This window comes from Methanobrevibacter sp., assembly GCF_051877095.1.
Lineage (GTDB): Archaea > Methanobacteriota > Methanobacteria > Methanobacteriales > Methanobacteriaceae > Methanocatella.
Genome location: NZ_JBJEIO010000004.1, coordinates 79,714 through 137,384 on the forward strand (window position 1 = coordinate 79,714; position 57,671 = coordinate 137,384).

General features: G+C 30.1%; 64 protein-coding genes and 1 tRNA gene (1 of these 65 running past the window's edge). 27 read left to right on the forward strand and 38 right to left on the reverse strand.

The features are described 5' to 3' along the window. Positions 1 to 191: 191 nt before the first annotated feature. From ACI389_RS02405 to ACI389_RS02435, 7 genes are read right to left on the reverse strand one after another with little or no spacing between them, the layout of a single operon-like run. A complete protein-coding gene (locus tag ACI389_RS02405) occupies positions 192 to 659 on the reverse strand; it encodes a hypothetical protein (RefSeq protein WP_439779952.1) in 468 nt (155 codons plus the stop codon). After that, complete coding sequence (locus tag ACI389_RS02410; protein ID WP_439779953.1) at positions 619 to 858, reverse strand: hypothetical protein; 240 nt, start codon at positions 856 to 858, stop codon at positions 619 to 621. The genes ACI389_RS02405 and ACI389_RS02410 overlap by 41 nt, the downstream gene beginning before the upstream one ends. Continuing rightward, positions 855 to 1,103: an SWIM zinc finger family protein gene (locus ACI389_RS02415; protein WP_439779954.1), complete on the reverse strand. Its 249-nt coding sequence runs from the start codon at positions 1,101 to 1,103 to the stop codon at positions 855 to 857. Before ACI389_RS02415 ends, ACI389_RS02410 begins: the two co-directional genes overlap by 4 nt. Then, complete coding sequence (locus tag ACI389_RS02420; RefSeq protein WP_439779955.1) at positions 1,100 to 1,699, reverse strand: AAA family ATPase; 600 nt, start codon at positions 1,697 to 1,699, stop codon at positions 1,100 to 1,102. The genes ACI389_RS02415 and ACI389_RS02420 overlap by 4 nt, the downstream gene beginning before the upstream one ends. A 1-nt stretch (position 1,700) precedes the next feature. Further along, complete coding sequence (locus ACI389_RS02425) at positions 1,701 to 1,859, reverse strand: hypothetical protein (RefSeq protein WP_439779956.1); 159 nt, start codon at positions 1,857 to 1,859, stop codon at positions 1,701 to 1,703. Continuing rightward, on the reverse strand, positions 1,856 to 2,464 hold the full coding sequence (locus ACI389_RS02430; protein ID WP_439779957.1) for a hypothetical protein: 609 nt from the start codon (positions 2,462 to 2,464) through the stop codon (positions 1,856 to 1,858). Before ACI389_RS02430 ends, ACI389_RS02425 begins: the two co-directional genes overlap by 4 nt. After that, a complete protein-coding gene (locus tag ACI389_RS02435; RefSeq protein WP_439779958.1) occupies positions 2,461 to 2,601 on the reverse strand; it encodes a hypothetical protein in 141 nt (46 codons plus the stop codon). The genes ACI389_RS02430 and ACI389_RS02435 overlap by 4 nt, the downstream gene beginning before the upstream one ends. 172 nt (positions 2,602 to 2,773) lie before the next feature. Here ACI389_RS02435 and ACI389_RS02440 point away from each other — a divergent pair, with 172 nt between their 5' ends. Continuing rightward, positions 2,774 to 2,950 (forward strand): hypothetical protein, encoded by a 177-nt coding sequence (locus tag ACI389_RS02440; RefSeq protein WP_439779959.1) that lies wholly within the window; start codon positions 2,774 to 2,776, stop codon positions 2,948 to 2,950. 237 nt (positions 2,951 to 3,187) lie between these two features. On the opposite strand, the gene ACI389_RS02445 is transcribed toward ACI389_RS02440, so the two are convergent. Then, complete coding sequence (locus tag ACI389_RS02445; protein WP_439779960.1) at positions 3,188 to 4,276, reverse strand: type I restriction endonuclease; 1,089 nt, start codon at positions 4,274 to 4,276, stop codon at positions 3,188 to 3,190. Between the two features lie 202 nt (positions 4,277 to 4,478). Continuing rightward, entirely contained in the window at positions 4,479 to 5,648 is a 1,170-nt protein-coding gene (locus ACI389_RS02450) for a tyrosine-type recombinase/integrase (protein ID WP_439779961.1), read from the reverse strand. Positions 5,649 to 5,864: 216 nt separating this feature from the next. Between ACI389_RS02450 and ACI389_RS02455 the strand changes: the two genes are divergently transcribed. Further along, complete coding sequence (locus ACI389_RS02455) at positions 5,865 to 7,643, forward strand: ribosome biogenesis/translation initiation ATPase RLI (RefSeq protein WP_439779962.1); 1,779 nt, start codon at positions 5,865 to 5,867, stop codon at positions 7,641 to 7,643. A gap of 1,103 nt (positions 7,644 to 8,746) precedes the next feature. Here the strand turns inward: ACI389_RS02455 and ACI389_RS02460 are convergent. From ACI389_RS02460 to hmdC, 6 genes are all read right to left on the reverse strand, one after another. Then, complete coding sequence (locus ACI389_RS02460; RefSeq protein WP_439779963.1) at positions 8,747 to 9,154, reverse strand: hydrogenase iron-sulfur subunit; 408 nt, start codon at positions 9,152 to 9,154, stop codon at positions 8,747 to 8,749. Positions 9,155 to 9,163: 9 nt separating this feature from the next. Further along, positions 9,164 to 10,309: a Coenzyme F420 hydrogenase/dehydrogenase, beta subunit C-terminal domain gene (locus tag ACI389_RS02465; RefSeq protein WP_439780055.1), complete on the reverse strand. Its 1,146-nt coding sequence runs from the start codon at positions 10,307 to 10,309 to the stop codon at positions 9,164 to 9,166. Positions 10,310 to 10,313: 4 nt separating this feature from the next. Beyond that, positions 10,314 to 10,694, reverse strand: coding sequence for a molybdopterin-dependent oxidoreductase (locus ACI389_RS02470; RefSeq protein WP_439779964.1), 381 nt, complete (start codon positions 10,692 to 10,694; stop codon positions 10,314 to 10,316). A gap of 131 nt (positions 10,695 to 10,825) precedes the next feature. Beyond that, the gene (locus ACI389_RS02475) at positions 10,826 to 11,320 is read right to left on the reverse strand and encodes a hypothetical protein (protein WP_439779965.1); all 495 of its coding nucleotides are present in this window, start codon (positions 11,318 to 11,320) and stop codon (positions 10,826 to 10,828) included. Between the two features lie 35 nt (positions 11,321 to 11,355). Continuing rightward, positions 11,356 to 11,682, reverse strand: a complete 327-nt coding sequence (locus ACI389_RS02480; protein ID WP_439779966.1) for a pilus assembly protein — start codon at positions 11,680 to 11,682, stop codon at positions 11,356 to 11,358. 527 nt (positions 11,683 to 12,209) lie between these two features. Continuing rightward, positions 12,210 to 13,706 carry a 5,10-methenyltetrahydromethanopterin hydrogenase cofactor biosynthesis protein HmdC gene (gene hmdC, locus ACI389_RS02485; RefSeq protein WP_439779967.1) on the reverse strand — a complete coding sequence of 499 codons (1,497 nt, stop codon included), beginning with the start codon at positions 13,704 to 13,706 and terminating at the stop codon, positions 12,210 to 12,212. Between the two features lie 352 nt (positions 13,707 to 14,058). Here hmdC and hmd point away from each other — a divergent pair, with 352 nt between their 5' ends. From hmd to ACI389_RS02520, 7 genes are all read left to right on the forward strand, one after another. Further along, complete coding sequence (hmd, locus tag ACI389_RS02490) at positions 14,059 to 15,072, forward strand: 5,10-methenyltetrahydromethanopterin hydrogenase (protein ID WP_439779968.1); 1,014 nt, start codon at positions 14,059 to 14,061, stop codon at positions 15,070 to 15,072. A gap of 107 nt (positions 15,073 to 15,179) precedes the next feature. Next, entirely contained in the window at positions 15,180 to 16,178 is a 999-nt protein-coding gene (gene hmdB, locus ACI389_RS02495) for a 5,10-methenyltetrahydromethanopterin hydrogenase cofactor biosynthesis protein HmdB (protein WP_439779969.1), read from the forward strand. Positions 16,179 to 16,204: 26 nt separating this feature from the next. Then, on the forward strand, positions 16,205 to 16,684 hold the full coding sequence (locus tag ACI389_RS02500) for a DUF3236 domain-containing protein (protein ID WP_439779970.1): 480 nt from the start codon (positions 16,205 to 16,207) through the stop codon (positions 16,682 to 16,684). Beyond that, on the forward strand, positions 16,684 to 17,469 hold the full coding sequence (locus ACI389_RS02505) for an SAM-dependent methyltransferase HcgC family protein (RefSeq protein ID WP_439779971.1): 786 nt from the start codon (positions 16,684 to 16,686) through the stop codon (positions 17,467 to 17,469). Before ACI389_RS02500 ends, ACI389_RS02505 begins: the two co-directional genes overlap by 1 nt. Next, positions 17,470 to 18,177, forward strand: a complete 708-nt coding sequence (locus tag ACI389_RS02510; RefSeq protein WP_439779972.1) for a Nif3-like dinuclear metal center hexameric protein — start codon at positions 17,470 to 17,472, stop codon at positions 18,175 to 18,177. It abuts the gene before it with no gap. A 1-nt stretch (position 18,178) separates the two neighbouring features. Then, positions 18,179 to 18,832, forward strand: a complete 654-nt coding sequence (locus ACI389_RS02515; RefSeq protein WP_439779973.1) for a hypothetical protein — start codon at positions 18,179 to 18,181, stop codon at positions 18,830 to 18,832. Further along, positions 18,825 to 19,391, forward strand: coding sequence for a UPF0254 family protein (locus ACI389_RS02520; protein WP_439779974.1), 567 nt, complete (start codon positions 18,825 to 18,827; stop codon positions 19,389 to 19,391). Before ACI389_RS02515 ends, ACI389_RS02520 begins: the two co-directional genes overlap by 8 nt. Before the next feature lie 9 nt (positions 19,392 to 19,400). Here ACI389_RS02520 and ACI389_RS02525 read toward each other — a convergent pair whose 3' ends face one another. The 5 genes from ACI389_RS02525 to ACI389_RS02545 are packed head-to-tail and all read right to left on the reverse strand — an operon-like array spanning position 19,401 to position 23,080. Next, positions 19,401 to 19,778, reverse strand: coding sequence for a putative zinc-binding protein (locus ACI389_RS02525; protein WP_439779975.1), 378 nt, complete (start codon positions 19,776 to 19,778; stop codon positions 19,401 to 19,403). Continuing rightward, positions 19,771 to 20,523: a ferredoxin gene (locus ACI389_RS02530; protein WP_439779976.1), complete on the reverse strand. Its 753-nt coding sequence runs from the start codon at positions 20,521 to 20,523 to the stop codon at positions 19,771 to 19,773. Before ACI389_RS02530 ends, ACI389_RS02525 begins: the two co-directional genes overlap by 8 nt. Next, the gene (locus tag ACI389_RS02535) at positions 20,520 to 21,689 is read right to left on the reverse strand and encodes a pyridoxal phosphate-dependent aminotransferase (protein WP_439779977.1); all 1,170 of its coding nucleotides are present in this window, start codon (positions 21,687 to 21,689) and stop codon (positions 20,520 to 20,522) included. The genes ACI389_RS02530 and ACI389_RS02535 overlap by 4 nt, the downstream gene beginning before the upstream one ends. Before the next feature lie 56 nt (positions 21,690 to 21,745). Further along, positions 21,746 to 22,450 carry a DNA repair and recombination protein RadB gene (gene radB, locus ACI389_RS02540; RefSeq protein ID WP_439779978.1) on the reverse strand — a complete coding sequence of 235 codons (705 nt, stop codon included), beginning with the start codon at positions 22,448 to 22,450 and terminating at the stop codon, positions 21,746 to 21,748. 48 nt (positions 22,451 to 22,498) lie between these two features. Further along, complete coding sequence (locus tag ACI389_RS02545; protein WP_439779979.1) at positions 22,499 to 23,080, reverse strand: L-threonylcarbamoyladenylate synthase; 582 nt, start codon at positions 23,078 to 23,080, stop codon at positions 22,499 to 22,501. 47 nt (positions 23,081 to 23,127) lie between these two features. Here ACI389_RS02545 and pgsA point away from each other — a divergent pair, with 47 nt between their 5' ends. Both pgsA and ACI389_RS02555 read left to right on the forward strand, forming a co-directional pair. Then, positions 23,128 to 23,697: an archaetidylinositol phosphate synthase gene (pgsA, locus tag ACI389_RS02550; RefSeq protein WP_439779980.1), complete on the forward strand. Its 570-nt coding sequence runs from the start codon at positions 23,128 to 23,130 to the stop codon at positions 23,695 to 23,697. After that, positions 23,690 to 23,932: a DUF357 domain-containing protein gene (locus tag ACI389_RS02555; protein ID WP_439779981.1), complete on the forward strand. Its 243-nt coding sequence runs from the start codon at positions 23,690 to 23,692 to the stop codon at positions 23,930 to 23,932. Before pgsA ends, ACI389_RS02555 begins: the two co-directional genes overlap by 8 nt. Here the strand turns inward: ACI389_RS02555 and ACI389_RS02560 are convergent. Together ACI389_RS02560 and ACI389_RS02565 are read right to left on the reverse strand one after the other, a co-directional pair. After that, positions 23,929 to 24,627 (reverse strand): ABC transporter ATP-binding protein, encoded by a 699-nt coding sequence (locus ACI389_RS02560; RefSeq protein ID WP_439779982.1) that lies wholly within the window; start codon positions 24,625 to 24,627, stop codon positions 23,929 to 23,931. The genes ACI389_RS02555 and ACI389_RS02560 overlap by 4 nt on opposite strands. 9 nt (positions 24,628 to 24,636) lie before the next feature. Further along, positions 24,637 to 25,746 (reverse strand): ABC transporter permease, encoded by a 1,110-nt coding sequence (locus ACI389_RS02565; RefSeq protein WP_439779983.1) that lies wholly within the window; start codon positions 25,744 to 25,746, stop codon positions 24,637 to 24,639. A gap of 69 nt (positions 25,747 to 25,815) precedes the next feature. On the opposite strand from ACI389_RS02565, the gene ACI389_RS02570 reads away from it, so the two are divergent. Further along, a complete protein-coding gene (locus ACI389_RS02570) occupies positions 25,816 to 26,055 on the forward strand; it encodes a DUF3781 domain-containing protein (protein ID WP_439779984.1) in 240 nt (79 codons plus the stop codon). Positions 26,056 to 26,098: 43 nt separating this feature from the next. Here ACI389_RS02570 and fbp read toward each other — a convergent pair whose 3' ends face one another. The 11 genes from fbp to ACI389_RS02625 form a co-directional block, all read right to left on the reverse strand. After that, complete coding sequence (gene fbp / locus ACI389_RS02575) at positions 26,099 to 27,193, reverse strand: fructose-1,6-bisphosphate aldolase/phosphatase (protein ID WP_439779985.1); 1,095 nt, start codon at positions 27,191 to 27,193, stop codon at positions 26,099 to 26,101. A 107-nt stretch (positions 27,194 to 27,300) separates the two neighbouring features. Next, positions 27,301 to 28,455 carry a tRNA uracil 4-sulfurtransferase ThiI gene (gene thiI, locus ACI389_RS02580; RefSeq protein WP_439779986.1) on the reverse strand — a complete coding sequence of 385 codons (1,155 nt, stop codon included), beginning with the start codon at positions 28,453 to 28,455 and terminating at the stop codon, positions 27,301 to 27,303. Between the two features lie 33 nt (positions 28,456 to 28,488). After that, on the reverse strand, positions 28,489 to 31,182 hold the full coding sequence (gene alaS, locus ACI389_RS02585) for an alanine--tRNA ligase (protein ID WP_439779987.1): 2,694 nt from the start codon (positions 31,180 to 31,182) through the stop codon (positions 28,489 to 28,491). Between the two features lie 186 nt (positions 31,183 to 31,368). Beyond that, positions 31,369 to 31,671 carry a 50S ribosomal protein P1 gene (gene rpl12p, locus ACI389_RS02590; protein ID WP_439779988.1) on the reverse strand — a complete coding sequence of 101 codons (303 nt, stop codon included), beginning with the start codon at positions 31,669 to 31,671 and terminating at the stop codon, positions 31,369 to 31,371. A 58-nt stretch (positions 31,672 to 31,729) separates the two neighbouring features. Next, complete coding sequence (locus ACI389_RS02595; RefSeq protein ID WP_439779989.1) at positions 31,730 to 32,737, reverse strand: 50S ribosomal protein L10; 1,008 nt, start codon at positions 32,735 to 32,737, stop codon at positions 31,730 to 31,732. Next, positions 32,737 to 33,375 (reverse strand): 50S ribosomal protein L1, encoded by a 639-nt coding sequence (locus ACI389_RS02600; protein ID WP_439779990.1) that lies wholly within the window; start codon positions 33,373 to 33,375, stop codon positions 32,737 to 32,739. Before ACI389_RS02600 ends, ACI389_RS02595 begins: the two co-directional genes overlap by 1 nt. A 180-nt stretch (positions 33,376 to 33,555) precedes the next feature. Continuing rightward, positions 33,556 to 34,038 (reverse strand): 50S ribosomal protein L11, encoded by a 483-nt coding sequence (locus ACI389_RS02605; RefSeq protein WP_439779991.1) that lies wholly within the window; start codon positions 34,036 to 34,038, stop codon positions 33,556 to 33,558. Next, positions 34,038 to 34,508, reverse strand: a complete 471-nt coding sequence (locus ACI389_RS02610) for a transcription elongation factor Spt5 (protein WP_439779992.1) — start codon at positions 34,506 to 34,508, stop codon at positions 34,038 to 34,040. Before ACI389_RS02610 ends, ACI389_RS02605 begins: the two co-directional genes overlap by 1 nt. Positions 34,509 to 34,752: 244 nt before the next feature. Continuing rightward, positions 34,753 to 34,932, reverse strand: coding sequence for a protein translocase SEC61 complex subunit gamma (locus ACI389_RS02615; RefSeq protein ID WP_439779993.1), 180 nt, complete (start codon positions 34,930 to 34,932; stop codon positions 34,753 to 34,755). Positions 34,933 to 35,048: 116 nt separating this feature from the next. Then, positions 35,049 to 36,185: a cell division protein FtsZ gene (ftsZ, locus tag ACI389_RS02620; RefSeq protein ID WP_439779994.1), complete on the reverse strand. Its 1,137-nt coding sequence runs from the start codon at positions 36,183 to 36,185 to the stop codon at positions 35,049 to 35,051. 114 nt (positions 36,186 to 36,299) lie between these two features. Continuing rightward, positions 36,300 to 36,869, reverse strand: a complete 570-nt coding sequence (locus tag ACI389_RS02625) for a pyruvate kinase alpha/beta domain-containing protein (protein WP_439779995.1) — start codon at positions 36,867 to 36,869, stop codon at positions 36,300 to 36,302. Positions 36,870 to 36,948: 79 nt separating this feature from the next. Here ACI389_RS02625 and ACI389_RS02630 point away from each other — a divergent pair, with 79 nt between their 5' ends. The 9 genes from ACI389_RS02630 (at position 36,949) to ACI389_RS02670 (ending at position 44,459) form a co-directional block, all read left to right on the forward strand. Continuing rightward, positions 36,949 to 37,815: a coenzyme F420-0:L-glutamate ligase gene (locus tag ACI389_RS02630; protein ID WP_439779996.1), complete on the forward strand. Its 867-nt coding sequence runs from the start codon at positions 36,949 to 36,951 to the stop codon at positions 37,813 to 37,815. A 132-nt stretch (positions 37,816 to 37,947) separates the two neighbouring features. Then, on the forward strand, positions 37,948 to 39,834 hold the full coding sequence (locus ACI389_RS02635; protein WP_439779997.1) for a polysaccharide biosynthesis protein: 1,887 nt from the start codon (positions 37,948 to 37,950) through the stop codon (positions 39,832 to 39,834). Between the two features lie 6 nt (positions 39,835 to 39,840). Continuing rightward, complete coding sequence (locus tag ACI389_RS02640) at positions 39,841 to 41,040, forward strand: DegT/DnrJ/EryC1/StrS family aminotransferase (RefSeq protein ID WP_439779998.1); 1,200 nt, start codon at positions 39,841 to 39,843, stop codon at positions 41,038 to 41,040. Positions 41,041 to 41,298: 258 nt separating this feature from the next. Continuing rightward, positions 41,299 to 41,859: a transcription factor E gene (gene tfe, locus ACI389_RS02645; RefSeq protein ID WP_439780056.1), complete on the forward strand. Its 561-nt coding sequence runs from the start codon at positions 41,299 to 41,301 to the stop codon at positions 41,857 to 41,859. Positions 41,860 to 41,865: 6 nt separating this feature from the next. Beyond that, positions 41,866 to 42,357 carry a TIGR00295 family protein gene (locus ACI389_RS02650; RefSeq protein ID WP_439779999.1) on the forward strand — a complete coding sequence of 164 codons (492 nt, stop codon included), beginning with the start codon at positions 41,866 to 41,868 and terminating at the stop codon, positions 42,355 to 42,357. Position 42,358: 1 nt separating this feature from the next. Beyond that, positions 42,359 to 43,267, forward strand: coding sequence for a DUF5591 domain-containing protein (locus tag ACI389_RS02655; protein ID WP_439780000.1), 909 nt, complete (start codon positions 42,359 to 42,361; stop codon positions 43,265 to 43,267). Positions 43,268 to 43,357: 90 nt separating this feature from the next. Continuing rightward, positions 43,358 to 43,642 carry an iron-sulfur cluster assembly protein gene (locus ACI389_RS02660; RefSeq protein ID WP_439780001.1) on the forward strand — a complete coding sequence of 95 codons (285 nt, stop codon included), beginning with the start codon at positions 43,358 to 43,360 and terminating at the stop codon, positions 43,640 to 43,642. Between the two features lie 102 nt (positions 43,643 to 43,744). Then, positions 43,745 to 43,819, forward strand: a tRNA-Ile gene (locus ACI389_RS02665). A gap of 124 nt (positions 43,820 to 43,943) precedes the next feature. Beyond that, the gene (locus tag ACI389_RS02670; RefSeq protein ID WP_439780057.1) at positions 43,944 to 44,459 is read left to right on the forward strand and encodes an amino acid-binding protein; all 516 of its coding nucleotides are present in this window, start codon (positions 43,944 to 43,946) and stop codon (positions 44,457 to 44,459) included. Here ACI389_RS02670 and ACI389_RS02675 read toward each other — a convergent pair. Then, positions 44,456 to 44,728 (reverse strand): HypC/HybG/HupF family hydrogenase formation chaperone, encoded by a 273-nt coding sequence (locus tag ACI389_RS02675; protein WP_439780002.1) that lies wholly within the window; start codon positions 44,726 to 44,728, stop codon positions 44,456 to 44,458. The genes ACI389_RS02670 and ACI389_RS02675 overlap by 4 nt on opposite strands. Before the next feature lie 78 nt (positions 44,729 to 44,806). Between ACI389_RS02675 and ACI389_RS02680 the strand changes: the two genes are divergently transcribed. Further along, on the forward strand, positions 44,807 to 46,108 hold the full coding sequence (locus tag ACI389_RS02680; RefSeq protein ID WP_439780003.1) for an FAD-dependent oxidoreductase: 1,302 nt from the start codon (positions 44,807 to 44,809) through the stop codon (positions 46,106 to 46,108). Between the two features lie 5 nt (positions 46,109 to 46,113). Here the strand turns inward: ACI389_RS02680 and ACI389_RS02685 are convergent, their stop codons facing one another. The 3 genes from ACI389_RS02685 to ACI389_RS02695 are packed head-to-tail and all read right to left on the reverse strand — an operon-like array spanning position 46,114 to position 49,246. Beyond that, the gene (locus ACI389_RS02685; RefSeq protein WP_439780004.1) at positions 46,114 to 47,163 is read right to left on the reverse strand and encodes a glycosyltransferase; all 1,050 of its coding nucleotides are present in this window, start codon (positions 47,161 to 47,163) and stop codon (positions 46,114 to 46,116) included. 4 nt (positions 47,164 to 47,167) lie between these two features. After that, positions 47,168 to 48,127: a cell wall biosynthesis protein gene (locus ACI389_RS02690; protein WP_439780005.1), complete on the reverse strand. Its 960-nt coding sequence runs from the start codon at positions 48,125 to 48,127 to the stop codon at positions 47,168 to 47,170. A gap of 57 nt (positions 48,128 to 48,184) precedes the next feature. Next, the gene (locus ACI389_RS02695; protein WP_439780006.1) at positions 48,185 to 49,246 is read right to left on the reverse strand and encodes an mRNA surveillance protein pelota; all 1,062 of its coding nucleotides are present in this window, start codon (positions 49,244 to 49,246) and stop codon (positions 48,185 to 48,187) included. Positions 49,247 to 49,304: 58 nt separating this feature from the next. On the opposite strand from ACI389_RS02695, the gene ACI389_RS02700 reads away from it, so the two are divergent. From ACI389_RS02700 to ACI389_RS02710, 3 genes are all read left to right on the forward strand, one after another. Next, positions 49,305 to 50,615, forward strand: a complete 1,311-nt coding sequence (locus ACI389_RS02700; RefSeq protein ID WP_439780007.1) for a prephenate dehydrogenase — start codon at positions 49,305 to 49,307, stop codon at positions 50,613 to 50,615. Positions 50,616 to 50,926: 311 nt separating this feature from the next. Then, complete coding sequence (locus tag ACI389_RS02705) at positions 50,927 to 53,128, forward strand: CDC48 family AAA ATPase (RefSeq protein WP_439780008.1); 2,202 nt, start codon at positions 50,927 to 50,929, stop codon at positions 53,126 to 53,128. A gap of 202 nt (positions 53,129 to 53,330) precedes the next feature. Further along, complete coding sequence (locus ACI389_RS02710) at positions 53,331 to 54,164, forward strand: methanogenesis marker 8 protein (protein WP_439780009.1); 834 nt, start codon at positions 53,331 to 53,333, stop codon at positions 54,162 to 54,164. Here ACI389_RS02710 and ACI389_RS02715 read toward each other — a convergent pair whose 3' ends face one another. Further along, the gene (locus tag ACI389_RS02715) at positions 54,165 to 54,833 is read right to left on the reverse strand and encodes a 3'-5' exonuclease (protein WP_439780010.1); all 669 of its coding nucleotides are present in this window, start codon (positions 54,831 to 54,833) and stop codon (positions 54,165 to 54,167) included. Positions 54,834 to 54,916: 83 nt separating this feature from the next. Here ACI389_RS02715 and thiC point away from each other — a divergent pair, with 83 nt between their 5' ends. Further along, positions 54,917 to 56,191 carry a phosphomethylpyrimidine synthase gene (thiC, locus tag ACI389_RS02720; RefSeq protein WP_439780011.1) on the forward strand — a complete coding sequence of 425 codons (1,275 nt, stop codon included), beginning with the start codon at positions 54,917 to 54,919 and terminating at the stop codon, positions 56,189 to 56,191. Continuing rightward, positions 56,191 to 57,671, forward strand: partial view of an ATP-dependent DNA ligase gene (locus tag ACI389_RS02725; RefSeq protein ID WP_439780012.1) — the 5' portion only. It continues 178 nt past the right edge of the window; only the first 1,481 of its 1,659 coding nucleotides appear in the window; it begins with the start codon at positions 56,191 to 56,193; its stop codon lies beyond the right edge, outside the window. The genes thiC and ACI389_RS02725 overlap by 1 nt, the downstream gene beginning before the upstream one ends.

Below are 57,671 nucleotides of genomic sequence, written 5' to 3' on the forward strand. Positions count from 1 at the left end.
TAATAATAATAATAATAATAATAATAATAATAATAATAATAATAATAATAATAATAATAATTGTAAACAAAAATGTATACACCTAAACGGTTAAATTATGAAAAATTTATCCATACTAGTATGGATATCCATACTTATCCATACCAATTTTCGAATATATGTCCGTTCAAACGTATACAAATTTGTAAACATTATTTTCTCACCTCAGCAAAATTCACAACCCGTAAACCCTCACTAACAACATGCTCCAACAAAGCATCATACGGCACATTATTCTGACTAGCAAACCTCTTAATCTGATTCTTACCAACATGACCCAAATTACCATGAATCCTATTAATACTAACCATTGGGGCCTCAAAAATATCCATATCGTTAACTTTAGACAAACGAGCCTCACGCAATTTACACAACTTACCTTCCAAAACACTTAACTCAGCATTCTTCTCCTCAATAAGCTTAAGCACCTCACGCTCTTCAGACAAATCATTACCAAGATACATCTCAAGTTGACTCTCAATAAACTGACTACAATTACCTAGTTTAATTTTAGCATCTTCCCAAATATCAGGATCAACACTAATACTAACCTTCTTCTTATTATTCCTAGACTCCATTCTAATCCCCATCCAACTCTTCCAATTGCATCTCCTTTGCAATTAAATCCATCTTCAAAGAATTAATCTCCTCACGCAAAATAATTTTATCTACTTCTTTACGCTTTTTCGGATTCACCATATAAATCAAATACCACTCCACAGCATCCCTAACCGTGAAACCATATTCCACCATCAACTTTTTAGCTCTAGCAGTAACCCTACCACTAACCACCTCAGGGAAATCATCACCAGTTCTCATACAGATACCTCCCCTGTAAATACTGTTGGATCATCTAATAAACTCATGTCAACAAATTTCATGAAATCAATACAAGCAAGTATATGCCTACATAAATGCCCTCCTTTTAAACAACCTGGACAAGTACATAACCATCCATTATCAAAATCCCATGAAACAGTATATTTCTCAGATGGATCAGTACTTGAGGGAACTTCGAATAATATCCCCTCATTATCTGCAAAAATAATAGTTGGAGTGTTCATTCGCATAACACTCCTGGAGAATTACGATATTTTGTACAAGTCCATTTATATGTTGATTCATCGGGTTTGTAAGTGTAGTAAGCCCAGTTCACAATACTGTTAATTTCGACTACTGGTTTACTATAGGTTTCATTATCGTCTTTGTTCTCATGGTCTTTGATAATCATATCGCTTTGACCAATAAAGATGATGTTCATTTTGGATTTAACAAGACAATCGATTAACTGATTCATTGCAGTAGCTCTTACTTCCCATCTAGCAAACTTGTTTTTTTCATTTGCTTTTGCAGGAGTAAGTTTTGAATCAATCAAACGTCCGGTATCTTCAATAACAATAGTATCATACTCACTTTTAGCTAACAAGGGAATCCATCTAGTTAACTCTTTAAGGATGTACACATGATTTTTGCTAAAATCAATGTCTAAGTTAGGCATACTAGTATGATTGGTATTATTGACATCCAATACTATTGGATTGTATCCTTTCATTTTGCAATATTTCCATGCACTGGTAGTTTTACCAGTACCTGGATTCCCATAAATCATAATGATATCCTGCCTTTGACTTTTGTCCTGAATAGGAATAGTCACATTCATCCTAGAACCCTCCTAAATTAACAAAAATAATTAATAGAATAGATGCAACACTCATACAACCATAACATAAAGAAGAAAAAGATAAAGAGGGACAATCCTCTACTTTCCCTAATCTAGCTGGAGCATCCTTTTTAGTGAAAAATAATGAAGAATGGTTCATAAAACCAGCTCCTCTTCAGGTGGGATATACCCAGTAATTTCTCCAGCAGAAGTAACAATTCTTAACCCAAGATGATTTAAAGCATCAACAAGATTAATCACCTCAGCCTTATCTTGTATGTTTAATTCAAGACAATGCTGGAATGTATCAGGGTACTGTGTTCTGCAGTACTCATACATATCATCCACACTCACCACTTTATCATAAGAAATTGGTAAGTCAATATCACTGAGTTGATCAATCACTTCTAATAATTGAGTATAACAATTACTCACATTCAAACCAGGAACACCCATAGTATACTTGGTTTTTAGAGGCACAACAGGACAACATAATTCCATATTGCATTTCTCAGCAATAACATAAGCATTGCTAAATGGATATAAGACTAACCATGATTTACCATGAATCTTCTCCACTTTTAATTTACAACCACCATACCCTTTCTGTTCAAGAACATCATAAAGGTACTGGTCTTGAAGATCATAGTCTTTAATTGCAGTTTGTTTACAATATTCGTAAACATCACAATCAAAACCACATTGCTCACACATAGAAGTATCCACATCACCTGGATACACATCAGTAGTGGAGTAAATACTCATTCTACTCCCTCCAAGACTCCTTCTTTTTTAGCTTGAAGGTAATTCCATCCGATTTCTAAAACTGCATCAATAAGATCTGCAGTTTCTAACTGTTGTTTTACGTTTTCATCAAATCTTTTCATTATCTCACTGTCCATTATTATTTTCAAAAGTTGGCGCTTTTGAAAATAATTTTAATTTTGTAATTATAATTATGAAACTCCTAATATATAAAGGTTATTATAATTACCTTTAATAAGTAATTTAAAAGGTAAATATATATACCTTATTGAATAGAATATATAATACAAGAATAATAAAAATGGAGGTATGCCTATTTTAGAATACACTACAAAATTAAGCAAAGGAGGACCCAACTCAATGAGATCTGTTGTCCCCCAAGAAATTTTAAAATTATTAGAATTAGAACAAGGTGACTCATTACACTGGAAAGTAATTATTGAAGATAAAATAACTGTTGAAGTTAATAAAGCCAGATCTTCATAATTACCTCTTTTTTTCTCAAATAATACGTTAAAAATAAAGATAGCTATCGCTAACAATGTCAAATACAACCTACTTCCTGTAGGACTATTTATTTCAGCATAGGATAAATTTAAATAGTTTTTATTATAGAAATTACATATGGTTACTATGGTCTCACTGTCCTGTGAACTATTTTTTGTAACCTGGTTGGGTGAGATGTTGGCGCATCTACGATCCCAATCTATTACTACAAAAACATTACTTTTTCTTTTTTATTTCTCTTAAGTAAATATTTATTGTTTTTATTATTTCTTGTTCATAATTATAAATTTCATTAATATTATTAATATTGTATGATTTCCATTTTTTACGGCCTTTTCCAGCTTTCTCAAATCCATCAAATAAACTTATTCTTAACCTATGAATGTTATTAAAATACAGTCTAGCTATCGGATAATATTTATTATCATCTAATAATACATTACAGTAACTTTTGAAGTCACGTAAATATATCCTTTCAGGATTTATTATTTTAGCTGCAATGGATTTAACTATATAATACCCTTCATACTCTTCATTTGTAGTTATAATACCATCATCATTTTCAATTAATACTGGTACATAATCTTCATTGTTTTGTTCAAGCGCATTATTTAATCTAATTTCAACTTTTTCACTGATAACTTCTTTAAATTCGTTTTTAATTATTTTATAGAATTTATCACGTACATTTTGTGTGATTACTCCATCATAAACTTGTTTTGTGATTACTTTTACAAGTTCTTCTGAAGGAGAATCAATTTCACTACTTATTATTTTATGAATGTCATGAGCATATTTTAAATCATCAACTTTAGATTTAATTTTACTAATGTCAAAATTTGATTTTGTGAATTTATTTAATTCATGTATGTCTTTATCATTAAGGTTTAATAAATCCACTTCAAAAAATGGAGATTTATCCATTTGCCCAGGTTTAATTGAGTCTGTGTAAAATTGATATTTGATTCCATTTGTTAATATGCCTATTTCAGAATCGGTGATGTTGAAGTAACGATATAATTGAGATAAATGTTCAGAAGATAATTCAACATGTGCTGATTTACATTCTATGAGTATTATTTCAGCATCATCACTTAGGATTGCTAAGTCTATTTTTTCGCCTCTTTTTGATCCAACATCTGCAATGTATTCTGCTCTTACTTCTGCAGGGTTTGTTGTATCATATCCCATTAATTGAAGAAATGGAGTTATTAAGGCGATTTTTGTTGTTTCTTCAGTATCAATATGTTTTAATTTTTCTTTTATATTTGAAGTGAAAATTTTTAGTTTTTCTTCAAATTCCAATGGCTCCACCAACTTTCATTATTTTTTTATTTGATAGCTACTTTATTATTTGGAGTAATGTATTAATAAAGCTTTCTATTCATTTTATTTTAATATTGACCTTTGTTTGTTTAGTATTTTTAATTAAAGTCTGAATATTATTCACCACTAAATCTTAAAATACACTGTGTTCATTTTTGGCATGTTCAACAAAAATTAAAAACTATAACAATTTGTGCAATCTCTCCAATTTTTCAGAATCAATTCCCCCTAAAACTAATTTTTCCAAATTATCCATTCTTTTATTAGTTTCATCATACTGTTTTTTCAACTCAACATTCTCTGACTCCAAATGCTCTTTTTCACTTTTAACAACATCCAACTCAGTTCGTATTTGTTCAACATCTTCAACAACTAAAAAAGGTAATGCCTTGATATATTCTTTTTTCAAAACCTCAGGTTTAATTCTTATATATGATTCATGCAGCACTCCCGAAACTTTTCTCCCTTCTAAAAGATTAATTAAGTCCCCACTTAATCCAGCTTCAGCTAATTGTGTAGCATGATATCTTCTAAGCATATGCGGAGCAAATCTACTATACGGTCCTGCAGTACCTAACCCTAAATGATCATTAATTTCTTTAAATATTTTTGATAAATACCTCTCATTAATTTTAAACAACTTACTTCTCTTGTTGTAATCATCAGTCCTACTCATAAGATAATTGTTTATTGCATTTACAGCTTCATGACTGCAAAAAGTAAAATATTCTTTTTTTGTCTTTTGCCTTACTAAATCTTCAAAACAAGGAATTATATCTACTTCAGATTCTTTCATAATCACTATTGCTTCGTAAATATCATTACTTTTATGATAGGGATAAGTGGCTTTTAAATAATCATTTACTGTTAGATTTAAAGCATCTATTCGTGATAATCCGCTTGATGAAACAAATAATGTGAATGCTTTTATTAATGGGTTTTTTAGTTCAATTACTTGTTTTAATAATTCACGATCTGGCAATTGTCCGGGTTTAATTTTTTTAGCACGATTGATATTTTTTCTACTGAAGTAGGGTAAATTTCCAATTTGTATTTCAAAATGTCTAAAAACAGTGGTTAATGCTGTGAAATATAGGTCTGCAGTTCGTTCTTGATATTTATCAAATAAATATGCCCTATAACTCACTAATAATGGTTTTAATGTGCTGTTTTTCCAACTTATATTATTTGTTTCTTCAGTTTCTGCGATGGTAATTACTTCCCCAAGTGTTTTGTTGACATGTTTTTCAAAATATGTTACTGCCCTATTGTAACTGTTTTGTGTACTTTGACTACTTCTTCTTTCAGAATATACTTGGTGAAGTATATCTTCTGTTTTCATGGTTTTCATTTTACTCCCTCTTCATATTATATTGTAGGTTACAGAGAGCATTTGGGAAGTATTTTTCTGAAAACTTGTACTTATTTTATTAAGTAATTATAACCTGTTTCATGATATCATTATTACATATTTAATTTGTATATTAAAAAATTAACCTATTTATTGTAAAATTTTAATATAATAATTTACATAATTACTTATGATTATATTTATAAGGAGATAATAATGACTCGTATTTCAATTTTAGACAAAGATAGATGTCAACCTAAAAAATGTGATTATCTTTGTATTAATTATTGTCCAGGTGTTAGAATGGATGAAGACACCATAATAATTGATGAAGACACTAAAAAACCGTTGATATCTGAAGAATTATGTGAAGGATGCGGCATATGTACAAATAGATGTCCTTTTGATGCAATTACAATTATTAATTTACCTGAAGCCGTGGGAGAACCAATCCATAGATTTGGTCAAAATCAATTTGAATTGTTTGGACTTCCAACATTAGAAGAAGGGACTGTTCTAGGTCTTCTTGGACAAAACGGTATTGGCAAATCCACAATTATGAACATCTTATCAGGAAATTTAATTCCTAACTTTGGAGATTTTGAAAATAAACCCGAAAACTGGGATAATGTAATTGAATTTTATAAAGGATCATCCCTTCAAAAATACTTCAAAGATTTATCCCAAGGTAATATCAAAACCATATTAAAACCACAGATGGTTGACCAACTTCCAAAAGTTGTAAAAGGTAAGGTTAAGGATTTACTCACAAATGTAAATGAAAGAGATAAACTTGAGTACGTTACAAAAGAATTACAACTTGAAAATGTATTAGAAAGAAAAATGGAAAACCTAAGTGGTGGAGAACTCCAAAGAGTTGCAATAGCTGCAACTGTCTTAAGAGAAGGTGACTTCTATTACTTCGATGAACCTACTTCCTGGCTTGATGTGTCCCAAAGATTAAACGCAGTGAAAGTAATTCGTTCTTTAGCAGAAGAAGATAAAAGTGTACTTGTTATTGAACACGACCTTGCTACATTAGATGCTTTATCTGACAATATACATATTTTATATGGTAAACCTGGAGGATATGGTGTTGTATCTGGGAAAAAAGGAGTTCGTTTAGGAATTAATGCTTATATTAATGGATTTTTAGCAGAAGAAAATGTAAGAATTAGAAAAACACCTATTGAATTTACAATAAGACCACCGACTCCTGAAGACGAAGGTGATGTACTTTCAAGTTATTCTGATTTAAGCAAAGATTATGACGGATTTAAATTATCAGCTGATTCCGGTGAAATCTTTTACGATGAAATTATAACTGCATTCGGTTCAAACGGTATTGGTAAAACCACTTTTGCAAAAATACTTGCAGGTGTTGAAGATCCAACCATTGGAGAAGTTAATGAAGATGTAACTATTGCATACAAACCACAATACATAGTTTCCAACTTTGAAGGCACTGTTAGTGACTTTTTATACATGAACGCACCAAGTTTCGGCAGTAAAATCTTCAATAGTGAAATTATGAAACCACTAACTCTTGATGAAATGTTAGATAAACCAGTTAATGGATTAAGTGGAGGAGAACTTCAAAGATTAGCTATTGCTGCAACATTATCAAAAGATGCTGAAATTTATCTTTTCGATGAACCTACTGCCTTTTTAGATGTTGAACAAAGATTAATAGCTGCAAGAGTTATACGTAAAATGGTTGAAAGTAGAAATGCTGCTTCACTTATAGTTGATCACGATATTGTATTTATCGATTATATATCCGATAGAGCAATGGTATTCAATGGAACTCCAGGTTTAAATGGTCATGCATCTAAACCAACAGACCTTAGAAATGCAATGAACGAATTTTTAGGAAATCTCAATATTACATTTAGACGGGATAAAGAAACAAAAAGACCTAGAGTAAATAAACTTGACAGTTATAAAGATCGTGAACAAAAAGAAAAAGGAGAATATTATTATCTAGACCAATAGACATCATACTTACAAGTTGGATTGAAGAAATAACAAATCCAACAGATGTCTATTTAATTTTAAAAAAAAGTTTAAATAGAAATTAAAGTGATTGAATTACTTTAATTACTATTTTTCAAGAATATTATTCACTTATTCTATATTAAAAAATAGTCTAATTCTATAAACATATGGCTGATAATGAATACAAATTATTTTTTTCATGAATATTTCAAGCAATAATATTTTTACCATATCAATAATCATTTCATATTATGAAATTGAAGATAGAGTGTAAATAGCTATCTCTAGCTATTTACTAGTTATATGCTATTAGTTAATTGAGGGACAAGCATATAAATTATCAGAGAGGAAATCTGATAATCTATAATATACTAACTAGTAATAACAATATAAATATTATTAAAATTATTTAGATTAAATTGCTGCTTAAATTTAAAAAAAGAAATAGAAATACCAATTATTCTCCTAAAAAACATCACAGTACTTTCCATTAAAGAAAATAAAAAATATAATCACTTTATTGAAAAAAAATAATACTAAAAATATTGTTAAAATTAATCTAATTTTGAAAATAAAATATATAACACCCCAATAAACCTTAAAATACCATTAAAAATTTATTTTATTAAAAATAATCCATTCAATTAAATTACAACAACATACAACGTAAATAATAAAGAAATAAAAAAAGTAATACTTTAAATAAAAATAATACTATCATATGTAATAAATAATTATAAAAAAAGTAATAAATTAAAATAAAAAAATAGCTATTAAAAGCAGTAGAAAATGGAGATTGCTTCAATAGCTATTGTAGACAGTGAAAGAAACCCATATAATATTATATAAATCTCTTTTTATTTTATTAATTATCTTACATTGATGGATAAATTGAATAATATTAACTGATTATGCCAACAGCAATATTACCTGACTAATGATGAATAAACTAATATAAAATAACTAATTGAAAAATAATCAAAATATTCTCTATTTTAACTATCTTTCTAACATTAGTAGCCAACCACAATCTTAGAAAGACAATTTAATAAGTGACAGTAAATAGCTAAATCAATAGCTATTTACAAATGAATATTCGGTTATTTATCTAATTCCAAAGGCCCAAGTTTTGTTAGGGTTTTATGGAATCCCTCTATTGTTGTTTGGAATTTTTCACCTTCAGATGCTGAAATCCATTCATGACGGAATCTTTCTTTTTCAATACCAAATTCCTCAAGAATATCCTCAACAATCTTAGATCTCCTAGACCATTTATAATTTCCAGCATCATAGTGACAATCCCCAATGTGACATCCTCCAACAAATACTCCATCAGCACCCTCTTGAAATGCTTTGAAAATCATAGATGGGTTAATTCTTCCAGAACACATTACACGAATAATTCTAATATTTGGTGAATATTGCATACGTGCAGTTCCTGCAGTATCTGCTCCACCATAACAACACCAGTTACATAATAAACCTACAATTTTTAAATCATCAGACATAAAAACACCTCATAATTCAGTTTTTTCTGGACTATATAATGGAGGTTTAATATCATCTGTAACTCCAGCTACATAACCAGTTCTTTCACAATATTTTTTCTGCATTTTATCAAAAATTAATGAAACAGGAATATCCATAGGACATACATCCTCACATTGTCCACAGTTACAACAACTGAAACTCATGTGAGAAAGTCTTATTCCTTGGAAAGCAATTGGACTTGGTGGAATGTTAAGCTCATCTTTAAAGTAAGGCTTATTCAATTCACAGTTTTCAAAACACCAACAGACAGGACAAATATCACGGCATGCATAACATCCAATACATCTATTCCAATCTTCCATTGCAACAGTATCAACATATGTTGCATCTTGCACTTTTTCAGACATTTTAATCATAATGCCTTCCACTTTAGACCTTGCTTCAATTGATTTTTCAGATGGATTTTTAGTTTCAATATATCCTGCATTTCTTGCAGCATCAATTAATTCCTGTCCTTTTTCATCGTTAATTTCTATGAAAGTCCATCCGTCTTCTGCTCCCCAGTTCCCACATGCAATATTTGCTTTTCTAGGAATTTTTACACTACATCTTTGACAGTTGTTACGTCTCCCATATCCTTCTTCTTCCAAATCATGTATTTTAACACCTTTTTCAGTACCATCAGCAAGTTCAACAATAAATTGTCCTTTGTCAATTTCTTCACTTACTACATCATCTGGGTTAATATCATAAAATAAGTCAATCATTTGACGTCCAGTAATCGGAGAAACAGTACCTCCACAATTTAAACCTACAGTATAAACATTATCCGGGTTTATCTTGTGTCTTTTCATCATTTCATCCATTGATCTTATATCACATGGTTTTACAGAAACTGCAATTTTTTTATCTGCAAAATATGTTTGAATAAGATCAGTCATTAATGTTGGAGCACAATGATAAGAACTAGCAGTAGAAATTAAATCTTCAGAATCAGTAATTAATGTAGGAACACCATCATAAATATCTACACCAGGACGTACTGCTAATACTCCATCAACAATACCTTCATCCAATAAATATTTGAAGATACTAGTTACAGCACCACCACATTCCCCTGCTTCAAGAATTGCACTATCTTTAGATTTAGCTAAAACATAACTCATAAGAATCACCTCATCCATTTAATCTATTAATGATTTCGCCAATACTCATGTTATCTGATTCACAAACAGCCATGAAGTCTTGTGTTAATCCTTCAGCATTAGTGAATGTTCCATCAGTTTCTAACCAAGATTTAATTGGTATTGCAATATCAGAAATTCTAGTTGTATCATTTTCAGCAACAGCAAATGTAATCACTTGAGGAATTGACTTGAAATCAAAGTCAAAATCGTTTATAATATCATCATTGAAATTAAGTAAAACTTCAGTATTATTCAATAATTCTAAAGCATCCTCTTTAGATATTGCATCAACAATATTCAAAGCACCTTTAGTATTAGATTTACTATAAACTGGTAATAGTTTAGAAAAAGTAGCTTCAATTACATCCAAATCTTCAAAAAAATCAACCTTATTAAATATAATTATAGAATTATCATCAATATTTAATTTATTTGCCTCTAAAAATTCTTTAACAGAAGTTGAAGTGAATTCATCAGCAATATTAGCTGTTGGAGTATTTTCTAAAGTATCATTAACAAAAATTTTTGCACCATTTTTTTAGCATGAACAATGCGTCTTCCAAGTAATGCATTTTCATATAAAATATTTCCAATTATAAAAATTTTCTCTGCTTTTTCAACATCATCATATGTAACTATAGAATCAAAATTTTTCAAATTATCCGCATATGCTAAAATATTAAAACCTTGAGCATCACACAACCCTTTAATAACTTCTAAATCTTCATTAGAATTGCTTCCAGAAAAAACAACAGTAACTTTATCTTTATTACAAGATTTTAATTTTTCAACAACATCATCTAACAATTTTGAATCAAATGTTAGTTTATTTTTCATAATATCAGTAGAGGATCTTCCATTTAAACAGTTTTTACCCTCATTAATAGGGTGTCTTTTAAATGGAAATGTTCCAACAACTTCTCCATTATCTAAAATCACGTTAATACCACAGCCAACACTGCATGATGGACATAACGTATGTTTAATTTCAAACATAATACATCACCAAAATATTTAAAGCAACACCAAATTTACTGTATAATCTCTTCTTTTAATAAATCATAACTTGATTGTTTAGTTAATGAAATCATATTCATTAACATATTACATGCATGATGGAAAATTATTTGAGAACAATCTTGCCTACTAAACTTTTCAAAATCCCCCAAGATAATTAATCCCTCGATTTTAAAATTTAAATTAAAAAAATCTGCAGATTTTAAAATAATATCATAATTTATATCATTTTGATCAGTATTTGTATATTCCACAGACCAATCAATGTCTAAATTTAAATTTTGATTTTTAGGGTTGCAACTTTCTCTAATCATTGCTATTTTTTCTACAGTAATTTCCATGTTACTCTCTCCAATTATTTACAACAAATAATTACAAATTACTAAGATTAATAAAATCAGAATTACTAATCTTATACCTCATTCACTAGTAATAAACATATAAATGTTATTAAATTAGATTATCCTAAATTAGGACTTAAAATAAAAATTAACTTACATAATTTACCTATATAAAGAATAAAAAGTTTATAATCCCATATAATAGAAAATAAGTATTCTATGCTCTTTTTTTAAAAAAAATAATAATTCATGAAATATTCTAATTGACTTAAAATTCTAAAATAAAATTTAAAATTTCATTATTCAATAAATAAAAAAAGAAAATATGTTATTTGATAAAATAAAAAATAAAAAGAACATTAAAATTAAAAAAAACAGATTAAAACTATTAAATAAAATTAAGTAATACTTTTTATAAAAATAATACTATATAAAATAATATTTTTTTAATAAAAAATATTATTAAATAACTAAGAATAACATCCCACAATAAAATGAAAAAAATAAAAAAAATAAAAAAAGCCTAATTAAACTATTGTTAAAGCATTAGGAACTTTTTTCAATATATTCTCTTTAACAGGAATCATAGTTGATGATGCAATTGAAAAATCAGCAGATTTAGCTGCAATTTTATCATCCGGTTCAGCAATAATAGTTGCATTCAAAGCATCCTGTAAATTATCAACAGTATTTTTCAATACCCAATTATCAACATCTGAAATTATAATTTCATCAACATGATTATCTAATTCATTTGCAATTACCCATGAAATAAATCTTCCACCATGTAGTGCTATTGTGTTTCCATTAGCTAAATCAACAATATCACTTAATGTGTGTTTTAACTCAATATTATCATACATTCTAGAATTAACTAAAGTTGCCCAATGTGCATCACCAACATGGTAATTTCCAATTTTTCTTGGATATACATAATCAGGTCCTGCAATTTTAACAGCAGTAGCTAATGATAATAAGTCATGTTTTTGAACTGGAAGACCCCTATTTGGGAATTCTTCATTGATGATTTGAATAATTCTTGGAAGTCCAAATTTTCCCCTTCTAGCAGTTCCTGGCTCATATCCACACATATATCCATGATGATTTTTCGGGAACCCTGTAATTATCATATTTAAACCAGATCTAAGACCTGCTCTTACCTCATGTTCATAAGCCCCATTAGTAGCAACCACCTTTCCAGGGGATAAAATTCTTGCAGCTGCAACTGTTTTTGCAAAGGATTCTGTAGTATTTTCACATCTGTTAAAAGGACCTCCCTCAATTACAATAACATCAGCACCAATCTCAATAGATTTTTCAAACCCAGTTATCACCTCATCATAACCATCCCCAACAAACATGATGGATTCTAAACCTCTACCATATTTTTTAGCTAATTTAGCAATATCTTCGGCTTCTCTCAATGGTGCAGCATGACCATCACCTGTTTGTTCACTAGTAACATTAACTGCAACAGAAGAAGACATCTTAATCCATTCTTCTTTATCTTCTTTTTCAGATAATTCCTTATCAATCAATCTTTCATGAATTCTTCCCCTAGGACATTCTGTAAATGCCGGACCATTATTATAACATTCACCACCACATCCACTAATGTTTTTAGGCAGTCTCATTGCACCATTCTCTCCGAAATGATCTAAATCAAGAGGAACATCGACATTTTCATGAACTTTTCTCATAACGTCTACGCCTTTCATTCCGAATTTTTCACCAATATCTGCAAAGGCATATGCACAAATATGGATTGGTGCTCCAATCATGTCTGCTAATCTACAATTTCCTAATAATTCCATTAGTTCCAAATCAGAAGCACATGTTCCTGCAACAACTTCAGTTAAATCACAACCTAAAGGAAATCTTTTAAATTGCATCCCCAATTTCATTGTTTCTTCTAAAGAGAGTTCTGAGATTGCATCAACAACAGAAGTTATATCTTTATCCATTTTTGATATTTCAATCGCAGCTTCATCATCATAAACTGCTTTTTTAATTAAATCATACATGAGAATTTACTCCTAAAATTATAATTAATATAGTTTCAGTGAAATCTTAAATAAATAAGTTTTGATAAGTAACTAAAACAAAGAATTCTTCAAATAAAAAAGTAATAAAAAATTGGTTTAAACTAACAAAAAAGTAACATCATTATTACTAAAAATGACAATAAAACAGGAAAAATAATACTCAATGAAACATAATGTAAAGATTTAAATAATTTCATTTATTAAATATAATGTATTACTATATGGCATAAACTACCATAATTTTAGTGATAAATACAGTTTACTTAAACGCCATGTAGTAACCCTTTTAAATATATTTTATTTAAAAGAGCAGATATAAGGAGACAAAAAAATGAAAGTAGCAATTTTAGGTGCAGGATGTTACAGAACTCATGCTGCAAGTGGAATTACCAACTTCTCAAGAGCTGTAGAAGTTGCAGAAGCAACCGGAAAAGAAAATATTTCTATGACCCACTCTACCATTGAAATGGGTGCAGAATTATTAGAATTAGCTGGTGTAGATGAAGTAGTTGTATCTGACCCAGTATTTGATGGAGATTTCACTGTAGTAGATGATTTCGATTACGCAGAAGTAATTGCAGCACACAAAGCAGGAAACCCTGAAGAAGTAATGCCTGCTATCAGAGAAAAAGTAGGTAAATTAGCTGAAACAGTTCCAAAACCAGCTAAAGGTGCTATTCACTTTACTCACCCAGAAGATTTAGGTATGAAATGTGTTAACGATGATGCTGAAGCAGTAGCTGACGCTGACTGGGTAATGACCTGGTTACCAAAAGGTGGAATGCAAAAAGAAATCATCGAAAAATTTGCAGACAACTTAAAAGATGGTGCTATCTTAACTCACGCATGTACCATTCCAACCACCAAATTCAATGACATCTTCACCGAATTAGGTGCAAACGTAAATGTAGCTTCCTACCACCCTGGTGCAGTACCAGAAATGAAAGGACAAGTATACATCGCAGAAGGATACGCAGACCAAGCTTCTATCGATACTTTATTAGACTTAGGTACCAAAGCAAGAAGCGCAGCATACACCTTACCTGCAAACTTATTAGGTCCAGTATGTGACATGTGTTCAGCAGTAACTGCTATTACCTACGCTGGTATTTTAGCATACAGAGACACTGTTACCCAAATTTTAGGTGCACCTGCTGACTTCGCACAAATGATGGCAAACGAAGCTTTAACCCAAGTAACCGCATTAATGAACGAAGAAGGTATCTCCAAAATGGATGATGCATTAGCACCATCTGCATTAACCGGTACTGCTGACTCAATGAACTTTGGATCATTAGCTGAAATCGTTCCTACCGTATTAGATTACTTAGGTAAAGAAGAATAAACAGAATAAGTTGTGATTGTTGATTTTTATCAACAATTAACTTATTTTTTAATTGTAAGAATAAATTCAAATTTATATAATTAATTAGATTAAAGTTAGGTGTTAAATTGATTGAGGAAATTTTAAAAAAAGCAAAACAAGGCGAAAAATTAACTGATGAAGAATTTTTAGAATTGTTAAAAATAAATGACAATGATACCTTAGAAAAATTGTTCAAAATAGCCGCTGAAATAAGAAATAATCAATCAAAAACAATAAAATTAACATCTACAGTTCACATCACCAATAAATGTCAAATTAAACCAAGATGCAAATACTGCGGATTTGCTGAAGAAACTTCCTCAAAAGGATATTATAATGCATTTTATAAAAGTAACGAAGAGATTTTAAAAGCTGCAAAATCCATTAACGAAGCCCATATTCCAAGAGTAAGTTGCTCCGGAGGATATGGATATAATGGAAAACAAGCTGTAAATGCATGTAGAATCATTAAAGAAAACACCAATTTAGAAGTATTAGTTAATGTTGGTGGCGATTTAACTCCAGAGTCCGTTAAAAAACTTGCAGAACTTGGAGTAGACACCATTTGTTGTAATTTAGAAACAATAAATGAAGATATTTTTAGAAAAACAAAACCTGGAGATTCACTTTCACAAAGAATTGAAACTTGTAAATTAATAAGTGATACAGGAATTGGATTATCATCAGGATTACTATTAGGAATCGGAGAAAGTCCTGAAGATAGAATAAAACATTTACGTTTCTTAAATAACTTTGAAACCCTTGAAGAAATACCAATTATGGGATTTAATCCTTACAATGAAACTCCTATGGAAAATGTCCCACCATTCCCATTAAAAGAACAGTTAAAAATTGTTGCAATTACACGCATAATGTATCCAAATATTAGAATCACAATGCCAACCCCAACTATTGGACCTGAAAATGTAGAATATTCACTAAAAGCTGGAGCTAATAATTTAGCAACAGTCATTGCAGACAATTATCCTTTAGAAGTAAAAGGAGTTGGATCACCAGAATATGGAAACTATTCTGAAGTTATTAGTGTAATTGAAAAATTAGGTTTGACACCTCAAACTATATAATCTCTTTTTTAAAATAAAATGATAATATGGCATTTGAAAGAATGATAAAAAATGCATTTGAAGAATCTCAAAACAATTGTAGATTCGGAGATACACTTGAAGAAATCAAAGAGATTCAAGAGTACATTAAAAATGCTAAAAAAATATATATACCAAATAAAAATGGAATTAAAGTTGAAGTATTGAATAATGTTTTAAAAAACTATGGATTGCCTGAAGCTAAAATACTTCAAGTAAATACAAATACTGCAGATACAAGTAGGATACCTGCTCTTGCTAAAGCATATATTGCACTTGATCAAAGTGATGCTGATTTAATAATAGCCAGAGGCCGTTTAGGAATTCCAGGCTCTGGATCATTACTTATTTTTATTGATAACAAAGGAAGAATATTAACTGCTGGAACTTCCCCATCCCATTTAATCCATGAAAAAACCATTGAAGAGGCAGTTTATGATGAAGCTTGCGAAGCACTTGAAAAAATCGGTTTTTTGAGGGTTAAATAATGAATATAGATACAGGAATAACTTCTGAAGTATTAACAATTAAATCTGAAACTAAACTAATTGACATTTTTAACAATATTATTTCAAAAAAGTCAAATGCTATTTTTAATTATATTGAAGGTTTGAATATTGATACAAATACTAAAATAGTCGTCATTGGAACTTATCTAACAGGCATTGGAATTGTTAAAAGATTAAGTAAAAAATATGAAAATATATTATTGATTGATATTTATCCACATTTAGAAGAGTTATTGCATACTGAACTTGGAGGAAAATTAGAAAATGAAATTAATTTTTCATCAAATCTTGACTTAATCTATTCTGGAGATATTGTCATCGATACAACAGGATTTGGTGGAATTAATGTTAATCAATCATCTAAAATGGATGTTGAAGCATTTATAATAGAAGATCCAGTTGGCGAAAACAATGATATTCTTTTAAAAGAAAAAAATAATATTCATGAAAGATTAAATGCTGTTAAATCACCAAATAAAGCTATTTTAAAGACTACTGGAATAAATGCAAAGACATCCGGAACAATGACTCTAACAATAGGTATTTTAACTAATTTATTAAATATTTGCCAGGGAAAAGAAGGTGTTTTATACAGTGCATCTGAAATGGGCTTTTTTGAAGAAGTCATTTTTAAAGAAAAAAATATAGACAAATTTATAGAACTAATCAATACAAATGCATTTAAAACATCAACAATTAATCCATTTAATTTAGATGAATTAATTAAGAACGAACTTGATAAGATTAATTCAAAAATGATTTAAATGAAGCTTAAAGAGATAACTGAATTTTTAGATAAAGAAATACCAAAATCACTAGCATTAGACTTTGATAATGTAGGATATGCAAAAGATTATGATTTATCACAAGAGATTACCTCCATAAAAATTTACATGGATTTATTAGCTGAAGATGATGAAAATAATGAAAATACATTGATAATAACTCATCATCCACCATTATTCATCCCAAAAACACCAACTTACACAATACATTCAAATTGGGATATTATTGATGGTGGAGCTAATGATGCACTTGCAGATACATTAAATTTAGAAGTTATTGATTATCTTGATAAGAATACAAAAATAGGACGAATTTGCAAGTTCAATCAGAAATTTAGTTCACTAAAAAAAAATATCATTAACAATTTCAAAAACACAAGAATTGTAAATGATTTAGATGATATGAAAACCATAAAAAAGGTGGGGATTATATCTGGTTTTGGCCTTAAAAATCCTGAATACATTAATCTATCAAAACAAAAAGATTTAGATATTTTAATTTCAGGAGATTTAACACAGGAAACTGCAATTCTTGCAAAAAATCTTAATTTAACATTAATTGATTTAACTCATCATGATAGTGAAATGCCAGGATTATATGCTCTTGCCAATATCTTAAAAAAACTTAATATTAACATAGAGATAATTGATAAAAATCCTATTGAAGAATTAAAAATGGAGAAATGATATGACAAACGATGAAATTAAAAAAATGGAGGATAAACAGGTCCCTCATGGAAGAATTGACTTGATTGGATGCGGAAGATTAGGTTTGAGAATTGGAATTAACTTATTACAAGTTCACAGAGGCGGACCAAAAGTTATTGGAGCATTTGATGGTCAAAAAATTGACGGAGGAGACATTATATTTGGGCTCTTAGGAGCTGAAATGGGAAAATTCAAACCAGAATTCCTTAAAAAATTATGTACTCATGAAAAAGAATTTAGAGAAGTCATAAGCTATTGTGAATACATTAATGAAGACAATCTTGATTTAATAACTGGAGATGTTGTTATTATAGTTATTGCTGGAGGAAATACAATCCCAACAGCAGCTAAAATAATCAAACATGCCCATAAAAATGGTGCTAAAACCATCGGAACAGCAGGAATCTTCGGATTTGGAAATGAAAATATTGAAATTAAAGATATCTCAGAATATGATGATTCAAACCCTGCTATTGAAGAATTAAGAAAAGAAGGAATAACAGAAAATCATTTAATTTTAACAACAAACAAGTTAATTAGAGATAACGAACCAGTAACTCCTTATACATTAGATGAAGTTGCAAATACAATTACAATGAATTCATTAAAATTATTGAGAGATAAATATGATTAAAATAGCAACTGCAGAATGTTTTACTCACGGAAAAATTGGAAGAGAATTACATGCACTAGCTCAAAATTATGAAAACTCTTTTGGACGGGATTACATTGAAAATCCAAAACAATTTGGTGATTTTGACTATAATAATCTCAGTGTAACTTGTAGCTTGTTTATCCCAACAATTGAAGCTGTAGTGAAAATATTAAATGTAAAAAATCCCCCAGAACCAGAAAAATTAATTAAAGGCATAAAAGTTTATGACGAAAATGGGGATAAAAATGTAAGTAAAATAATGGCAAAAGCTGTTAAAGAATTAACTGATTGTGACATAGCTATTGGAACTACTGCAGGCATTGGTCATGGTGGAATATCTGTAATAACTGATAATTATGAAATAACAACCACAACAAATGTTTATGCAGATTTATGCGAAAATAATAGTGAAGAATTATTTCAAAGATCTGAAAACGGAATCAAAAAAACACTGAAAATAATATTACTTCTTTTAAATAATAAAATTAAAGAAATAGGAAAATTAGAAAACATTGAAGTCATAAAAAAGAAAAGATAAACTTCCTTTTTAAATAGACTCAATTTCATTTAAAATATATTTTTTCAAAATAGCTACTGCTTTTTCACCATCTTCATCTAAACGAACTGCATCTAATGGATTTAAATCATAAGCTTTTACAATTGAATCAGCAGAAATGTTTTTAACTGAATCAATGTTTTTCTCTTTTAAAATAACAGAAGCACAATCATCTCCACAACCAGTTATAGTAACTATCTTTGCATCATCTAATATTGGAGAACAATTATTTGGTTGTGCAGAATATTCAGTAATACATGCTGCAACAATATTCTCATTTTCTAAAGCAAGTTCAACACTCGCTGCTCTTACAACTAAACCTAATGGACTTAAACCACTACAAGAAACTAAAGCTAACTTATCATTCATTTTTTTCACCTACTTTCATCCTATCATATCTTCTTTTAACTTTATCATAACCTCTTTTAAAGAAAGGGCATTTTAAAATACAATCACTACAACCTTCTTTATGAGCAGTGCAAACTTTTCGAAGTATTTTTTCATTATCATCAAATGCATCTTCAGGACAAGATTTAATACAAACACCACAAGTTGAACAGAACTCCTTAACCCATAACATGTCATTTTCGCTTTTAAGTGGTAAATTATCAATCGACGTATGAATCATGAAAAATCCATTATGCACCCCTTCTTTAAATAAACATATGTTACTTCTAGTAATTATACAATCCCTAGACTGCATAGCTATTGCCCTTAAACTTAATTTATCATCTAATGGATGTATTAAATCTGCTTGAAATCCATTTTTCCTTAAAAAATCTGCAAGCTCATAAATATGAATTCCATACTCTTGAAATTCAATATCCATTAATTTACCCTTCTCTTTAGAAGATTCCATTCTTATTAAATCTTTTCCTATAAGAAGTCTAAAAATAATTACATTATCAAAATCAATATTAAATTCCTTTTTAAATTCATCAGACAATTTAGCATAACTGGTTCCACTGAAATTATACTTTTTAGCTAATTCATTTAGCTCCAAGAGTAAATCATCTGAAATTTTCCTTTTAGGATTTAAAGGATTATCACTTTTATAAAAATCAGGGAGAGGTTGGTGATATCTAAACCCCTCAAAATCAACATTATTAATCATTTTCTTAAGGCTTCAATAGCTTTAGGGAATTCTTCACAGAATACTTTAACTTCTTCTGTTGGAATTGAGAAACTTATACGTAAATATCTATCTCCAAATTCATCAGAAGTATATTCTCCTTCTCTTGTAAATACTCCTTTTTTAATTAAGTAATTGGACAAATCTTTTGGATCAATACCAGTGTCATAAATATCAATAACCATCATATTAGCATCTGATGGATAAACGGGTAAGAAAATACCCTCAACTGTATCAACCATCTCTTTAATTAATCTTTGGTTTTCAAAACAAGTTTCTCTCATGCTGTCATACCACTTATCTTTTGATTTAAGACCTGCAATAGCACCATATTGTGAAATGATATTTACACCTAAATCATTTACAACAGCATTTTTAATAGCATCAATTATTGGTTTTGAGGATACCACCCCACCAATTCTTAAACCAGCCATTCCAAATATTTTTGAGAAACTGTAAATTGTTAAAGTTTGACCCGGAGCATAATTTTCTACAAGGAAATGTTCTCTTGCAAAATCCTTGTAAGTAATATCATGTAAAAGGTAAATATTATTTTCTTTTGCAATTTCTGCAAATTCTTTTAATTCATCTTCAGTGTATGATGAACCTAAAGGATTTAATGGATCAATTAAAATAACCATACGAGTGTTTTCATCCATATTCTCTCTTAAAAGATCAGGAGTTAGTTTATAACCATATTTTTCGTCATAAATAGGGACATATCTCACTTCTTTTGCAAATCTGTTTGCAAAATCTCCTATAATGAAATATCCTGGATCTGATAATATTACATTATCATTAGGTGTTAAAAGAGCTTGCATACATAAGTATAAAGATTCTGTTGCACCAGAAGTTAATAAAATTTCTCTATCTTCAAAACCTAAATCTTCTAAAACTAATTTTTTGAGTTCAGAAAATCCCTCTGGGGCTGGATATTTACAAAAAGTTTTCATATGAATGGCATCAATCATAGCATTAGCTATTGTATCATCATGTAAATGGTTGGTATTTTGACCCATCCAAATCATATCTTCATCCATATACATATCTTCGAAAAAGTCATTTGCATTATCATAACCCCTTGGGGGCACCCTCTCAGTTTTTTCAAACTTTTTCTTTGGATTTTTTATATCAAAATTAGTTCTCATAAAAATCACTCAACGATTCAAAATTAATATATATAATTAATTATTAATAAAAGTAACTAAATAATTCCTTTTGAAGTAATTGAAAAAAAGGCTTGTTTTCCTTCAGGGATACTTCTATGGCGTTTTAATGTGGCAACTCTTTGATTAATTTCATCACCACGCTCAAGTTGAATTATTACTTTGCTCCAGTACTGTAAAATAGTTCCACCAACTGCTTTAATATCATTATTTCCCTCATCATCAAAGGAACTATAAATTTGATTTGTCAAAATAACCGCAACATCATATTGTCTTGCAATTTTAGATAAAAGACCCATCTGTTTACCTAATTCTTTATTTAATTTAGATGATTTCATTTCATCTACTCGATACAATGCAACAGCAGAATCTAAAACAATTAAATCAACATCATCATGATTATTCCTAAGCCAAGTATAAATAGACTTTACAATGTCATTTTGTTCTAAAAAACTTGTTGGTTCAAAAACAATTATATTATTAGCAACATTTGGAAAATCAGCACCTGCAATCTGTTTGATTCTATCAACTGAAATTCCACCTTCAGTATCTATATAAATTACTTTTTTATTAAATTTTGCAACATTAACCGCAACTGATAAAGTTATATTACTTTTACCGGAGCTAGGTGGTCCAAATATTTGAGTAATTGTCCCTTTCTCAAATCCTCCACTTAACAACACATCAAGAGCAGAGTTTGATGGAATTTTCTGATAATCTTCCAAATTAGCTAATACTTTCATAATAAGATTATATATTTTTTATAAAATATATAATTTAAGAATCATAGTTTATTTTCTTACTATTCTTGGTTTAATTCCAGATAAATCAATGATAGATGAAGGAACATTAGAATCCAAATCACCAACATCGATTACTAAATCAACATCACAGTTTAATTGTTCTAAAATTTCTTTAGGATTAGATAACATTTCATCATCAGAAACATTAGCACTAGTAGTAGTTATTGGAAAAATTCTAGCAAGATTACGAGCAATATCACAATCGGGAACTCTAACACCAACATTAGTTAATCCACTTGTAACACCTCTCGGAACTATATTGTATTTATTTAAAATAAAAGTATATGGACCTGGCAAATATTTATTTAAAATCTCTTTTTGAGCCAATGAAACTTTTGCAACTAAATTAATAGCTTCAATGTCTTTAACAAGTATCGAAAAAGGTTTTAATAAGCTTCTTTGTTTAATACTATAAACTCTCCTTACTGCATATTTATCAAAAATATTAGCACCTAATCCATAAACTGTATCAGTAGGATATAATACAACACCACCATCGGTTAATACATTAATAGCTTCATTAATTATTTTTTCATCAAGACAATCAATACTTGTTTTTAAAATTTTCATTTAAATTACCTAAAACATATATTATATAAAATCTGTATATATAAATTATGCTTCAAAGTTTAAGACCATTTTTAACAAGAATATTAAACCCATTTGCTAAAAGATTAAATATAAACCCCAATATCGTAACAATAATCTCCCCATTTGTTGCTCTTCTTGCAGCTTATGGATTTGCAAAGAAATTATTAATTTTGGGAACCGTAGCTATTTTGCTTTCAGGATTCTTAGATGTTGTTGATGGTGCTGTTGCAAGATACCATAATAGAACATCTAAGTTTGGTGCTTTTCTTGATTCAACAATGGACAGGTTTGCTGATGCTATAATTTACATTGGAATAATATTTGGAGGCTACTGTGACTGGTTTGTTGGAGTGCTTGTAATCCACTCTGCAATATGTGTAAGTTATGTAAGAGCAAGAGCAGAATCACAAGGAGTAAACTGTAATATTGGAATTGCAGAGCGTGCCGTTCGTATGATTATTTTAATGGTTGGAGCAATAATTGGATACTTCACAGGAGATATCTACTTTACATACATTATTTACATTTTAGTAATTTTATCTTACTTTACTGTTGGACAAAGAATATTACATGTTTGGAGGCAATTAAATGACTGAACTTGAAAGTCCTGAAAAAATAGCAAAAGATATTGCAAAATTAGAACGAAATTTAAATCAGGTTTCTGACATTACTTTTGAAGGAAAAGAAAAAGAAGTTTATGACAGAGCTATTGATTATTGGAATGATTCCAAATATTATCTTGAAAAAAAAGATATGAGGACTGCATTCGGTTGTATTGAATACAGCCACGGATTACTTGATGCTTTAAGGATGATTCATGGAATCATCTAAACATCAATTTTACTATTTATCAAAGAGTCATCACCTACAGATATTATTTCACCATCTAAAACTTCAATAACTCTATCTGCTAATTTAGCTACATCCATATCATGAGTTACAATTATTAATGTTACATTACTATCTTCATGTAAATCAATTAATTGCTTAAGAATTTTACTACTTGTCTTAGAATCTAGTGATCCTGTTGGTTCATCTGCTAATATTATTGATGGATTGTTTGCTAGTGCACGAGCAATAGCTACCCTTTGACGTTCACCACCAGATAATTTATTTGGTAAAATTTTTGATTTTTCGCTAAGTCCAACATCATCTAATAACTTCAATGCACGAGATCTCATATCTTTTGAAGATAATTTCTGAGTATACATTGGAATTTCAATATTTTCAACAACAGAAATATTTGGAATTAAATTATGTAACTGAAAAATAAATCCAATTTTTTCAGACCTAAATTCATTTAAGTTTTTAGATATTTTTAAATCTTGACCTGCAACAATAATACTTCCAGAATCAGGAACATCTAATGCTCCAAGCATGTTTAATAATGTGGACTTACCAGAACCAGATGGACCAATTATAGATACGAATTCACCTTGTTTGATTGTGAGATTAATTCCATTTAATGCTTTAATTTTACCATTTTCATAGCTTTTAAATAACTCTTTTATTTCTACAGCATTCATTAAATCACCTCATTCATACCTCAACGCTTCTGTTGGTGGAAGTTTTATTGCTTTAATTGCAGGATATAAACCTCCAATTATTCCAACAACAATCGCTATTGTAAAAGCCTGAATAAATATTTTTGGAGTAAACAATGGATTTATTCCCATTTGTGGACCCAATATAGTACAAGCTGTAAATCCTATTAAAGAACCAATAATAGCTGAGACTATTGTAATTACCAATGATTCACCAATAATCATTGTGAGAATTTTTTTATTTGACCAACCAACAGCTTTTAAAACACCAATTTCACGAGTTCTTTCAAATACAGACATCAACATTGTATTAATGATACCAAGACCACCTACAACAATAGCTAAAAGTGAAATTGCCCAAGTTGATGCTTGAAGCATATTTAACATATCAGCCATTTGAGTCATTTCCATAACAGATGTTACTGTTGTGATATTATCACCATATTTTGCATCAATTCTATCAGCGACTGTTTGAGGATCTTCCCCTTTTTCTACTTTAACATAAATGTTAGAAATTGAATCTTTATCATCCATTAACTCTCCAACTTTAGAAATGGATGTAAATACTCCTCCAGCCATACTTTGGTCACCTGTTTCATAAATACCAACGACTTCAAAGTCTTCACCATTAATTTTGATATCCTCCCCAACAGAATAGTTATTATCTTCAGCATAGATTTCACCTAAAATAACTTCAGAAGCATTATCTTCAAATATCCTACCTTCTTTCATTGATATATCTGCAAGTTTGCTTCCCTCTGAATCAATACCAATGAGAGTATTCATATAATCATCACCCACTGATGTTAAAACAACATAAATTGGATATGCTTCATCTACACCAGATACATTTGATATTTTTTCCGTCCAACCAGCATCAATTGTATTGGTTCCATATGCTGAATCACCAGTTTCTTTGCCAGAAATTGAAAAATCAGCACCCCCTGCATGGATAGTATCCTCAAAAGTATTAACCAATCCATCAGTAATACCACCAAGAGCAACAATAACTACAATTCCTATTGCAATGCCCACAATAGCTAAAATCGCACTATTTTTTCTCCTAAATGGATTTTTAAGAATAAATTTTAAAAATGACATATTATTAAGTAGGATAGCAACATATAAATAATTAATTACATTATTAACTAAAATACCTCAGGTGTTAAAATGCATAAAGCAGAGCTATTAAAGAATATTGATAAAATACATACAACCAAAATGGGTATTGAAAGAATACAAAAAAATTTAGGAATAAATACTGAACCAGTTAGTTACTGTATTTCAAAACTTAAAAAAGAAAATTCAAAAGTAAATAAACAAGGTAAGAATTATTATGTTGAAATTGATGATTGTATTATAACAATCAATTCTAGCAGTTTTACAATAATAACTGCTCATAAAAAATAATTTTTTAAAAAAATAAAAGAAGATATAAAAAATCTCTTTAAATTTAATCCATATCTTCGAATCTGGATTCTAATTTTTTCATTACACCAGGTAATGAAGTATATTCCATTTCTTCAGCAGGTAATCTGTGAGGTTCGAATGGACCATGTCTTCTAAGATAGGTTGCAACTTTAGCTGCTTCTTCACGAGTAGGGTCAAATGCAGGGTCATCGAATAAGTCTACAGGTCCGATTAATTGACCATTAGCTACTTGGAAACCTAAACCAACAACTCTAGGTGGTCCATCAAATCTGATTGGATTTGCTTCTGCTTCAGATACAGGCATCATTGGACCATTGTGGGATCCTCTCATCCATCCACTTACGATATGAGGGAATGCAAATGGATCTACACATTCACCGTTAGCAGGGAAACCAGATTGTGCTCTTACAATACATACTGGATCATCTTTACCAACGTATTCTCCAGCCATTAAGTTTAATCTTTCAGTACTTACTGCAGCTGCGATTTCACCATTTTTCTTCCATACTCTTTTAATTACATATCTACCGGTAGAACCAATTAATGCAAGTAAATCGTACATTTCTTCAGGACAGTTTAAGATAACTTTTTTGTGTTCAATTACATCAAATACTTCAAATTTGAATCCATCGTGTAATTTAGGATCAATTACAAGACCTGCAGTATTGAATGGGTCTGCAAAGATTCTAAATACAGGTAAGTTGAATGCACCAGGTTCAGTTTTATCACAACAGAATATGAGTACTGGATCAGATGGTCTTTCTTCAAATTCCATTTCTGCTACACCGGGACCCATACCTTTAATGTTTCCAGAGAAAGTATCAGATAATAAGTCTTGACCTGCACCGTATAATTTTAATTCACGTGCTCTTTCAGTAGCTTTCATGAATGCAGTATATGCAGTTTTGTGAACTTCTTCGTTTTCTTCCCCTTTGTCATGGGTCATAATTAAGTCAATGTCATCTCCACAACGAGAGATATAGTAATCTTTTATGATACCTGATTCTAAAGCTTCATTTAAAACTTCATCACAAATATCAATTAATTCTGGGTGTGCTACACAATGTCCAGACACACTTCCAATATCAGCTTTAATTACACTAACAGTAGTTTTCATTTTAATAACCTCGATTAGTAAATAAATTATTTACTATACATTATTAATTTTATATAGTATAGTATTTAATTATTATGTTTAAAATATAAAAAGAAAAAAGATTGAAATTAATCAAATCTTATAATATTTTTAAAAAGTTTTTCAATTTCTTCATCTTGATTCATATCTTCACAAGCTAATTTAACACGCTCTAAATCTGCTTGTGTTTCAGGATATCTTGGCACAGCACTACATCCCCCATCATCAATTTTGGAAATTTCAAAAGTACCAATATTTTTAGCAATTTGAGTAATTTCCTCTTTATCTAAACCAATTAATGGAGATAATATAGGTATATTAACACCATATCTTGTAGCTAAAATATTTGATAAAGTTTGTGAAGCCACTTGACCTACACTACTTCCATCAACAATAGCATCTGCTCCAAGTTTTAAAGCTAATTTCTCTGCAATGTGATACATTCCAGACTTACATAAAACACAAGTCATTTTCTCAGGTGCTTTCTCCTTAACAACTTGTAAATATTCACCGAAAGGAACTTTACGTTTTTTAATAGGAGAGCCTTTTGCATAAAGATTTAATTGATCAACTAATTCATCGAAAAGTTCACCCGCTTTTGGAGTAGTGAAAGGAATATTATCACAATTTAATGCAATAACTTCACAACCCCTCTTCATCATCAGATACGCTGCAACAGGAGAATCTATTCCACTTGAAAGTAAAACTACAACTTTCCCTTGAGTTCCTAATGGAAGACCTCCAGGTCCTTTAATTTTTTCATGAAAAATGAAAGCATTATTATCTCTAATTTCAACAAATATTGTTAAGTCCGGATTGGTTAAATCAACAGGTGCTAAAACAACATTTCTTACAACACCACCACAGTGCGCAGCCATTTCCTGTGATGAAAACTCATGTTTTCCAACACGACGACATTTAATCGCAAATTTCGTAGTTTCATCAATTAAACCCTGTAAAACCAATTCTTTGACATATTCAGTTAATGTTTCATCAATATCATCATATGTAGCAGTAGTAGAAGTAGCTGGAGAATAAGATACAACACCAAATACTCTGTTTAATTTCTCAACACCCTCTTTGAAATCTTTTGGACGAATATATATTCTTCCTTGATTTCTATCAACTTCACAATCAAAAGTAGCTTTAATATTTTTAACCAACTTTCTTTCAAAACGTGACCTGATTTTAGGACTTTTAACACCAATTTCACCATATCTGGCAATAATTAAATCATGATTCATTTAAACAACTCTTCTAATTAACACACTTAAAAATTATCCTTTGATTAAATCAATTGCAGTTTGAATAGCTTCATCCATTTTATCAGTGTTTTTACCTGCACCTTGTGCTAAAGTTAAACGGCCACCACCACCACCACCTAATACACCAGCAGCAGTTTTAATGACTTCATTAATTTTAATTCCATTATCAATTGCATTTTGAGAAGCTGCACCAACAATTTTACCATCATTGTTTCCCATAATAACTACATCTGCTTTTCCATTATCAGTAAAGTCAGTAGCTATTTTTTGAAGTTCTTTAAAATCAGAATCCATTAATTCAGATACAACTTTTAATCCATTAATTTCATCATAATCATCAGCTAAAGAATTCATTTTTAAAGAAGCAATTTGAGATTTTAACCTATCAATTTCGTTTTTCTGTGATTTCCACTCACTAAAGAATCTGTCACATGTTTTTGGAAGTTGATCATTGTCAACTTTAAATATTGCAGAACTTTCTCTTAAAAGTTCATCATCATGTTGAATTGAATCAATTGCAGCAAGACCTGCTGAAAAATCAATTCTTTCAACACCATCTTGCACTCTCTCAGTTTTGTTAATTTTAATTGGTCCTACAACACCAGTTCTTAAAACATGTGTTCCTGCACAAGCTTGAACATCAATTCCAGGAATTTTAACAACACGAATCATTTTACCTGGGACAATACCCCCTTGATAAAGTACAAAACCATATAATTCCTGTGCTTCATCTCTTGAATGGAATTGAATATCTAAATCAATATTAGCCATTACATACTCATTAGCTAATTTCTCAATCTCATTTAATTCCTCTTGAGTAATACGTTTATAATGAGATAAGTCAATACGTGCCCTTGAAAGATTGTTTTGAGATCCTGCTTGCCAAATGTGTTGACCCAATACTTTTCTTGCAGCTGCAATAACTAAATGAGTTCCAGTGTGGTGACGTGCAAGAGTTATTCTTCTATCCCAATCAAGTTTACCAGTAATTGTTTTACCAACAATATCCTCTGGAACATCACTTACATGATGTAAAACCACATTATTAACTTTCTCAGCATAAGATACTTCAAAAATTTCACCATCAATGCAAATTTCACCAATATCAGAAGGTTGACCTCCTCCTTCAGGATAGAATACAGTTTTATCAAAAACTAAACATTGATTTCCATCTTTTTCAATTACACCTAAAACTTCTGCTTCAAATTCTTGTTGGTAGAAATCTTTATAGAATAATAACTCTGTTTCAGGGAAATCTACTTTAAAAGTGGATTTTGTATTAGAATCATCTTTTTCGTGAGCTCCAGCTACTTGTGTGAAGAAATTATCTGGAACATTCACATTAAAATCATCCCCTGCCATTTCAACAACAGTTTCTGGAGGAATTCCATGAGCATCATATAAATCTATTAACATATCAAGAGGCATTTCATTTTTACCTTCTTTTTTAAGTCTTTTAATAGATCTTTTGACAATACTTTTACCTTTTTTAACAGTAGCAGCATATCTTTCTTCTTCTAAAGTGATAATATTCATAATATGTTCTTCACTGTCACGAATTTCAGGATAGAATTTAGATAAAAAGTCAAGTTGTATTTCCATGATATCTGCAAGAGATTCTTTCATGTTTAAATCTTTCATGAATCTAATTGTTCTTCTTAAAACCAATCTTGCAAGATAACCTTCTTTTACATTAGATGGAATGATACCATCAGCAATCATAAATGCCAGACAACGTGTGTGATCTGCAATAATATAAATTGCTTCCATTGGTTCAGCTATTTTTAAATACTCTTCTAATGAAAGGTTTAAACTATCTGCAACTTGTTGACGAAGTTCTTTTAAATCCCCAATATCTTCAATATCCATCATTCCAGCAATTTGTGCATTTCTTCCTTGAATATCTTCATTAATCTCAACACCAGTTAATTCCCTTAATTTATCAACAACTGGTGCAAAACATGCATCATAAGCTGTTGGAGTTCCTTGTGAAATCCAAGCAATTCTTTCAAGACCATAACCAGTATCCACAACTTTAATTGGAATTTCTTTTTTAGATCCATCTTCTAAGGTTTCATATTGAATAAATACAAGAGTCGCAAGTTCTACTCCTCTACAACATACTTCATAACAAGGTCCTTCGTTACCTCCACCAGACCACCAAGATTTAATGAAAGTAATTTCTTCTGTGTTAATCCCAATTGAATTAAAAAATTCATGACAAAGTCTAATTGTTTCATCTTCCCAGTAAATGAAATTATCTTCAGAGTTAATCACAGTGTGAGAACCCATAGTAAAACATGTCATGTGACGGCCAGTTCTTCCTACATTATCTACATCGTTTAATCTAATAGATGGTTGGGCTATTTCTAATGGATTTGCAGGAGGTTTAACAAGTCCTGAGGTAATCCATGGTTGGAAACAAAAAATAGATGCCCCAACTAAAAACACATCATCTCTCCATCTTTTTGCTAAAACAGGATATCTGTCAATAGCAGTGTGACCTTCACTTTCTAAGAATTCTTTAAAAACTTTCTGGATTTCATATAAATTGTATGGTTTATCAGTAGCAGGATTTGCAATAAATCCATACTCATCACATGGAGCATCCCCACAAGTATCTCTATCAACTTGGGAGTAAAACTCTTGTCCACAAGTTTTACAAGTTTGTAATTTATAACCAAGTTTTTCAAAAATTTCTACCATATAAATCAGTTTAAATTATTTATTAGTTTATAATATTATTTTTGTTAAATAAATAATTAATGAAAAAATTGAATTTTATAAAATTACAGTTAAAAAAAAGATTGTATTTAAGTTAAAATTAGTTTAAAATAAGAGTTATATAAGTTTAAAAAATAAAAAAAAGAAAGGCGATAGATTTAAAAAAATCTATCCGAAGAGAGCACCTAATCCTGCTGCTGCTTCTTCTTCAGAAGCTTCTTCTTCCTCTTCTTCTTCCTCTTCTTCTTCAGCTGCTTCTGCTGCTACTGGAGCTGCTGCAGGAGCTGCTGCTGCCATAGCAGTAGTTTCCATAGCTTCATCAATGTCAACATCTTCTAAAGCTGCAATTAAAGCTTTGATTCTAGCATCTTCAGCTTCAATTCCTGCTGCTTCGATAATACTTTTAACATTTTCTTCGTTAATCTCTTTTTCTGCACTGTGCAAAATCATTGCCGCATATATGTATTCCATGTTATCACCATTAATTTTTAAAGTGTTAGTTTATTAATAAAAATTTTAAATAATTAATTTAACCGAAGAGAGCTCCTAACCCAGCTGCTGCTTCTTCTTCACTACTTTCTTCTTCTTCCTCTTCTTCCTCTTCTTCGACAACTTCTTCTACTACTGGAGCAGCTGCTACAGCAACATTAGAAAGTTTATCAGCTAATTCATCATCAATAGCACCTGGTGCATCAGCAATTTCAGATGCGATAGCTAACATTTTAGCTTGAGCTAAACCAATAATTGGTTCAGTAGTTTCAGAGGTCATAATTGCTCCTGCAACACCAACATTAACAGCTTTAGTGTATGCGAGAGTAATGATAGTGGAAATAGTTTCATCAGTAGGGATTGCTGCGTTTACAGATAAATTAAATGCATTTCTGAATGCATTTTGAACGTCAGCTAATGTTTGTTCTTCGTCGATTGCAAGTATGTCGGAAGTATAAATTGCTTCTTCTTCATATACTGCTTTTAAATCGATTCCTACTTCCATAGGATTGATATCCATTCTGGATAAGGTTGCTGCTACTTGTTTAGAAACTTCTTCGCCTGCTTTTACAACGACTGTTTCTTTTTGTACGCAGATTTTACCTTTATCAATTTTTGCAGGAATTCCAACTTGTTGTAATTCACCTAAGAAAGGACCTGGTTCAAAACCGGTGTCTCCTTCAGGTACAATAATATCATCAGAAGCAATAGTTCCGGGTTTAGCAGGAGCTGAAGTTTTGCTGTCTTCTAATATTTTGTATAATTTGAAAGGATTCATCTCGGTTGCAATAAGTGCAATTTGACCATCCATATGATCAGATAAACCAACAATATTGTTTTTATCAGCATTACAATCTTCAAGAGCTAAATCAATGAGATTTATTTTAGACATTCTGATAACAGCTTTACCATTGAGAGATTTTCTCATTTCTTGAAGCTGTTTAGCAGGAATGTTCATTAAATCAACAACACCAATTACATCGTATTGATCAATGATTTCTTTAAGCTCTTGGACTTCTTCCTTTTTCCATTCTGCAACATGAGCCATTAGATCACCCTCACTACTGGTCCCATAGTTGTTTTAATAAACATGGACTTGATTTGACTTCTTCCTTTTTCTAAATTGCGGTCTAAGACTGTAAGAACAGTTTCCACATTCTCAGCTATATCCTCGTCTGACATGTCTTGGCTTCCGACAACAATTTGAATACTTGATTGTTGTTTTACACCAACTTTGACAGTACTTTGTAATCTTTCTAAGAGAGGAGCTAATTTAATACTTGCAGGTACTGGTTTTGGCATTTTACCACGAGGTCCAAGTACTGGACCTAAGAACCTACCAACAAGGGGCATCATATCAGCTTGAGCTACTAAGAAATCAACAGAGTTTGCCATTTTTTTAGCAGATTTTCTGTCTTTTCCGAAAGCTTCTAAATCTCCTTTATTAATTACAGTGTCAAGACCAGCATCTTTAGCTTGAACAATGAGTTCCCCATCAGCGATGACTCCGATTTTAACATCTTTGCCACGGCCGTTAGGAAGAGTAACTTCCTCATTAAACCTATTTTCTGGTTTTTTGACATCTAAGTCACGGATATTAATAATAATATCTACGGACTCAGTGAAGTTTCTCGGCTTAGATTGTTCTTTTGCCTCCTTCACCGCGTTAATTACATCTTGTGTCATATTAATCCTCCATGAACATTTAATGTTCATTGGATATTTTTTGGTTTCATGAGTATCGATTACAAGAAAAAAATTCTTCAACGATTGCATGAATTAAAAACAGTATATCAATTATAACTTGAATTATAATATCATATACACTGTATTTATTAACTTAATTTAAATTTAACAATATAATATCTATTTTAATAAGATATCATCATATTTTCCAGCATCAACATCTTTTTGTGCTTCTCTTGGGTCTTTACCATCAACAGATAATCCCATACTAACACAGGTTCCCATAACTTCTTTGATACCTGATTTATAATCATTAGCAAGTAATGAATCAAATTTCATTCTTGCAATTTTAAATGCAGCTTCAATTGATAAGTCATTTATAATATCTAAACCTGGTTCATGAGAAGCTTTTTCGATGCCTAACTCTTCCATGATAAGAGCAGTTGTAGGTGGAGTACCAATTTCAATTTCGAAATCTTTAGTATCTCTATCAACGATAACTTTAACAGGTACTTTCATTCCTGCGAAGTCAGCGCTTTTCTTATTAATTTCTTCAACTACTTGCATCATGTTAATACCGAGAGGTCCTAAAGCTGGACCTAATGGTGGACCAGGAGTAGCAGTTCCACCTTCGATAAGAACTTCGACTGTATCTTTAGCCATCAGTCAGCCTCCTTTTGAATTATTCTAATTTGATCAGCTTTAACAGTGACCGGAATTGGTACTGCTGCTTCTATTAACTCAAGAACGACTTCTTCACGTGATTCATCAATACGAACCACTTTTGCTCTTTCTCCTTTGAAAGGACCAGAAATAAGTTCAACAATACTTCCTTTTTGAATAGAGGAAATAATAGGTTCTGGTTTTAAGAATCTTTTTACTTCATCAAAAGGAATTGTAGCGTCACCACCAACAACACCTCTTAAATGTTGTACTTTTAAATCAGGGTGTCTAAGATCTATTTTTGTTGAAGATTCAACTAAAATATACCCTTTTAAAGATTCTGGAACAAGAATTGATGAAATGCCTATGCCATCAATAGTTCTAGCTTTACGTGCTAAGAGCCTAGCAACATTTCTTTCCTGACCTGCGGATGTTTTTAGAGCATATATGGAACTATTAGTATTTTCCATAAAAAATTCACCTATTTTTAAAATTTTTTCTTGTTAATAAAATCATACATTAAGTTAAAAATATTATAAAAGCCATAATTTTCAAGAAGAAAATGTCTCGAAAATAAGAATTCTATAATATGAATATCTATATAAATTATAGTATTTAAAAGTTTTTAAAAAAATGATAATTTTAAATAAAACAAAACATTACAAAAAATTTTACTATAATTAAATAAGATTTAAAAAAATAAAAAAGTTAGTTTTATAAGCCAATTAAAGAGCCTAATAAAACAATGACAAAACCAATAACACCAATAACTGCAACACCTAAAGCAGAAATTTTAGCTAAATCACGGTATTCTTTACCATCTGGTTTTTTAGCAACTTTTAATACTCTTTTACAGTCTTTAATAAATTTGTTAAAATCTTCTTGAACATTCATTTAGATAACCAAAATTAAGAATTTTTAAATTATAATAAAATAATAGTAATAAAATATCTTTTAAATTTAAACATTAATAAATGTTTGCATTTAATTAAAAAAATAAAAAGATAGAATTAGAAAATTCCATCAATGAAATCATCTAATTGATCATCAGCTGATTTATTTTCTGAGTTATCTTCAGCATACTCAATTTCAGGAGCATTACTTTCATCATATCCATTTTTAATACCTGAAACAACAACTGTTGTTCTAACAGTGTTTTGAAGACTTTCATCAATTTGAGTACCCCAAATAATATTAGCTTCAGGATCTAATTTATCAGCAACAACTTGAACAATTTTTTCAGCTTCATGTAATGTTAAGTCAGAACTACCAGATATGTTAACTAAAGCACCAGTAGCATTTGATATATCAATATCTAACAATGGACTGCTTAATGCTTCATGTACAGATTCTAAAGCTCTATCACCAGTATCAGATTCACCCATACCAATCATAGCCATTCCAGAACCACCCATGATACTTCTAATATCTGCAAAGTCTAAACTTACAAGACCTTTTTTAGTAATTAATTCAGTAATACCTTTAACAGCCCTACCTAAAATTTCATCAGAAACCATGAAAGCTTTGTTTAAAGGTAAGTTAGGTGCTACTTCTAATAATTTATCATTTGGAATTACTATAACAGTATCAGCAGACTCTTGGAGTTTTTCTAAACCTTGATCAGCATTTTCTCTTCTTTTAATCCCTTCTGCTGAAAATGGCATAGTAGCTACAGCAACAGTTAATGCACCTAATTTTTTAGAAAGTTTAGCTATAATTGGTGCTGAACCAGTTCCTGTTCCTCCACCAAGACCACAAGTGACAAATACCATGTCTGCTCCTTCTAATTCTTCTCTAATTTCATCTTCACTTTCTTCAGCACATTCTTCACCAACAGATGGATCTCCACCTGCACCTAATCCTTTAGAAGTCTTTCTACCTAAAAGAATTTTTTTACCAGATTGGCTGTAAAATAAATCTTGAGCATCAGTATTTACTGCAATTGTATCTGCTCCTTCAATGCCCATTTCGTTTAATCTTGAAATAGTGTTGTTTCCTGCTCCACCAGCACCAACAACAAAAATATTTGTTTTAGATCCATTAATAATATCTATAAGCTCATCATCAATATCGGAAGAGAGTTTATCAGGAGCTTTTTCTTCCATTCTTTGTTCAGATTCTTTGATTGCATCATCTATAAATTTCACAAATTAACCCCACATTCACTGCTTTAAACTAATTGTTAAATACATCTCTTTTTACTAATATTTAAATGCAACTAATTTAGATAAATATCAAAAATAGTATAAAAATTAATAAATTTAATCTCTTGGCATCGCTATAATTTCATGAATTTTTAAATTAAACAAATCTTTTGAGTTAACAGGGGTTAAAATAACCGCACTATCAACACCATGAGCTCTACCACCAATAGCAATTATTTCCTCTCCAACTGGCACCAAACCTGCATCTGCAGCCATAATAGATATTTCAGCTCCAACTTTAATACCATGTGAAAACATTCTAAAAGTATTTGCTACAACATCTAATGGAGAACAACCTCCAAATTTATTAGTAACTCCTCTTGCAGCACCACTAAATGCATGACTTCCAAAATAGGTCTTAATCCCAACTTTTTCAAGTTTTTCCACCATATCTTTTGAAATATCTGACTCATTAGGCCCGCTAAATCCCATATGATGAGTTACATTAATAATTTCAATATCATCATCGACTGCTTCATACAATTTTAATGCAGATTCACCAGTAGCAGAAGCAATTATGATTCTTTTAATATCAATTATGTCTAATTTATCTTTAACAGCCATTATTAATTCATCAGTGTAATCATCACCTTCTTTATCAAAATATGTAATAAATTTCCTTGCCATAACAACACCCTCTAAATAGATAATTATAAAATGTATCTTACTATTTATATTATTATATCAATTAATAATAAAGATTTTTATGACAGATAACAATGATGAATTAAAAAATATAAAACATGTTACTAATGGAAATTACATCGTAATTCCTATTGAAACAGGTTATATTAAACCAAATGATAATTTAGATGTTATTATCGAACCTGCTAAAAAATTAATGAAAGATAATGATTATTTAGTAATAGCTGAAACACCTATATCCGTTTCACAGGGAAGACTAATTGATGAGTCAAAATATTCTCCATCATTAACCGCTAAATTCTTAACAACCGTTTGGAGCAAATATTTATGGGGATATATCTTAGGACCTGCTTTAGGAATTAAAAAAAGAACCATTAAAAATCTAAGGAAATTACCTAAAGAAACTTATGCTCACAAAGAAGTAATTTTACAATTGTATGGTTTAAAACATGCATTAAAACCTGCTTCAGAAGCTGGCGTTGATTTAAGTAATGCACCTGGAACTTACGTTTCCTTGCTTCCAGATAATCCTGAAAATGTCGCAAAAGAATTGAAAAAAAGAATTGAAAAAGAAGTTTGTGTGATAATTATTGATACGGATGCAACATATATGAAAAATGGAAAATATTTTACAGGACTTCCCATTGCAATTGATGGAATCGATGCAGATAATGGATTTTTTGGATATGTTAAAGGACAACTATCAAAAAACATGGGATCTACACCATTAGGTTGCAGTGAAAAAATAGATGTTGAAACTGCATTGAAGATAGCTAATATTGCAGAAGATTATCAAAAATCACTTTCTACAGAGATGAAAACAATACATAGTGTTAAAGATATTCTAGGCACTGAATTCGATGAAGTAACTATTGAAGACCTTGATTCAATTATACACACTCCTGCAGTAATAATTAGACCAATCTAAGTATTTTTAGAAGAATACAATGTGAAATTTTATGTTAAAAAAATACTCTAAAGAAAATTTTATATTAATTAATAAACATAAAAATAATTGTCATAATTATAAGTTATAATTGAATTTAATAAGATGGTTCTCATGAATGTAGATAGTTTTGGAAAATATAGAAATTTCTTATTGCCATTAATGGATTCTTTATCCGTTATTTTAGGATATTATTTAATATCTGTTTTAATTACTGACTCTTTTTTAATGGATCCCATAAGTATAATAGCAAAAAAAGGAATTTTAATTAGTATAATACTTGGAATAATTGTCTTACAAATAATTTTCAGATTAACAAAAAGATATTCAAATATTATCCGTTATGAAAATAACCAAGATTATATCATGTACATTCTTCTTTCAATAATATCTTTACTTGTCGTTTCTTTAATTGAAGATATAATTAGTATGAAAATTCCTACAATAAAATTCAATTTAACTGCAGGTATTATTATTGGTATTATAATTGTTGTTTATCGTCTAATAATAAAATATTCATTATTATCAAATATTACAAATAAAAAAAATTACTACCCTCACGAAAATCAAGAAAAATTATTGATTATAGGAGGAGGATATTCTGCAAATAATATTATTAAAACATTGCAAACTACATTAAAAGGAAAATATAATATTGTTGGAATCATTGACGATAATAAAAAACGTAGAGGTTATTCTGTCGCTGGAATAAAAATTATTGGAAATAGAAATGATATCCAAAAAATATGTAAAAACGAAAAGATTGATACAATCTTTTTCACAATTGTAAATATCGATAATGAAAATAAAAAAGAAATTTTAGAAATTTGTAGTAAAACAACTGCTAATGTAAAATCATTACCTGATTTAAGAGAAGCTATATCCTCTGAAGATTTATACAATAGTTTAAGAGATGTTGAAATTGAAGATTTACTTGGAAGAGAACCTGTAGAACTTGATAATAATAATATTAAAAGTTTAATCAATAATAAAGTTGTTTTAGTAACTGGTGGAGGAGGATCTATTGGTGAAGAACTTTGTAGACAAATAATGCTTCACAATCCAAAGCAATTATTAATGTTAGACATATATGAAAATAATTTATACAATATTGAGCTAGAACTTAAGGATAAATATCCAAATAATGAAATTATAGCGATTATAGCAAATATTAGAGATAAAGAAAGGATATATGAAATATTTGAAGAATATTCACCAGAAATTGTTTTCCATGCTGCAGCACATAAACATGTTCCTCTAATGGAAAATAACCCAACTGAAGCAATTAAAAATAATATATTTGGAACATATAATCTCGTTAATGCATGTGATAAATATAACACAAAACGTTTTATTTTAATTTCAACTGATAAAGCAGTTAATCCAACAAACATAATGGGTGCTACTAAAAGATTATGCGAAATGATTATTCAAGCAAAAGATAAAGAAAGTAAAACTGAATTTGTAGCTGTTCGTTTTGGAAATGTCCTTGGAAGTAATGGATCAGTAGTCCCATTATTTAAAAAACAAATTGAAGCTGGTGGACCTGTGACAGTAACACATAAAGATATTACAAGATTCTTTATGACAATACCTGAAGCAGTAGCCTTAGTATTACAATCAATTACCTATGCAAAAGGTGGAGAAATATTTGTATTGAATATGGGAGAACCAGTTAAAATTTATGATTTAGCTAAAAGTTTAATTGAATTATCTGGATTGACTCTTGGAAAAGATATTGACATAACATTCACAGGTTTAAGACCTGGAGAAAAATTATATGAAGAAATTCTAATGAACGAAGAAAATCTTGAAGAAACAGGTCATGAAAAGATATTCATTACAAAACCAATGAATTACACAATGAACGATGTTGAAGAAAAATTAGATGCATTCAGAGAAATTATAAATAACGAAATTACAGATAAACAAATTATTAAAGAAACTATGAAAAAATGCGTTCCTACTTACAGGGAACCTGAAGAAGTTAATGGAGAGTAAATTAATATGAATATTTCATTTTCCCCACCTGACATAAGTGAAAAAGAAATTGAAGAAGTTGTATCTGCATTAAAATCCGGATGGATTACAACAGGACCTAAAACAAAAGAATTTGAAAAAAAAATCACTAATTACTGTGGTAGTGCCAAAACTGTTTGCTTAAGTTCAGCAACCACTGCTTTAGAAATGACTTTAAGATTATTAGGTATTGGTGAAGGTGATGAAGTAATTGTACCTGCATACACTTATACTGCAACTTGCAGTGTAATTTGTCATGTTGGTGCAACACCCGTAATGATTGACAGTCAAAAAGATAAAGAAGAAATGGACTACTCTAAATTAAATGAAGCAATTACCGAAAAAACAAAAGTTATTATGCCAGTTGATATTGCAGGAATATTATGTGATTATAATAAAATATATGAAATAATTGAAAACAAAAAAGAATTGTTTACTGCTAATAATGACTTGCAAGAAGCTTATGGTAGAATTATTGTATTAGCAGACTGTGCTCATGGTTTTGGAGCTATTCAAAATAATAAAACTGCAGGAACTCTTGCTGATTTTACTTGTTTTTCATTCCATGCTGTTAAGAATTTAACAACCGCAGAAGGTGGAGCAGTAACTTGGAAAAATCATAATGGAATAGATTGTGAAAAATTATACAAACAATTACAAATCCTTTCACTTCACGGTCAAACCAAAGATGCATTAGAAAAAACCCAAAAAGGCTCTTGGGAGTATGATATCCTCCTTCCAGCATATAAATGTAATATGACTGATGTTCAAGCAGGAATTGGACTTGCACAACTCGAAAGATATGATTCCATGCTTAAAAGAAGACATGATATCATTAAAAAATATGATGAAGGATTCAAAGATAGTAAAGTCATATGTCCTAAACATTTCTCCGAAAATTCAACATCATCTGCTCATTTATACTTAACCAGAATTAAAGGCATTACTTTAGAACAAAGAAACGAAATAATAATTAAAATGGAAGAAAGAGGAATAAGTACAAACGTGCATTATAAACCACTTCCGATGCTTACTGCATATAAAAATTTAGGATTTGATATCAAAGATTATCCTAATTCATACAAGTTATTTGAAAATGAAATAAGTCTACCAATTTATTCAACTTTAAGTGATGATGCAGTTGATTATATTATTAAAAATTTTTTAGACATATTAAAAGACTATTAATTTTAAAGTAAAATAGTTATATTTTTATAATAAAAAAAATATAACTAAACATTACTTTTAAAGAATTATCTTTTTTATTTTTATTTATTTAGAAGTTTCAAAACACTAAAAAATAAGATAATTAATATTAGGGGAAATTAAATGATAGATGATATATTAGTAAAGAAATTATTATCACAAATTGTTGAAAAGGATTATGAAGAAAATCTTAAAAAAAATTTCAGAGAAAGATATCCTGATGAGTCAACCCCTGATGGAATGAATAATCTTATAAGAGCACTGGAACTTCCACCAGAAGATGTACAATATATTTCTAATGATATTCATGAAACTGTTGAAAAAACTATTATTCCAATTATTAAATCATTAAATGATGGTATTGAAACAGATGAAGAAATAGCAGAAAAAACAGGTATTAAACTAAATATCGTTAGAAAAATGTTATACAAGCTTTATGATTTAAGAATTGCTAATTATAAAAGAAGTAAAGATCCAGAAACTCAATGGTTTACTTATTCTTGGAAATTTGAAGAAAATGAATTAATCAGTAGAATTAAAAAAGATAGTGAAGCTGAATTAGCTGAACTTAATAAAGAATTAAATGCTGAAGAAGAGAATATGTTCTTTGTATGTCCATACGGCCATGTTAGGTTTAATTTTGATACTGCAGCAGATCCTTATTACGAATTTTTATGTCCTGCATGTGGCGAAGAATTAGAATATCAAGATAATACTGAAATTATTGAGAACATTAAAAGAGAGATTGAAATAGTTGAAGGTAATTACAATTCATTTCTCAAAAAAATTAAAAAATCATAGATAACAATGGAAATTGAATTACTAAAAAAGGAAAATACTCCTGAAAATGTTATAAACCATTGTAAGGCAGTTTATAAAAAAGCTATGAAAATAGCTTCTAATTTTGATAATGTAAATGTCGACTTAATTAAAAAAGGCGCTCTTTTACATGATATTGGAAGATCAAAAACTCATGGTATCACCCATGCTATTGAAGGAGTTAAGATAGCAAAAAAATATGGTTATTCCGAAGATGTTTTAAACATTATTGAAAGACACATAGGTGCTGGAATAACAAAAGAAGAAGCTATAGGGTTAGGACTTCCTGAAAAATATTATATGCCTCAAACACTTGAAGAAAAAATTGTTGCTCATGCAGATAATTTAATAAGTGGTAGTGAGGAAGTAGATATTAATTTTGTTATAAATAAATGGAAAAAACAAATACCTAATAGTGATGAAAATATTAAAAGACTCATTAAATTAGACAATGAATTAATTAAAGCTTTTGAGGAATAATATGAAAGTAATATGTTCAAGTGAAGAGTCTCTCCACCGTCCAGAAGCAGTTAGATGGAGACAAAGAATGGAAATGATGGAACCTCTCGGAGACACTGTTGTTTTACTACCATGCAGTATGAAAAAACCTTATTCCAATTCCAAGTCACACCAAAAATTTAGAAAACTTACACGTTCATACCAAGAACTTATCGTAACTTCCCCATTTGGAATTTGTCCAAGAGAACTCGAGAATACATTCCCTATTCAATCTTATGATGTAAGTACAACTGGTTCATGGTCACAAGATGAAATTAAAGAAACAGGAAAATTAATTGCTAAATATTGTGAAGGAAAAAATATTGTTGCAAATCTTGCTGGAGGATATTTAGAATCTTGCGAAGCATATGTTGATGATTTCGTAAATGTTTGTAAAGATGGAAGACCAACTTCTCCAGATTCACTTTATAATTTAAGAATGGAACTTAAAAACCATCAAAAGATAAATAGAAGAGAAAAAACATTACATGAATTAAAATCAATTGCTAAATTTCAATTTGGTGAAAATGGAGATAAATTCATCCCAGATAATGTTAAAACCAAAGGAATGTACCATAAAAGAATATTATCTGATGGAAAACAATTAGCATTATTAAATAAGGATCATGGATTATATAGATTAAATTTACCTGGTGGGGAAATTTTAAAAGATTTAGAAACCCATGTTGTTGAAATAGATTTTGATATTACAACAAACACTGTTTTTGCACCAGGAATCATTAAAGCAGATCATAAAATAGTACCAAATGATGAAGTCGTTGTTGTTAAAGATGACATTGTCGTTGGTGTTGGAAAAGCTATAATGACTGGACATGAAATGGAAGAATGCCGTAATGGTATCGGTGTTAAATTAAAACATAGAGTAAAATGATTTTAGTATAATTTGGTTAGTAACAATATTTATAAATATCATTGAAAAAAAAGTATATGTATAATTTCTAAAAAATAGGAGGCAAAAGATATGTCTGAAGAATTAGTAAATAATATTAAAGATGCTATTGCTGTAATTAATGATCCTCATATGGGAATTAGTATTGTGGAAATGGGCATCGTACAAAATATCACAGTTGATGGAGATCAAGCTGAAATTACTCTAAAACCAACCAACCCAGGTTGTATGAGTATCACCCGTATTGCTGCTGATGCAAAAATCAAAGCTGAATCTATTGAAGGAATCGAAAAAGCAAAAATTATAGTCGAAGGACATGCTATGGCAGATTCCATTAATGAAATGATTAATAGATAGACTTTTGAAATCATAATTAATTTCTGTATATAATCGAAAGATTTATATATGGAGATTAATATAACTATAAGTGTTGACAGTTAACTGTCATGTAATACTCATAGGCTAGTGGCACAGCTTGGTTAGCGCGCTCGGCTGATAACCGGGAGGTCATGGGTTCGAATCCCATCTAGCCTACTTCTAAATTATTTTTTTAAAGAATTTTTCACTACTTAACTATTTTATCGTTTTTTAAATGAAATAACATAATAAATATATATCATATTCTACATAATTTAACTTGAATGTACAAAAAAGTAGAATGTTGATTAAAATGTGGGAAAAAATTAATGAAAAATTCAAAAAATACCCTGCAAGAATTAGAGTTGCAGGAAAAATGATAGAACTTGGACTATCATTAAATGAAAATGGAAAAATATATTGTGGAAATTTAAAAATAAGTGATAAAGCACTAGCTACAGCAGCAGATGTGGATAGACGAGCTATTAAATCTACAATTGAAGTGATTCGAGAAGATGAGGAATTATATAATCTTTTTAATAATATTATACCTGCTGGAACACTTCTAAAAAATATTGCAAAAAATTTAAAATTAGGTGTAATAGAAATTGAATGTGGATCTAAAAGCGATGGAATATTAGCAAACACTACAAAATTAATTACAGAAAAAGGAATTGGAATAAGACAAGCTTATGCCGAAGATACTGAACTCCAAGAAAATCCAATATTAACCATCATAACCGAAGAAATAGTAAGTGGAGATTTAATAAATGAATTTTTAAAAATAAAAGGAGTAACAAGAGTGTCTATTTACTAATTTAAATCATTCATTCTTGCTTTTTCCATTTCTTTATCTTCTTCTTCAAGAACTTCTAAAAGTTCTTCCCAAGCTTCTAAAGATTCTTTAGCTGCTTCTTCAGTTAATTTTTCTATTGCATAACCAGCATGGATAAGAACATAATCACCAACTTCTACATCAGGTAAAAGATCTATTTTTGCTTGTTGTCTTGCTCCACCAAAATCCGCATATAACCAATTATCCTCTCTATTAATTTCAACAACATGAGCAGGTGCTGCAATACACATAATTTTCCCTCCAAAATTTAATATGTAAATAATATTAAAAGTAGTATTATATAAAATTATCTAAACGGAGTTAAAAAAATGAAAAATATTGTTATTGGTTCTGGGCCTGCAGGAAGATTAGCTTCCTTAGAGCTTGGAAAATTAGGAGAAGAAGTTATTTTAATTGAAAAAAACCATATTGCTGGTACTTGTCTAAATGAAGGATGTATGGTTGTTTGTGCATTAACAGACATTACAAAATTTATTGAAACAAACAATAGATTCAATGCACACGGATTTTTAAAAAGTCAACTTGAAATATCTTATGAAAAAATTGTTGAAAAAATTACTGAAACACAAAAAAAATTAAGATATTTAAACCAACAAGAAAACGAATCTGTTGGAAACAACATAATTTATGGTGAAGCAAGCATTGACAATAATGTAGTTCGAGTAAATAATGAAAGTTTTGAATATGACAATTTACTCATTGCAACCGGTGCTCGCCCATTTATTCCAGATATCAAAGGTAGCGAATTCGGATTAACAAATAAAGACATATTAAAAATTGATGATATTCCTGAAAAATTAAATATTATTGGTGGAGGAATTATAGCTGCAGAAATAGCTAATATTTACTCAACATTAGGTAGTGAAGTCAATATTATTGCAAGAAGCTCATTTTTAAAAGAAATTACTCCAAACACAAAGAAATATATTTTAGAGAACATAATGTCAGATGTAAATATCTATGAAAATACTGATGTTGTAGAAGCTTTTAAAAATAAAGTTTTACTTAAAAATGGTGAAGAACTAGAAGGAATTCCATTTTTTGCAACAGGAAGAACACCAAATAGTGAAATCGCTAAAGATCTTGTTGAATTAAACAATGATAAAACTATTAAAGTTAATGAAATGATGGAAACTTCACTAGAAAATATATATGCTGCAGGAGATGTAACTGGAGGATACCAACTAACACCAGTAGCAAGAAAAGAAGGTATCACAGCTGCAAGAAATATGGCAGGATACTCAAATAAAGTAAGCTACAATTGTATTCCTCAAACATTAAGCTTAAACATGGAAGTAAGTTTTGTTGAAAATGAAAAATCAGAGTGCCTTGAAAAAGATAAAAAAACTATTGCAATACCTGCAATTGCAGGACCTTCTGCATTTTGGAATATTTTAAATGGTGATACTGGATATTCAGAAATTGAATTTGATGAAAAAAATAATAAAATAAATAGAATTAACTCAATTTCACCATCCTCTGTAAGTGATGTTGCATATTTATCTTATATAATGAGAATGAACTATGATTTAGATGATTATGATGAATTTTTAGAAATTCACCCATCAACAGATACAAACTATAAAATTATAAAAAATATGTGGTTATAATACCACTATTCGACTTTTTTTAAAATTTTATCTGCAAGAACATCTGCAGCTTCAAAACATTGCTTACCATAGATTTCAGCATTTTTCTTTAAAGAACCATAATTCTCAAATGCCTCATCAATGCTTTTACAGACATCGCTGACTTCTGATTCAATAATAGCTCCCTTAAAAACACCAGCCATATTTTGGTATCTTCCCCATTTTACTTTAGTAAGAGCAATAATAGGTTTTTCACAAATCATTGCTTCTTCAAGAGAAACACCATCATCAGTTAAAACTGCTAAATCAGCAAATTTGAATAAATGATTAACCCAATCAATAAATCCAACATAAATTATTTTTTCCTCATCAATCAAATCATAATATTCTTCTTTTAAAGGACGTCCAATCAAAACCAAATTATAATCATTACTATCATCTGCAGCTAAATTAATAGCATCAATAGTTCCCTTAAATATTGATGAACCTGAAGAAAATATAATTGTCTTTTTGTTTTCATCAAAATTAGGATATTCTTTTAACTTTTGAAGAGCAATCTCCACGTTTCCATCACCAATATCATCAGTTAATGGGTAAAAAGATTTATCCATATTACTTGGAAGAGTATCCAATCTAAATTTATCCAATTCCGGCAAAACATAACAATAATTAAATTTAGGACAAACTTTAGAATCTAAAGGAGTTGAAATTAAAGAAAAACAAGGTTTTCTTGCAAATTTAGCACCTAATGAACCTACAATTGCACCTCCACCTAAAACTGCGACAACAAAATCAGATTTACATTTTTTAATAGCTTTCCTTGCTTTAAAAGTTGCAGTTACTAACTTTAAAGCACCTTTAATTGCAGAAAGTTTAGTTGCAGCATGTCCTCCAGCATGAGGAATAGAAATTTTACATACTTCAAAACCATTTTTCTCAAATAAATCACCAGAAGCAGTTTCATCTATACCAATTATAGATTCAACACCTTTTTTTCTAAGTGCCAACATGGTATTAAGTGCAACAACTGCATCACCACCTAAACCTCTTCCTGTAACTGTGAAAAATGCTTTCATATACTCACACTCCTTTTCCTAATTTTGGTATTTTCTTTGAAACATACTTCACATGTGATGCATATGGATTAAATAATAATCTCCTAAATCCTAATGAAATCAATAAAGGATTTTTAACATCATAACGTTTATCTTTAAGGATTAATCTTCTAAACAAATCTCCTAATCCTCCCCCAGTTAATACATCCATGAAATAATCTCCGAATGTTGGATTTAATATTCCTAAGTTTTGTCTGAAAAATACTCTTAAATTATTTCTTCTAACAAATGCAATTAAAGCAACAGTTATAAATCCAAGTAAAATAACAGACCATAATCCTCCAACTATATAAAATGCTAAACCAAGGGCTACACCCAAAGTATGATTTCCAACTTCACCTAACATTATTTTTCCTGAAAAATCAAGAGGAGAGTAAGCAGCACAAACAACAAATATTAATAACGGTGTGTAAACTGCAGGTAATTCATTTACCATTGGTGAACCTACAATTAACATAAGAATTATAGTTACAACAGACATAATCATGGTAACAATACATGCACTACCTGGTTGCATATCTGAAATATTGAGTGGTTGAACCATTAATGCAATAAATATTGCAGAAATCCAATATCCTTCAAGAATACCGGCTATCATCACCAATATAATTCCAATTCCTCTTGAAAGTTGTCCCCATTCAACACCCAAAGGAACACATTTTTTTCTTCCAAGAATATCATCAATTAATGCAAAGATACCTATGATTAGAATCATTGAGTTACAACTAGGCAACATAAAAAAAGACAATACCATAAAAGGAATCACACCAATTGCACGAGGAGTTCCTCCTCTCACATTTGGATATAAATTACCAAGATATCCTCTTTTTCCAAAAAATCTAAAAATAATATCTAAAACAGCAGTACTTACAGCTGTTATGATAAAAACAATAATAAATGCAATAATAATTGATGAATAAAACATGTTATCACTTATATAGTTATTTTTAATTGTTCATATTATATAAATTTGTACATGAAATTAAGCAATTTCATACCTTAAAATAGCTGCCATGCCCCCAAGGCTTTCTAATTGTTTTCCGCCTTCATGTTCACTACTAACAACCATTACTTCACCTTTCATATTTTCAACCATATCCATCAAGTCACCCATATTTTCACTAGCTACTTTAGTATCTAAAATCAAAAGTTCACTAACAGCACCCAAATTAATTGCACTTTTTGTTTGTTTCACACCATATGCAATTTTAGATGAATTTTTACCAATTTCAGTGAGTAATCTATTAATAGCACCCATTTCTTGTGCAACTCTATTTTCTGAAGTTAATTTTTCAACAGACCCTTTTTTAAGAACTTCACTAATACCATTACGTCCACCAGATCCAGTGGATTCTATAACAGATATTTTAGCTAAATCTTTATATTTCTCTTTAATATAATCATAAAAATCATTTTTAACAAAACCTGGACCTGCAATAACAATATTTTGAATAGAATCAAATTTTTCTATTGAATCAATAATCTTATCATAAAATTGGACAATATTTTTTTGCCTATTTTTATCAATTATTCTTTTACCAGAAACATGCCCTTTAATTGGACCATAATACTCGATTCCAAATTGTCTCATCAGACCAATTGTTGCAGTATCATCTTCTAAAACAATTATTATTGCGGATAATTTTTTAGATGCTTCAATAGCTTGATTCATTCTTTTTATTGCCCATTTTGGCCAAAAATCTTTTTTGATTGTAATTGGAGTATTGAGTTTAACTTCCAAAGTATGATGTGATCCAAGAGGAATTAAGTCTTCAGGCCCCCTTGTAATAGTACCAGTTAATCTCAATTTTCCAGTGAATAAATGAAAAGTGATATTCTCAATATCTAAACCTAAATAAAATGTTTTCTTAACTCCCCTATCACTTCTTAATTTATCTCCAGTATTATCTTGAATACGTCTTGTTGTTTTAGAAGAAGCATTATCCCCCTCTTCTATTATATGGGATAAATGCCATAAATCATCCAAAGTTTCTGGAACTACTTCGATAATTCCTTCTTTAGTATCTTGTTTTATAATCCTCATATTTTCACAATAATTTTTCTAGTTAATAATTTATATACTTACTAATTTAATATTATTAATGATTAAGATGAATATTGGAATTATTGGAGGTAGTGATGGTTTAGGTAAAACTATTGTTTACTACTTAAGAGATGAATTTGATGTATACATAACCGGAAGAGATCATAAAAAAGGCAGAAATGTTGCTGATAGTTTAAATGTCAATTATATCGAATTAAATACTGAACTAGCAAGTATTAGTGATATTTTAATTGTTTCGGTACCAATACATCACACATCTAATGTCATACGTGAAGTAGCTCCATTTATGAAAGCTGGAGCATTAATGATTGATGTAACATCAGTTAAAGAAGAACCTTCTAAAACCATGGCAGAAGCATTACCATCCACTGTAGAATATATTCCAACACACCCAATCTTCGGTCCAAGAACCACAGAGTTAGACAACCAAGTAATTGTTCTAACTGCTACTAAAAAAGGCAAATGGTACGAAAAAGTTTATAATTATTTAAATAAGCAACATATGAGAATAATTGAGACTACTGCTCAAAAACATGATCATATGATGAGTATCGTACAAGTATTAACTCATTTTTCATTTATTTCAACTGCATCAGCTATTGAAAAATTAAAAATTAACATTTCCGAAACTGAAGATTATGAAAGCCCAATTTACAATCTTATGATTGATATGATTGCCCGTATCGTTGCACAAAATCCTTACTTAACTTATTACATTCAATCCATGAACAATAATGGTCCAAAAATTAGAAATACATTTGCAGATGCTGTTATTGAGTTAAGAGATGTAATTAATAACGAAGATGATGAAAAATTTGTTGAAATTGCGATTAAAGCAACAAAACATATGGGAGATATTAAAAATGCATTAGGTAGAAGTGATAAAGCGATTAATGGACTTAATCATGAATTTACATTATTGAATAAATCAATAGGTAATGAAGTCGGTCTAAAACACATTTACTCTGGAAAAATCCATGTTGGAATTTTAGATAAAATAGAAGACAAAACCGCAATTTTAAGAAAAGGAAATAAAATTAAAGAATTACGCATAGCTAATATCGAAGTTTTAAGTGATAGTGAACTTCATGATTGGAAGATTAATAATTTAGATAAAAAAACAGAGTCAATTAGTTGTGTATTTCCAAAAGGAATTAATGTTGAAGTCATCAAGGATACAGTTAAAAATATAGCTAATATAATCGATATTAAACTAACCGATAAATATAATGGACCCCAAATTAATGAAAACTATACTAGCTTGACTTTTGAACTTGTTGCACTATCAAAAGAAGATATTGAAAAAGTCAAAGAATTATTCACTGGATTTGGTGGAATTATAAGATAATCATTTTATACAATACGAACATATATTAAAGTGTCAAAAAGTAATTAAACTTTTAATTAAATAATAACACTTTAAAATTTACTTTTTTTATTAGAATAAACTTCCCACAACTTTTTTAATAATTTTACCATAATTAATATTTTTATTAATAATATAAATAAATTTAAGATAATTTTAAAAAAAATTTAAAACCGAAACCTTTATATAGTAAAACATACACAGGTATATTTGTCAATAAAGTTACAAAAAGTAACAAAAAGATTGACACAGAATAACGATTACTAAATTAATGTCATAAGGAGATGATTATCATGGCAGAAAATGAAATTACTCTTAAAGTTGCAGAAGCAATTTCACAAAAAGATATAGGTCAAGGCATTGCAAGACTTGATCCAAATGTAATGGATGACTTAAACATCCATGAAAGAGATTTAATCGAAATTATCGGCGAAAAAAGAACTGCCGCAATCGCCCTTCCTTCACAAACTGACATTGGACTTGGAGTTATCAGAATTGATGGACTAGTTCGTAAAAATTCCGGTGCAACTATCGGTGGAGAAGTTCAAATTAAAAAAACTAAAGCAGTAGAAGCTAAAAAAGTTGTTTTAGCACCAATTGAAAATAATATTCGTGTACAAGGAGATGTACGTGGATTATTTGCTGGAAAAGTAATGGTTCAAGGAGACATTATTGGATCTCAAATTAGAGCACCAAAACCAAGTAGGAATATGGGATTTGGTAGTTTATTTGATGAATTAATGGATTTTACACCAGCAATGAAAGAAATTAAATTTGCTGTTGTATCAACTAACCCAAAAGACATTGTTATAGTCGGTCCAAATACTGAAGTACAACTTTACGAAACTCCCGTTGATGTAAGTAAAATTGAAGGTGTTGGAAACCTTGTTGATGTAAGCTACGAAGATATTGGTGGTCTTAAAGAAGAAGTCAAAAAAGTAAGAGAAATGATTGAAATTCCTCTTAAAAGACCAGAACTCTTTGAAAAACTAGGTATTGCACCTCCAAAAGGAGTATTAATGCATGGTCCACCAGGTACTGGTAAAACATTACTAGCTAAAGCAGTAGCTAGTGAAAGTGATGCTCATTTCATTGCAATAAATGGGCCTGAAATTATGAGTAAATATGTAGGTGGATCTGAAGAAAACTTAAGAGAATACTTTGAAGAAGCAGAAGAAAATTCTCCTTCAATCATATTTATCGATGAACTTGATGCAATTGCACCAAAAAGAGAAGAAACCAATGGTGAAGTTGAAAGAAGAACCGTTGCTCAACTTCTTACCTTAATGGATGGTCTTAAATCCCGTGGCCAAGTAGTAGTAATTGGTGCAACTAATAGACCAGATTCTCTTGACCCTGCACTAAGAAGGCCAGGGAGATTTGATCGTGAAATAGAAATTGGAGTACCAGATTCTGAAGAAAGAAAAGAAGTACTTGAAATTCACACAAGAAATATGCCTCTCTCAGAGGATGTTGACCTCGATAAAATAGCAAATACAACTCATGGGTTTGTTGGAGCTGATCTTGAATCATTATGTAAAGAAGCAGCAATGAGAGTTGTTAGAAGAATCTTACCAGATATTCAAAATGATGAAGAAATTCCAAAAGAAGTAATGGAAAAAATCGTTGTTACAGGTGATGACTTTAAAAATGCACAAAAAGAAATTCAGCCTTCAGCTTTAAGAGAAGTACTTGTTCAAATCCCAGATATTAAATGGGATGATGTAGGTGGTCTTGAAGACATTAAACAAGAACTTAAAGAAGCAGTAGAATGGCCATTAAAACATCCTGAAACGTTCCAACGTTTAGGAATAAGACCTCCTAAAGGAACATTACTTTACGGAATTCCTGGAACTGGTAAAACATTACTCGCAAAAGCAGTGGCAAGTGAGAGTGAAGCAAACTTTATTTCAGTGAAAGGTCCTGAACTCTTATCCAAATGGGTTGGAGAATCCGAAAAAGGTGTTAGAGAGATATTTAGAAAAGCAAAACAGGCATCTCCAACAGTAATCTTTTTCGATGAAATAGACGCAATAGCTAGCTCACGTAGCGAAAATGATACTGATAGTGGTGTAACTAAAAGAGTTGTAAACCAATTATTAACTGAAATGGATGGTTTAGAAGAACTTGAAGATGTTGCAATTATTGCTGCAACTAACAGACCAGACATCTTAGATGCTGGACTTATAAGACCAGGTAGATTCGATAGACACATAGAAGTCGGTGCACCTGATGAAGAAGCAAGACTTGCAATCTTTAAAGTACATACCAAAGACATGCCACTTGCAAAAGATGTTGATCTTAAAAAACTTGCTAAGAATACCGAAAACTATGTTGGAGCAGATATTGAATCACTATGTAGAGAAGCTGCCATGCTTACTTTAAGAAATGACCTCAATGCCAAAGAAATCCCATATAAATACTTCAAAGAAGCAATCGATAAAATAAAACCTGGACATAACTCCACTGAAGAACCATTGCTCCAATACATGTAGGAAGAATAATTAATTCTTCCTTACACTCTTATAAAAACTGAACCATATAATAGAGAGAGATACAGAAATCTCTCCCCAACCTCCATAATAATATTCACACTATTTTCTACCATTAGGGAAGATATGGAATCTTCCCTTAACCTCCATAATCACACTATTTTTAACATACATTTAAATAATAAACTTAATAATATTTTAAATCATGAGCGAACATATTATTGAAGCAATGGGATTGAGTAAAGTAACAATTAAAAATGGGAAAGTTGTTGATGTAACTGAACCAGAAATTGAATATTGTCCTTTATTTGATCATAATAGAAGTATTAAAAAATTAACATCCAAAACAATAGCTGAAAACATACAATTCAGAATAGATGATTTTGGAATGTGTATGCCAAATCGCCAATTAAAAATGAAAGACTTCTTAAACTTTGGAATTTCTGAAATTATGTGTACATTACTTGAGGAAAATGTAATTGATTCTGTTATAATGGTTTTAGAAGGTTGTGGAACATTAATTGTCAATGAACCAGAACTTGTTCAAGGAATTGGTGGAAGAGTATCTGGTCTTGTAAAAACAAGTCCTATTCCAGAATTAATAACTAAAATGGGCGAAGATAATATTGTTTATCCAGAAACTGCTGAAATAAATCAAATTAAAGGAGTAGAACTTGCTATCAAAAAAGGATTTAAAAATATTGCAGTTACAATAGCTCTAGCTAGTGAGATTGATGAAATTGAAAGAATAAAATCTGAAAATCCAGATGTAAACATTTATGTTTTTGTAGTTCACACAACTAAAAGAACTGCTGAAGAAGCAAGAAAACTATTTGATGGTTGTGATGTTATAACATCTTGTGCTTCCAAATATGTCCGTGAAATTGGTCAAAAAGAGAGTGTAAAAACAGTGGGTCAATCCATACCAATTTATGCTAGTAGTGAAGCTGGTAAAAAATTCTTAGAAATGCGTTTAGAAAAAATTGGTGGGGAAAAACCTAAAAAAGATAATCCTGATTTACCTTATCCATTATTATAATTATCTTTTATTTGGTAAAGTAAACTCTGGAGCAACAATTCTTTGATGGAAAGATTGGGATTTATATTCAATAAATTCAAATCGTTTTCCAATAACTCCATATTTTGGATTGAAACCAAAAATATTAATATACTCTCCTAAATCATCTCTTTCACTTTTCATTGCCATAGTTACTTCATATAATGCTTTTGTATCATCAATAGCTCTATGGAAATTAACTTCAGGAATATTATAATATTTAACAGCATCAATTAATTTATGAGGAAATTCTTTCCTATCTTTTAGAACAGATACTGTATCTAACCAATCTAAGCTTGAAACAATATCATCCGCTTCATTTGGAAAATGTCTCTTTAAGAGAGAATAAACAAATTGCAAGTCAAATTGACAATTATGAGCAATCATCAATGTATCTGCTGTAAGTCTTTCTTTTAAATCTTGTGCTACTATTTCTTCACTTAAACCATCATTAATTAACATATCATTTGTAATTCCAGTTAATCTAATTATTTCTGGTGAAATTGGCTCGCTCACATTGATAAATTCATCATACATGTCAATTACAACACCATCTTCAATAGTCAACATTGCAAGTTCAATGATTTTACATGTAAAACAATCAAGTCCAGTAGTTTCAGTATCAAAAAATATGACCTTTATAATAAACACAACCTAAATAAATAAAATTTAATTAATTCTATATATTTGAACTTATATAATTTATAATGAATTAGTCAACACGAGGGATATATTTGACTCAAAAAAGTGAAGCACAAAAAGGCAACATTACCCCCGAAATGGAAAGTGTTGCAAAACAAGAAAATATAGATGTAAATAAACTAGCTAAATTAATCGACTTAGGAAAAGTAGTAATTCCAAAAAACATTAATGGACACTCCAAACCATGTGGTATCGGAGAAGGTCTTAAAACTAAAATTAATGCAAATATTGGTTCATCATCTAAAATTGATGATATTGAATTAGAAATTAATAAAGCAAAATTAGCACAAGAATATGGTGCAGATGCATTAATGGATTTATCTACTGGTTCTGATTTAAAATTATTTAGAAAAAAAATTATGGATGCAGTTGACATTTGTATCGGAACTGTTCCAATTTATGAAGCAGGTGTTGTTACACTTGGTAAAAATAAAGAAATAATTGATATGGACCCAGACGACATCTTTAAATCTATAGAAAATCAAGCAAAAGAAGGAGTGGATTTCATGACACTCCATTGTGGTATCACTAAAGATTTAGTTCAGAAATTAAAAGCATCAAATAGAATGATGGGTATTGTAAGCCGTGGAGGAACATTCATGGCATCTTGGATCAACCATAATGATATGGAAAATCCATTATACGAAAACTATGACTATCTTTTAGAATTATCTTACGAATATGACATTACATTATCATTAGGTGATGGCCTACGACCAGGTTGTTTAGCAGATGCAAGTGATATCCCTCAAATTCAAGAACTTGTAAATTTAGGTGGACTTGTTAAAAGAGCACAAGATGCAAACGTTCAAGTAATGGTTGAAGGTCCAGGACACATGCCTCTAAATCAAATTAGAGCAAACATGGAAATTCAAAAAACTATTTGTCACGGAGCCCCATTTTATGTATTAGGACCTCTTGTAACTGATCTTGCACCAGGATATGATCACATTACAGGAGCAATTGGAGGAGCAATAGCTGCATCATCTGGTGCTAACTTTTTATGTTATGTAACTCCTGCAGAACACTTATCACTTCCAAGTCTTGAAGATGTAAAAGAAGGAGTTATTGCATCTAAAATAGCTGCAGAAGCAGCAGATGTTGCGAAAGGCCTTGAATCTGCATGGGCTCAAGAACGAGCAATGGCACAAGCAAGAAAAGAATTTGATTGGGAAAAACAATTTAATCTTGCATTAGATAAATCAAAACCTAGAACCTACCGTGAAAAATGTGAACTTGACAATGATGAAATGTGTGCGATGTGTGGAGAATATTGTGCAGTTAAAATAGCTAAAGGCGATTTTTAATGAAATATCAAGAATTAGTAGATGTTTACTCTGCCCTTGAGGCAACTACAAAAAGACTCGAAAAAACAGAAATAATTTCTGAATTTTTAAAAAAATTAGATAGTGATACCATTGAAAAAGTAGGGCTATTAATTTTAGGAGTTGTATTTCCAGCTTGGAGTTCAGAAGAAATAGGAATTGGAGGCAAATTAGTTGAAAGAGCAGTAGCAGAAGCAGTAGGAACAACACAATCTGCAGTAGAAGATGCTGTTCGTGATGAAGGAGATATTGGGCTTGCATGTATTAAATTATACTCCAAAAAATCCCAAATGACATTTTTCTCACAACCACTAACAATTGATTTTGTATTCAATAATTTACGTAAACTATCTCAAATTTCTGGATCTAAATCTACTAATCGTAAAATTGCCATTATTTTAGAATTACTAAGTCAAGCTAGTGCAACAGAAGCCAAGTATTTAACCCGCACAATTACAGAGGAGCTAAGAATTGGCGTAGGAGATGGTGTGGTTAGAGATTCAATAGCTCAAGCATTTGATATTGATAAAAAAATAGTTGAAAGAGCTCAAATGCTTACAAATGACTTTTCTATCGTTGCAAGAACTGCAAAAGAACAAGGTAGCTCTGGTTTAGAAAAACTTAATTTAACTCCAGGAACACCAGTCAAACCAATGCTTGCACAACTTGCACCACCACTAAATGAAATTATTCCTGAAATGAACATTGCAATTTGTGATACTAAATATGATGGTATTAGACTACAAGTCCATAGAAATGGGGATAAAATTAATATATTCACCCGTAGACTTGAAAATATTACTCATGCTCTTCCAGAAATCGTTGAATTATTTGATGAACATTTACCTCATGAGGATTATATTGTAGAAGGTGAAGTGATTGCTACAAAAAATGGAAAACCATTACCTTTCCAAAACATATTGCATCGTGTTAGAAGAAAACATAATGTTGAAGAAGCAATGGAAAATGTTCCTTTAAAAGTATACTTATTTGATGTGATGTATTATCAAACCCCAATGATTGATGAACCTCTAAAAAACAGGAGAAATATATTAGAATCTATTGTTGATACTTCCGTTGACGAAATGAATTTAAGTACTATGAAAATCGGAACTCCAGACAATATTGATGAAATCCAAGAGCTATTTGAAACATCAATCAAAGAAGGACATGAAGGAATTATGATTAAAGATGCATCTGCACCATATATTCCTGGCCTTAGAGGTAAAAAAATGCTTAAATATAAAGCAGAACCTGAAACCCTTGATATGATTATTATTGGTGGAACCTATGGAATAGGGAAAAGAGGAGATTTCGTTGGATCTTATTTAGTAGCACTCAGAGATGAAAACAATGAATTTAAAAGTGTAGCATATGCTGCAACAGGTCTTGATGATGCAACACTTGAATATTTGACTGGTAAAATGAAAGAACTTGAAATTTCAACAAAAGGTCGCGAAAT

Excerpts from the sequence above, each read along its gene's own strand:
- ACI389_RS02430 (WP_439779957.1), bottom strand. The coding sequence starts at position 2,464 with ATGAGTATTTACTCCACTACTGATGTGTATCCAGGTGATGTGGATACT.
- ACI389_RS02525 (WP_439779975.1), bottom strand. The coding sequence starts at position 19,778 with ATGAATGATAAGTTAGCTTTAGTTTCTTGTAGTGGTTTAAGTCCATTA.
- ACI389_RS02570 (WP_439779984.1), top strand. The coding sequence starts at position 25,816 with ATGCATAAAGCAGAGCTATTAAAGAATATTGATAAAATACATACAACC.
- ACI389_RS02555 (WP_439779981.1), top strand. The coding sequence starts at position 23,690 with ATGACTGAACTTGAAAGTCCTGAAAAAATAGCAAAAGATATTGCAAAA.
- rpl12p (WP_439779988.1), bottom strand. The coding sequence starts at position 31,671 with ATGGAATACATATATGCGGCAATGATTTTGCACAGTGCAGAAAAAGAG.
- ACI389_RS02515 (WP_439779973.1), top strand. The coding sequence starts at position 18,179 with ATGACAAACGATGAAATTAAAAAAATGGAGGATAAACAGGTCCCTCAT.
- ACI389_RS02565 (WP_439779983.1), bottom strand. The coding sequence starts at position 25,746 with ATGTCATTTTTAAAATTTATTCTTAAAAATCCATTTAGGAGAAAAAAT.
- thiI (WP_439779986.1), bottom strand. The coding sequence starts at position 28,455 with ATGAATCATGATTTAATTATTGCCAGATATGGTGAAATTGGTGTTAAA.
- ACI389_RS02425 (WP_439779956.1), bottom strand. The coding sequence starts at position 1,859 with ATGAACCATTCTTCATTATTTTTCACTAAAAAGGATGCTCCAGCTAGA.
- ACI389_RS02410 (WP_439779953.1), bottom strand. The coding sequence starts at position 858 with ATGAGAACTGGTGATGATTTCCCTGAGGTGGTTAGTGGTAGGGTTACT.
- ACI389_RS02675 (WP_439780002.1), bottom strand. The coding sequence starts at position 44,728 with ATGTGTATTGCAGCACCTGCTCATGTTGTTGAAATTAATAGAGAGGAT.
- ACI389_RS02670 (WP_439780057.1), top strand. The coding sequence starts at position 43,944 with ATGTTGATTAAAATGTGGGAAAAAATTAATGAAAAATTCAAAAAATAC.
- ACI389_RS02415 (WP_439779954.1), bottom strand. The coding sequence starts at position 1,103 with ATGAACACTCCAACTATTATTTTTGCAGATAATGAGGGGATATTATTC.
- ACI389_RS02600 (WP_439779990.1), bottom strand. The coding sequence starts at position 33,375 with ATGACACAAGATGTAATTAACGCGGTGAAGGAGGCAAAAGAACAATCT.
- ACI389_RS02605 (WP_439779991.1), bottom strand. The coding sequence starts at position 34,038 with ATGGCTAAAGATACAGTCGAAGTTCTTATCGAAGGTGGAACTGCTACT.
- alaS (WP_439779987.1), bottom strand. The coding sequence starts at position 31,182 with ATGGTAGAAATTTTTGAAAAACTTGGTTATAAATTACAAACTTGTAAA.
- ACI389_RS02500 (WP_439779970.1), top strand. The coding sequence starts at position 16,205 with ATGGCATTTGAAAGAATGATAAAAAATGCATTTGAAGAATCTCAAAAC.
- tfe (WP_439780056.1), top strand. The coding sequence starts at position 41,299 with ATGAATAATCTTATAAGAGCACTGGAACTTCCACCAGAAGATGTACAA.
- ACI389_RS02610 (WP_439779992.1), bottom strand. The coding sequence starts at position 34,508 with ATGGAAAATACTAATAGTTCCATATATGCTCTAAAAACATCCGCAGGT.
- ACI389_RS02700 (WP_439780007.1), top strand. The coding sequence starts at position 49,305 with ATGATTAAGATGAATATTGGAATTATTGGAGGTAGTGATGGTTTAGGT.
- ACI389_RS02625 (WP_439779995.1), bottom strand. The coding sequence starts at position 36,869 with ATGGCAAGGAAATTTATTACATATTTTGATAAAGAAGGTGATGATTAC.
- ACI389_RS02560 (WP_439779982.1), bottom strand. The coding sequence starts at position 24,627 with ATGAATGCTGTAGAAATAAAAGAGTTATTTAAAAGCTATGAAAATGGT.
- ACI389_RS02680 (WP_439780003.1), top strand. The coding sequence starts at position 44,807 with ATGAAAAATATTGTTATTGGTTCTGGGCCTGCAGGAAGATTAGCTTCC.
- ACI389_RS02705 (WP_439780008.1), top strand. The coding sequence starts at position 50,927 with ATGGCAGAAAATGAAATTACTCTTAAAGTTGCAGAAGCAATTTCACAA.
- pgsA (WP_439779980.1), top strand. The coding sequence starts at position 23,128 with ATGCTTCAAAGTTTAAGACCATTTTTAACAAGAATATTAAACCCATTT.
- ACI389_RS02545 (WP_439779979.1), bottom strand. The coding sequence starts at position 23,080 with ATGAAAATTTTAAAAACAAGTATTGATTGTCTTGATGAAAAAATAATT.
- ACI389_RS02650 (WP_439779999.1), top strand. The coding sequence starts at position 41,866 with ATGGAAATTGAATTACTAAAAAAGGAAAATACTCCTGAAAATGTTATA.
- ACI389_RS02520 (WP_439779974.1), top strand. The coding sequence starts at position 18,825 with ATGATTAAAATAGCAACTGCAGAATGTTTTACTCACGGAAAAATTGGA.
- ACI389_RS02690 (WP_439780005.1), bottom strand. The coding sequence starts at position 48,127 with ATGTTTTATTCATCAATTATTATTGCATTTATTATTGTTTTTATCATA.
- hmdC (WP_439779967.1), bottom strand. The coding sequence starts at position 13,706 with ATGTATGATTTAATTAAAAAAGCAGTTTATGATGATGAAGCTGCGATT.
- ACI389_RS02435 (WP_439779958.1), bottom strand. The coding sequence starts at position 2,601 with ATGGACAGTGAGATAATGAAAAGATTTGATGAAAACGTAAAACAACAG.
- ACI389_RS02475 (WP_439779965.1), bottom strand. The coding sequence starts at position 11,320 with ATGTTTGAAATTAAACATACGTTATGTCCATCATGCAGTGTTGGCTGT.
- ACI389_RS02710 (WP_439780009.1), top strand. The coding sequence starts at position 53,331 with ATGAGCGAACATATTATTGAAGCAATGGGATTGAGTAAAGTAACAATT.
- ACI389_RS02505 (WP_439779971.1), top strand. The coding sequence starts at position 16,684 with ATGAATATAGATACAGGAATAACTTCTGAAGTATTAACAATTAAATCT.
- ACI389_RS02535 (WP_439779977.1), bottom strand. The coding sequence starts at position 21,689 with ATGAGAACTAATTTTGATATAAAAAATCCAAAGAAAAAGTTTGAAAAA.
- fbp (WP_439779985.1), bottom strand. The coding sequence starts at position 27,193 with ATGAAAACTACTGTTAGTGTAATTAAAGCTGATATTGGAAGTGTGTCT.
- ACI389_RS02420 (WP_439779955.1), bottom strand. The coding sequence starts at position 1,699 with ATGAATGTGACTATTCCTATTCAGGACAAAAGTCAAAGGCAGGATATC.
- ACI389_RS02635 (WP_439779997.1), top strand. The coding sequence starts at position 37,948 with ATGAATGTAGATAGTTTTGGAAAATATAGAAATTTCTTATTGCCATTA.
- radB (WP_439779978.1), bottom strand. The coding sequence starts at position 22,450 with ATGAAAGTATTAGCTAATTTGGAAGATTATCAGAAAATTCCATCAAAC.
- ACI389_RS02615 (WP_439779993.1), bottom strand. The coding sequence starts at position 34,932 with ATGAATGTTCAAGAAGATTTTAACAAATTTATTAAAGACTGTAAAAGA.
- ACI389_RS02595 (WP_439779989.1), bottom strand. The coding sequence starts at position 32,737 with ATGGCTCATGTTGCAGAATGGAAAAAGGAAGAAGTCCAAGAGCTTAAA.
- ACI389_RS02510 (WP_439779972.1), top strand. The coding sequence starts at position 17,470 with ATGAAGCTTAAAGAGATAACTGAATTTTTAGATAAAGAAATACCAAAA.
- ACI389_RS02450 (WP_439779961.1), bottom strand. The coding sequence starts at position 5,648 with ATGAAAACCATGAAAACAGAAGATATACTTCACCAAGTATATTCTGAA.
- ACI389_RS02660 (WP_439780001.1), top strand. The coding sequence starts at position 43,358 with ATGTCTGAAGAATTAGTAAATAATATTAAAGATGCTATTGCTGTAATT.
- ACI389_RS02480 (WP_439779966.1), bottom strand. The coding sequence starts at position 11,682 with ATGGAAATTACTGTAGAAAAAATAGCAATGATTAGAGAAAGTTGCAAC.
- ACI389_RS02630 (WP_439779996.1), top strand. The coding sequence starts at position 36,949 with ATGACAGATAACAATGATGAATTAAAAAATATAAAACATGTTACTAAT.
- ACI389_RS02655 (WP_439780000.1), top strand. The coding sequence starts at position 42,359 with ATGAAAGTAATATGTTCAAGTGAAGAGTCTCTCCACCGTCCAGAAGCA.
- ACI389_RS02640 (WP_439779998.1), top strand. The coding sequence starts at position 39,841 with ATGAATATTTCATTTTCCCCACCTGACATAAGTGAAAAAGAAATTGAA.
- ACI389_RS02695 (WP_439780006.1), bottom strand. The coding sequence starts at position 49,246 with ATGAGGATTATAAAACAAGATACTAAAGAAGGAATTATCGAAGTAGTT.
- ACI389_RS02455 (WP_439779962.1), top strand. The coding sequence starts at position 5,865 with ATGACTCGTATTTCAATTTTAGACAAAGATAGATGTCAACCTAAAAAA.
- ACI389_RS02460 (WP_439779963.1), bottom strand. The coding sequence starts at position 9,154 with ATGTCTGATGATTTAAAAATTGTAGGTTTATTATGTAACTGGTGTTGT.
- hmd (WP_439779968.1), top strand. The coding sequence starts at position 14,059 with ATGAAAGTAGCAATTTTAGGTGCAGGATGTTACAGAACTCATGCTGCA.
- ACI389_RS02530 (WP_439779976.1), bottom strand. The coding sequence starts at position 20,523 with ATGATTAATAATGTTGATTTTGAGGGGTTTAGATATCACCAACCTCTC.
- ACI389_RS02685 (WP_439780004.1), bottom strand. The coding sequence starts at position 47,163 with ATGAAAGCATTTTTCACAGTTACAGGAAGAGGTTTAGGTGGTGATGCA.
- ACI389_RS02440 (WP_439779959.1), top strand. The coding sequence starts at position 2,774 with ATGCCTATTTTAGAATACACTACAAAATTAAGCAAAGGAGGACCCAAC.